A 57,671-nucleotide genomic window follows, 5' to 3' on the forward strand; every position below is an offset into this window, starting at 1 on the left:
AATTATAGAGACTCAGAATCTGCCGTCAACACCTATTTGCAGTCTTATTCGGATTTCAGCGTGATACGCGCAAAGGCCTTCTTACCGGCCTGGCATACATGGGTAGAACCCAGCTCATATATATAGGTGCGATCCACAACCTCGCCATCTATACGAACCCCACCCGAACCCAGGAGATCTCGCGCCACTGCCGCATTCTTGACCAGCCCCGCCTTATTAAGGACTGCGGCAATCGGCATGGACTCGGTAGCGGACAGCTCGATCTCCGGCAGATCATCCGGAAGCTCGCCATCCTTCATCCGATTACCCGCCGCACGGTGGGCATTGGCCGCAGCCTCTTCGCCATGGAAGCGAGCAACGATCTCCTCAGCAAGTTTTATCTTGATATCCCGCGGGTTGGCCCCCGCCTCGACATCTGCACGGAACGCATTGATCTCATCCATGGAGCGGAAGCTCAACAGCTCGAAATAACGCCACATCAACGCATCAGGGATGGAAACCAGCTTGCCGTACATGACTCCCGGTGCTTCCTGGATGCCAACGTAGTTGCCCAACGACTTGGACATCTTCTTCACACCATCCAGACCCTCCAGCAACGGCATGGTCAAGATGCACTGAGCTTCCTGGCCATAACCACGCTGCAGCTCACGCCCCATCAGCAGATTGAACTTCTGATCCGTGCCGCCGAGCTCAACGTCCGCGCGTAATGCGACCGAGTCATAACCCTGCACCAGCGGGTAGAGAAACTCATGGATGGCGATCGGCTGATTGGTTGTGTAGCGCTTATCGAAGTCATCGCGCTCGAGCATGCGAGCCACGGTGTACTGGGACGTCAGGCGGATGAAATCCGCCGGCCCCATCTGATCCATCCAGGTGGAGTTGAAAGCCACTTCGGTCTTGGCCGGATCGAGAATCTTGAATACCTGAGCCTTGTAGGTCTCGGCGTTATCGAGCACCTGCTCGCGAGTCAGCGGCGGACGCGTTGCGCTCTTCCCGCTCGGATCACCGATCATCCCGGTGAAGTCACCTATGAGGAAGATGACCTGATGCCCCAGATCCTGGAACTGACGCAGCTTGTTAATAAGCACGGTATGGCCCAGGTGCAGATCGGGCGCCGTCGGATCGAAACCAGCCTTGATACGCAGCGGCTGCCCGCGCTTGAGCTTCTCGATCAGCTCGGACTCGACCAACAGTTCTTCCGCACCACGTTTGATCAGCGCTAGCTGCTCTTCAACCGACTTCATAACAGACCCGCAAGGCTCAGATTCAAAGGGCCCCAACCATACAAGATCGCGCACCAAATACAAGGCTTGCCCGGCGCGCGGACGCCAATCCGCAAGCAGAGCGCGTCCGGGCTTGCTTCGCAGGGGATTTGGTTATATTTTATACAGTTATTTCATCTTCATCATGTCATTCATCTTTTCCAATTCATATTTCAAAAGCCAAATTACTTATGACCACAGAACCGTCTAAAGCGCCGCCGCTTTACCCAAAGACCCACCTGCTTGCCGCAAGCGGCATCGCAGCCCTCCTTAGCCTGGCGCTCCTGGTGTTTCCTTCCAGCGATGTTGAAGCCAAAAAGACGACTCTGAGTCTTGAACTGGAAAGCCCTGCTGAACAGCTGACACAAGAACAAGACGCTGCCGAAGCCGTTCAAGCCACAAACGAACCGGCTGCCTCTCCTTTCGCGCAGATAGACGATGGCGCCGAAGACACCACCGAGGCCGCCCAGGCACAGCCTCCGGCCGTGGAAGAGAAGAAAGAGCCGGGACACCGCGAGGTGATCGTGGCCAAGGGCGACACCCTGTCTACCCTCTTCGAGAAGGTTGGCCTGCCCGCCGCATCCGTCCATGAAGTGCTGGACAGCGACAAGCAAGCCAAGCAGTTCACCCAGTTGAAACACGGCCAGAAGCTCGAATTCGAACTCAACCCGGAAGGGCAACTGACCAGCCTGCACACCAAGCTGAGCGACCTGGAAAGCATCACCCTGACCAAGAATGACAAGGGTTATGTATTCAACCGCGTGACTGCCAAGCCAACCATACGCTCAGCGTACGTCCATGGCGTGATCAACAGTTCGCTGTCGCAATCGGCCGCACGTGCCGGCCTTTCCCATAGCCTGACAATGGACATGGCCAGTGTTTTTGGCTACGACATCGACTTCGCCCAGGATATTCGCCAGGGCGACGAGTTCGATGTCATCTACGAACAGAAAGTGGTCAATGGAAAGAGCGTTGGCAACGGTCCGATCCTTTCCGCGCGCTTCACCAACCGGGGCAAGACCTACACGGCAGTGCGCTATACCAACAAACAAGGCAACAGCAGTTACTACACCGCCGACGGCAACAGCATGCGCAAGGCCTTCATCCGCACACCGGTTGACTTCGCCCGCATCAGCTCGAAGTTCTCCGCAGGCCGTAAACACCCGATCCTGAACAAGATCCGCGCCCATAAAGGCGTCGACTATGCCGCCCCACGAGGCACGCCCATCAAGGCCGCCGGCGACGGCAAGGTACTGCTGGCCGGACGTCGTGGCGGTTATGGCAACACGGTGATCATCCAGCACGGCAATACCTATCGCACCTTGTACGGCCATATGCAGGGCTTCGCCAAAGGCGTGAAGACGGGCGGCACCGTCAAGCAAGGCCAGGTGATCGGCTATATCGGTACTACCGGCCTGTCCACCGGTCCGCACCTTCACTACGAATTCCAGGTCAACGGCGTTCACGTCGATCCACTCGGCCAGAAACTGCCGATGGCGGACCCGATCGCCAAGTCCGAGCGCGCGCGTTTCCTGGCGCAAAGCCAGCCCCTGATGGCTCGCATGGATCAAGAGAAAGCCACGCTGCTCGCCTCGAGCAAACGCTAAGCCATGGCGCTCTATATGGGTGTGATGTCCGGAACCAGCCTGGATGGCCTGGACATCGCGCTGGTAGAACTGACCCCGGCGATCAGACTGGTCGCCACGCATTACATTCCCATGCCCGACGCGCTGCGCACCGAGCTATTTGGCTTGTGCAGCAGCGGACCCGACGAAATCGCCCGCTCCGCCATTGCCCAGCAGAACTGGGTACGATTGGCGGCACAAGGCATTAATGCCCTGCTCGATAGCCAGAAGCTCAAGCCGGAGGATGTCAGGGCGGTTGGCAGCCATGGCCAGACCATCCGTCATGAACCAGCACGCGGCTTCACCGTGCAGATCGGCAATCCCGCACTGCTGAGCGAGCTGACCGGCATTACCGTCGTCAGCGATTTCCGCAGCCGCGACGTCGCCGCCGGCGGACAAGGCGCACCGCTGGTCCCCGCCTTTCACGAAGCCCTGTTTGAAGGGCGGACCGGCCACCGTGCCGTGTTGAATGTCGGCGGCTTCAGCAATCTCAGCCTGATAGAACCTGAAAAACCCGTGGCCGGTTTCGATTGCGGCCCGGGCAACGTACTGCTGGACGCCTGGATTCATCAACAGCGCCAGGAGCATTTTGATCGCGACGGCCAGTGGGCAGCGAGCGGCAAGGTGGAACCAACGCTGCTCAAGGCCCTGCTCAGCGACCCTTTCTTCCTGACCAAGGGCCCCAAAAGCACCGGACGGGAAGTGTTCAACCTGCCCTGGCTGACCCGGCATCTGTCGAATTTGCCCGTTTTTGCTGCCGAAGACGTACAGGCTACGTTGCTTGAACTGACGGCATTGACCATCGTCGAATCATTGCAAAGTGCCCAACCGGATACGGATGAGTTGCTGGTCTGCGGTGGCGGCGTGCATAACCGCACACTGATGAAGCGCCTGGCCGATCTCCTGCCGGACACCAAGGTCAGCAGCACGGCTGTTTATGGTGTAGACCCGGATTGGGTCGAAGCCATGGCCTTCGCGTGGCTTGCGCATTGCTGTCTGGAAAATATTCCCGCAAATCGCCCAAGCGTTACGGGCGCGCGCGGCTTACGTGTACTCGGCGCCATCTACCCCGCTTGATCCCGCAGGTTGATCTCTGGACAGCAAAACGCCGCAGAGCCCTAAGGCACTGCGGCGTTTTTGCTGAAGCTGTCGGCGGATCAGATCGAGAACGAAGAACCGCAACCACAAGTGGTAGTAGCGTTCGGATTCTTGATCACGAAACGTGAACCTTCCAGACCTTCCTGGTAGTCCACTTCGGCACCGGCCAAATACTGAAAGCTCATTGGATCGACCACCAGACTGACGCCTTCGCGCTCGACGATGGTGTCATCTTCGGCCACTTCTTCATCGAACGTGAAGCCGTACTGAAAACCCGAACAACCGCCGCCCGTCACGAAGACGCGCAGCTTCAAACGATCATTTCCCTCTTCATCGACGAGGCTCTTCACCTTGTGCGCGGCACCGTGGGTGAATTGCAAAGCTGTGGGAGTGAAGGTTTCGACGCTCATGCTGAATATCTCCCGGCGCTGACGCCGCCATAATGCCTAATGGCGGGCATTATCCGCTTCTCCTAGAAAATTGGTCAACTATTACAAGAGCAGCGGCAAGCTTCGCGCTTGCCGCCCACGGCTGTTGTCAAGGCAACATCCCCGCATGGGACAAGCCCAGCCGCTCATCCAGGCCGAACAGAATGTTCAGATTCTGCACCGCCTGACCGGACGCGCCCTTGACCAGGTTATCGATGACCGACAGCACCACGACCAGATCGCCGTCCTGCGGACGGTGCACCGCAATCCGGCAGACATTTGCCCCCCGTACACTGCGCGTTTCCGGGTGGCTGCCAGCGGGCATGACGTCGACGAACGGTTCGTCGGCATAACGCTTCTCGAACAGCGCCTGCAGGTCCACGGAGCGATCTGCAACGGTTGCGTACAGCGTGGAGTGGATGCCGCGGATCATGGGCGTCAGATGCGGCACGAACGTCAGGCCGACGTCCTTGCCCGCCGCCCGGCGCAGGCCCTGGCGAATTTCCGGCAGATGACGGTGACCTTTGACGGCGTAGGCTTTCATGCTTTCCGATGTCTCGGAGTACAAGGAACCGACGCTGGCACCGCGACCGGCACCACTGACACCGGATTTGCAATCGGCGATCAGCCGCGAGGCATCGGCAAGGCCGGCCTCGAGCAACGGCAGGAAGCCCAACTGCGTAGCGGTTGGATAACAACCCGGTACCGCAATCAGCCGTGCCTGCCGGATTTTCTCGCGGTTGACTTCCGGCAGCCCATAGACCGCCTCGTCCAGCAGCTCTGGGGCACCGTGAGGTTGCCCATACCATTTGGCCCATTCATCCGCGTCCTGCAGGCGGAAGTCCGCCGACAGGTCGATGACCTTGGTCCCGGCGGCCAGCAGTTCACCCGCCAGGGCGTGGGCGACACCATGCGGCGTAGCGAAGAACACCACGTCGCAGGCCCCCAGGGTCTTGATGTCTGGAACGCTGAACGCCAGGCCATCGTAATGGCCTCGCAGGTTCGGATACATGTCGGCAACGGCCAGACCGGCCTCGGATCGGGAGGTAATGACCACCACCTCAGCTTGCGGATGCTGTGCCAACAGACGCAGCAGTTCGACACCGGTGTAACCCGTGCCGCCGACGATACCGACCTTGACCATAAACCTGCCCTCAACGAACCCACTGGAAAGCCGTCGATGATAGGGGCCGCGCGGCTTGCCGACAACCGCCAAGGTGACGTGTGGCCGCATGAATGACTACTATCGAACTACCGTAAATTGGGAATCACCAAAAATGCTCTATCTGTGGCTCAAAGCACTTCACATTGTCAGCATGGTCTGCTGGTTCGCTGGCCTGTTCTATCTGCCTCGCCTGTTCGTCTATCACGCTCAAAGCGAGGACAGCGTCAGCAAGGAACGCTTCAGCATCATGGAACGCAAGTTGTATCGCGGCATCATGGGGCCGGCGATGATTGCCACCCTGGTGTTTGGCATCTGGCTGCTCAGTCTCAACGCCGGGGCCTATTTCGGCCAAAGCGCCTGGATGCATGCAAAGCTGACCCTGGTGGTGCTGCTGATCGGTTATCACCACATGTGCGGAGCCCAGGTGAAACGCTTCGCTCGCGGTGAAAACACCCGCAGCCATGTCTTTTATCGCTGGTTCAACGAAGTACCAGTATTGATACTGCTGGCTATCGTCATCCTGGTGGTCGTCCGACCGTTCTAACCTCCAATCGGCACTCTTCATCCGGGGCAATTCCAATGTCGCTACCCGCATTGCTTGAACAACGCTTGCGCCTGCCCGTCGTGGCGGCACCGATGTTCCTGATCTCCAATCCACAGTTGGTGCTGGCTTGCTGTCGTAACGGCATCGTCGGCAGTTTCCCCGCACTGAACCAGCGCGAAAGCAGCGGTTTCAAGACTTGGCTGGAAGAAATCGAAGCGGGCCTGGCGAACATGGAGAACCCGGCGCCCTATGCCGTCAACCTGATCGTTCATCAAAGCAATCCAAGGCTCCAGGCCGACCTGGCCATCTGCATCGAGCACAAGGTGCCGATCGTCATCACCAGCCTCGGCGCCGTCAAGGAGCTGGTCGATGCCGTCCACGGCTATGGGGGTCTGGTCTTCCACGACGTGACCACACGTCGTCATGCCGAGAAAGCCGCCGAAGCCGGTGTCGACGGCCTGATCGCCGTGGCCGCCGGTGCAGGCGGACATGCCGGGACCTGGAGCCCTTTTTCGCTGGTCGCCGAAATCCGCCAGTTCTTCGACAAGACCGTGCTGCTTGCGGGATGCCTGAACCACGGCCATCAGATTCTGGCTGCGCAGATGCTCGGCGCCGATTTGGCCTACCTGGGAACACGCTTTATCGGTACGACTGAAAGTCACGCGCCTGACGCCTATAAAGAGATGTTGCTCACATCCCGAGCCGCAGACATCGTGCATACTCCTGCCGTGTCCGGTGTGCCGGCGAGTTTCATGCGCCAAAGCCTGGAAAACGCAGGTTTTGACCTGGCCGCCCTGCAAGGCAAAAGTGACGCGGCTTCCGCTTCGAAACTCAAACCATTGAACGATGAAGCCAAAGCCTGGAAAACCGTCTGGTCCGCAGGTCAGGGCGTTGGGGAAATCAGTGATTTGCCAAGCGTCGACCAGTTGGTGGCGCGCCTGGATGAAGAATACAGTGAGGCCCAGGCCCGAGCGGTACAGCTTGGCGGCCGATGGCCCCGCTGACACTTGCCTGATCAACAACAAATATCAAACTTTCAATGACAAGGATGCCCGTCATGAGCGAAACCCGTTTCAACATCGTATTCGACGGAACCCTACTACCGGGCGTCGATGCAGCCACAGCCAAACTCAACCTCGCCAATCTGTTCAGGAGCGACATCAGCGCCATCGAGCGACTGTTCGGCGGACACAAGGTAGCCCTGAAAAGCAACTTGTCCCAGACCGAGGCGCAGAAGTACCTGGAAGCCCTCAACCAGAGTGGGATCGACGCACGCATCGAAGCCGAGCCAGCCCTCCAGCTGAATCTCGACGAAGTGCAGCAGTCGTCACCGCCAATGACCGCGCGTCATCCTGAATCGCTCATTGAACCGGCCTCCCCGTATGCGCCACCTCGGGCACATGTCGGCGACGCCGTTGCCGAGTACGCCACGCTCAAGCCGTTCAGCTTCGATGGGCGCATCGGACGCCTGCGATACCTTGCGTGGACCATGGCCCTGACCCTGGTCATGATGCTGGTGGTCGGCGCGGCATTCGCACTCGGGGCCGCATGGATCTTTACCTCCGGCTCGATAGCGGCAATGATCGTCGGCGGTTTGCTGGCAACGGTGGTATTCCTCGGCTTTGCCTACGTCAGCATTCAATTCAACGTTCAACGTCTGCATGACCTTGGCTGGTCCGGCTGGCTGTGGCTGCTGAACCTCATCCCATTCGTGGGCAGCGTCTTTCCGTTCGTGCTCATTTTTGCTCCCGGCAATGAAGGCGCCAACCGCTATGGTCCGCCACCGCCACGTAACAACACCGGGGTCAAGGTACTCGCGTCGCTCTGGCTCGTCATGATCGTACTGATCATCTTCGCCACAGTGGCTGGCGTCTTCAGCGCCATCGAGCAGGATTACGACACCAGCTCGCTGAGCAGCTACGAAAGCAGCGAATCCACGGATGAAGATGTCGCTGAACCAGCCGAAGAACCTGCCGAGGCAGAGGCACCTTCTGTAGACTCCGAGGAACAGTAAGCGCCCTTCGTTCCGGTGACAGTAAAGTCCACAGGCGACGGGCCGTTGTGATGGAGAACTGCATGACCCGTTACGCCCTGATCACCGGTGCCTCCAGCGGCATCGGCCTGGCCATGGCCGAAGCCTTGGCCAGGCGCGGCCGCAATCTGCTGCTGGTGGCTCGACAGCGCGATCGGTTGGAAAGTATTGCAATAGAACTGACCCAGCGGTTTGGCGTTGAAGTGCTTTTCCGGGCCTGCGACCTGGGGGAGCCGCTACGGCTTTCAGGTTTCCTGCTGGAACTGGAGGAAAGCGAGCGCCAGATCGATCTGCTGGTCAACTGCGCCGGGATGGGTACCTGCGGCCCGTTCCTCGGCCAGGACTGGATGACCGAGCAGGACCTGATCGAAGTCAACATCCTCGCCCTGACACGTCTCTGTCACGCCGTTGGTAATAGCATGGCATTGCATGGCGGCGGGCAGATCCTGAACGTCGCCTCGATTGCCGCTTTCCAACCGGGCCCCTGGATGAGCACCTATTACGCCAGCAAGGCCTATGTGCTGCACTTCTCCGAAGCACTGCGAGTCGAGCTGAAGAAATGCGCGATCAAGGTGTCGGTCCTTTGCCCGGGTCCGACCCAGACCGATTTTTTCGCCAAGGCCCATCTCGACGAACAGAAACTCAAGGACGGTAACCTGTTGATGAGCCCGGAAGAGGTGGCGCTGTATGCCGTGCGTGCGCTCGACAGAAACCGAGCAATCATCATCCCCGGACGCCGCAATCGCTGGCTCGCCGCGCTGCCGCGGCTAGGCTCGCGCTGGATGGTGCGAAGCATCGCCGGCCTGATCAACAAGGCGTACTGCCCACGCTGAATGAAATTTGAATGGAAACCCGGGCTCACCCGTCGAACCTTCAGTACACTCGACTTCCACAACCAAAGGGAGAAACAGCTGTGGATACTTTGTTTACCAAGATCATCAACCGGGAAATCCCGGCAAAGATCATCTACGAGGATGACCAGGTCCTGGCATTCCACGACATCGCCCCACAGGCGCCAGTGCATTTCCTGGTCATTCCGAAAAAACCGATTCGCACCCTCAATGACCTGACCGAGGAAGACAAGGGACTGGCCGGACATATCCTGTTCACAGCCCAGCGCCTCGCCAGGGAACAAGGCTGCGAGGACGGCTTCCGGGTGGTGATGAATTGCAATGAACTCGGTGGACAGACCGTCTATCACATTCATATGCACGTACTCGGGCAGCGCCAGATGAACTGGCCGCCGGGTTGATACCCTGACCCAACGCAAATCCTGAGCGGCCGATTGGGTTAAACTGGCCGCCATGATTTTTCCGGAGGTAAGCATGACTACCCAACGTCACTACTCGCCGATTGACCGCCTGCTGTTGCAGGCCGATGCCGCGATGCGCACGCTGTTGCCCTTCAGTGGTCAACCGTATCGCCCATCACCGGCCATCGTGCAGCCGGACGCACAACTGAGTGACGAGCAGACCCGCCATGTTGCCGGGCTGATGCGTATCAACCATACCGGCGAAGTCTGCGCCCAGGCGCTCTATCAAGGCCAGGCGCTGACAGCAAAGCTGCCGAAGGTACGCGAGGCGATGGAGCATGCCGCCGAGGAAGAAGTCGACCATCTGGTCTGGTGCGAACAACGCATTCGCCAGTTGGGCAGCCATACCAGCGTGCTGAATCCGCTGTTCTACGGGATGTCATTCGGAATCGGCGCCGTGGCCGGGCTGATCAGCGATAAGGTCAGCCTCGGTTTCGTTGCCGCCACCGAGCATCAGGTGTGTAAACACCTGAATGAACACCTGGATCAATTGCCGGCGGAGGATGAAAAGTCGCGGGCGATCCTGGAACAGATGCGCGAAGATGAAGAGCATCATGCCGAAAGCGCCCTGGAGGCCGGTGGTTTCCGCTTTCCAGCCCCGGTGAAATTCGGCATGAGTCTCCTGGCGAAGGTCATGACCAAGAGTACTTATCGGATCTGACAGAAACGCCCCTGAGCTTCAGGGAATGAAAAAAGGCGACTTATGTCGCCTTTTTCGTACCTGAAATTTCAGCGCGGCATGTTGCGTGCGTAGAAAATTTCCAGCATCTCATGTTTCACACGCTCTTCCACCTGGTCACGCTGTTCAGCAGACAGGTTGCTGGTGGCATCGCCGAACAGATAGTTGTCCAGTTCGAAGTCCTTGAGCAGCATCTTGGTGTGGAACAGGTTTTCCTGATACACGTTCACGTCGGTCATCTGATACGCGTCACGGGTGTCTTCGGACAGGTAGTTCTGAATCGAATTGATCTCGTGGTCGATGAAGTGCTTGTGACCTTCCACGTCGCGGGTGAAGCCACGCACGCGGTAATCCACGGTCACGATGTCCGAGTCGAACTGGTGGATCAGGAAGTTGAGCGCCTTGAGCGGTGAAATGACGCCACAGGTCGAAACATCGATGTCCACACGGAACGTCGCGATACCGTCCACCGGGTGTATTTCCGGGTAGGTATGTACCGTGATGTGGCTCTTGTCGAGGTGGGCCAGGATGATTTCGGGCAATGGGCCCGGGGACTCTTCGATCTGGCTGTCGGTCGGTGTCACCGGCTCTTCCGAGATCAGAATGGTCACGCTGGCGCCTTGGGGTTCATAGTCCTGACTGGCGATGTTCAGGATGTTGGCACCAATGATATCGACAACTTCCGTGAGGATCTGCGTGAGGCGCTTGGCGTTGTACTCTTTATTGATGTACTCGACGTAGGCCTGCTGGTCTTGCGGGGTTTCCGCATAGCAGATGTCATAGATGTTGAAGCTCAAGGTCTTTGTCAGGTTGTTGAAACCATGGAGCTTGAGTTTGCTTTTCACCGTTTGAAAACTCTCTGTGTATTGCGGCCCGGCCGCGTGATCAAGCATGCCCGTCAGATGCGAACGACGCATCTGCGTAGGACGGTTAACACCTCTTCGCGATGGCGATTTTGGTTGTCTGTCCAGACAAGCGACCGGTCAGGAGACCGGCCACTGCCCTGAAAAAAGTGGCGCATTATGCAGACGTCAGCTTCTGACCGCCAGAGCTTGCACCGCTTTTATGATGGTTGAATGTCGATTCAACCCAATTCGATGATTTCATAATCGTGGGTGATTTCAACACCGGCTGCGCCGAGCATGATCGAAGCCGAGCAATATTTCTCGGCGGACAGCTCGATGGCACGCTTGACCTGGGCTTCCTTCAGGGCCCGGCCCTTTACCACGAAGTGCATATGGATCTTGGTGAACACTTTCGGATCTTCGGTGGCGCGCTCCGCTTCCAGGAAGGCCTCACAACTTTCGACCGCCTGGCGCGACTTCTTGAGAATGCTGACGACGTCGAAGTTACTGCAACCTCCTACGCCCAGCAGGAGCATTTCCATCGGCCGGACACCCAGGTTCCGACCACCGGCTTCCGGTGGGCCGTCCATGACGACCACATGACCACTGCCTGACTCACCGAGGAACATGGCTTCGCCAGCCCATTGGATGCGTGCCTTCATCGCCAAGACTCCACTGTCTAAAAAAAGGGTCGCCAGCTTAGCACAGGGCCCCGGCATGACAGCCCTTGCCGTAAGTCGCCTGGGCCACCTCCATCCGGGTAAATTCTCGAATCAATTGAGAGTGCCTCTGTTAAGCTGGCGCCCAACCGCTGGCGTATCGCCAGCTCGTAGCGATTTGCCACTCGCTCCCATAAAAAAAACCAGACCAACACACCGCGCAGTATTTCGGGACACAACCATGGTTGCCATTACTCCCACATTCAAGATCAAGAATCTCGACAAGCTCTTGATGCATTGCCAGCGTCGTCGTTACCCAGCCAAACACAACATCATTTGCGCAGGCGACCGTTCCGAAACGCTGTTTTTCATCATCAAGGGATCGGTCACCATCCTGATCGAGGATGACGACGGCCGGGAAATGATCATCGCGTATCTCAACTCCGGAGATTTCTTCGGTGAGTTGGGGTTGTTCGAACAGGCGGGCAAGGAACAGGAGCGCAGCGCCTGGGTACGGAGCAAGATCGAATGTGAAGTCGCGGAAATCAGCTACAGCAAGTTCAGAGAGCTCTCCCTGCAAGATCCCGACATTCTCTACGTACTTAGCGGGCAGATCGCACAGCGCCTGCGTAATACCACTCGTAAGGTGGGCGACCTCGCCTTCTTCGATGTGACCGGTCGCGTCGCCCGCTGCCTGCTGGAACTGTGCAAGCAGCCCGATGCCATGACGCACCCCGACGGCATGCAGATCAAGGTCACCCGGCAGGAAATCGGTCGGATTGTCGGTTGCTCAAGGGAAATGGTGGGTCGTGTACTCAAGGATCTGGAGGAGCGCAACCTGGTCAACGTCAAAGGCAAGACCATGGTGGTGTTCGGAACGCGCTAGACCAGCACGCTGAGTAGATCCCGATAAAGCCCCTCGAGCCGCTCCAGCGCGTGGGGGGCCGGAAATCTCTCATGCAGGGCGATGTGGCTCTCGGCACGTACGCGTTGTTCCAGGCCGCAGGCCTCATTGAAGCGGTTGACCGCGGCGACCATCGAGTCGCGTTCGTTTTCCAGCAACAACGCTCCATGCACCAGCCCCACCGGGCGTTGCCCGCCTTTGCTCTGGCGCCAGCGCTGAGCGGTGCCGACCATTTTCCGATCGTCCAGATTGACATTGAATCGCCCGTCGCAAAACGCTCCGTCCACCTCTCCCAGAGAAGCCGCACCGCCCAATTCCTCGAGCAACTGGCAGATCGGGTCGCACAACCGGCGATACGCCGTTTCGATCCGGCCGTGATCGCCTTCGCTGCGCGGTGGCGCATAGACCAGCGCGATATTGACGGTCGCCGCCGATTGCGGCACCGGTTCGCCACCGGTTTCGCGCAGCAGCACAGGCCAGCCGTTGGCAGCCGAAACCTCGCAGGCGCGTTCGAACCCCGGCAGGCGACTCAAGCGACGCGGCATCACCAGGGCACGGTCATTGGGCTGCCAGAACAGCAGGCCAAACTCGGCATCGCCAGCGCAGACGCTGGCCAACAAATCCTGTTCGGCTTGCAGGCCAGCTTCGACGCGAAGAGAAATCACCGATGACATCGGATCAATCCAGCGCCGAACCCGTCACCGGAGTACCACGCTCGGGGAAGAACAGGCGTTGCAATTCAGTCCCTGGACTTTCAGCCCGCATGAACGCCTCGCCCACCAGGAACGAGTACACGTCGCTGACTTCCATCAGCTCGACATCGGCCCGATTGAGAATGCCACTTTCGGTGATGACCAGGCGATCACGCGGAATACGCGGCAACAGGTCCAAGGTGGTTTCCAGGCTGACTTCAAAGGTGTGCAGGTTGCGGTTGTTCACGCCGACCAGCCTGGTATCGAGGGTTTTCAGGGCCCGCTCCAGCTCGTCGCCATCATGCACTTCCACCAGCACATCCAGCCCTACATCCTTGGCGACGGAGGCCAGTTCGGCCATTTTCACGTCGTCCAGCGCGGAAACGATCAACAGCACGCAGTCGGCACCCAGGGCGCGAGCTTCCACGATCTGATATGGATCGACCATGAAATCCTTGCGGATCACCGGCAGCCTGCACGCCGCACGCGCTTGCTTCAGGTAGTCGTCGTGGCCTTGGAAAAAGTCGATATCGGTGAGCACCGAGAGGCAAGTCGCACCGCCCTTCTCGTAGCTGCGGGCAATATCGGCCGGTACGAAATGCTCGCGGATCACACCCTTGCTGGGAGAAGCCTTCTTGATCTCGGCGATTACGGCCGGTTGCTTTTTCTTCGCCTGATCGATCAGTGCGTTGGCAAAGCCACGGGGAGCGTCCGCTGCACGCGCCAGGTTTTCCAGCTCGGCCAGACTGACCCGAGCCCTGCGCTCGGCCACTTCCTCAGCCTTGCGAGTCAGAATTTTCTCCAAAACCGTTGGCACGCTCATCCTTCGTTCTCCACTTTGAATACGGCAGTAAAGGCACCCAGCTCCTCAAGCTTCTCCCGAGCCAGGCCGGTATGCAATGCATCATGGGCCAGTTCCACGCCTTGCTTGAGGCTGCTGGCATGGTCGGCAGCGTACAAAGCAGCGCCGGCGTTGAGCACAATCATTTCCGCGGCCTTCTGGCCATTCTCGGTCTTGCGGCGCCCCAGGGCATCACGGATCAGCTCCAGCGACTGGGCCGGTCCATCCACAGCCAGGCCGTGCAGGCTCTGGCTCTTCATGCCCAGGTCTTCAGGTTCGACCCAGTATTCGCTGATCTGGTCATTTTTAAGTTCAGCCACGAAAGTCGGCGCCGCCAGGCTGAATTCGTCCAGGCCGTCTTTCGAATGGACCACCAGGACGTGCTTGCTGCCCAGGCGCTGCAAGACCTCCGCCAACGGCCGGCACAACGCCTGGCTGAACACGCCCACCACCTGATGTTTCACACCGGCCGGATTCGTAAGCGGGCCGAGCATGTTGAACAGGGTACGCAGGCCCAAGTCCCGACGCGGTGCAGCGGCATGCTTCATGGCACTGTGATGGGTCTGGGCAAACATGAAGCCGATACCCACGTTATCGATGCAGCGGGCTACCTGGACCGGCGTCAGGTTCAGGTAGATGCCGGCCGCTTCCAGCAAGTCGGCACTGCCGCTCTTGCCCGAAACCGCCCGATTGCCATGCTTGGCGACCGTGCAACCGGCAGCCGCGACGACAAAGGCCGAGGCAGTGGACACGTTGAAGATATTCGCACCGTCACCGCCAGTGCCCACCACATCCACCACGCCGTCCAGGGTCTTGAGTTCGACCTTGTCCGCCAGCTCGCGCATCACCGAGACCGCACCAACGATTTCGTCGATGCTTTCGCTCTTCATGCGCATGGCCATCATGAAGGCGCCAATCTGCGCATCCGTGCACTGTCCAGTCATGATTTCGCGCATCACGTCGCGCATCTCGTCGGTGCTCAGGTCGAGATGACCAACGATACGCCCCAGGGCTGTCTTGATATCCATGGAAAGTCCTTAGCGCGTGCCGCCGGTTTGTTTGAGGAAGTTGGCGAACAGCTCGTGGCCCTGTTCGGTAAGAATGGACTCGGGGTGGAACTGCACACCCTCGATGTTCAACGTCTTGTGGCGCAACCCCATGATTTCGTCCACCGAACCGTCTTCCAGTTGCGTCCAGGCGGTCAGCTCCAGGCAATCAGGCAGGGTTTCGCGTTTGACGATCAGGGAGTGATAGCGGGTGACGGTGAGGGGACGGTTCAGGCCTTCGAACACGCCCTTGTCTTCATGGAATACCGGACTGGTCTTGCCGTGCATGACCTGACGGGCCCGCACCACATCGCCCCCGAAGGCCTGGCCGATCGATTGATGGCCCAGGCAGACGCCGAGGATGGGCAGTTTGCCGGCGAAATACTTGATGGCTTCGATGGAGACGCCCGCTTCGGTCGGTGTACACGGGCCCGGCGAAACCACGATCCGTTCAGGCTTGAGGGCTTCGATTTCGGCAATGGTCAATTCGTCGTTACGCACCACCTTCACTTCCGAGCCCAGCTCGCCGAGGTATTGCACAACGTTGTAGGTAAAGGAGTCGTAATTATCGATCATCAGCAACATGGTGTGAGCAACCTATTGAATTCACTGACTTTAAATACAGCCTTCGAAGAGAACCCGCACGGTGCTGCGCTTGGCCGGGCAAATCGTGCGCCAGCGAAACGGCTTTCAAGCGGGTAAAGAAGGCAAATCGGTACAGGTCCGGCAAGGCCGGCAGAGAACGGTCAGGCGCGCCAACGCCAACGGGCGTGAGCCTTGATCAGTTGATCCAGAAGTTTGCTGACAATCGACACGGGGGAAGTCTCGTTCATACGTTCCGGCACAGTAGCTTAGCTGGGCGGAGCGCGCAATATGAGCGACCCGACGGGCCTGCAAACAATCGCAACGTTCCGGATGGATGGCCGAACGCAAACAGTCTGGCGCTGTCGTTATTCCAACAACGACAAGACAAAACGGACTTTGCCCATGATCAGACACACGTTGCTCATACCTGTCACCGCTTGCCTGCTGGCGATGGCCAGCGTCCACGCAAGCGCAGCCCCCTACTCCAGCTTCATCGTCTTCGGCGACAGTCTCAATGACGCCGGCCAGCTCACCGACCCCGACGGCCCACCCGGGGCGACTCGACGCTTTACCAACCGCACCGGCCCGGTCTACCTGGATGGCAGCGGCGAGGTCTATTCCGCCAACGCCACCCAACTGCTCGGCGGGCGGTTGGGCTACTCCGCCGACGAGACCGCCGCCTCCACCTCGGCAGCCCGTGCCAGCGCGGGCCTGGCGGATGGCAATAACTGGGCCGTGGGCGGCTATCGCACCGACCAGATTCTCGACTCGATCACCACCGTTTCCAATACCGGCGAACGCAGCCGTGCCGGTTACCTGGCCAACGGGCTGCGCGCCGATCCGAATGCGCTGTATTACATTTCCGGTGGCGGCAACGACTTTCTCCAGGGCCTGGTATTGACCCCGCTGCAGGCGCAGGATGCCGCGAACCGCCTGGCCGACAGTGTCCAGACTCTGCAAACTGCGGGCGCCCGATACCTGATGGTCTGGCTGCTGCCCGACCTGGGCCTGACGCCAGCTTTGAATGGCACGCCCCTGCAGAATGCCGTCTCGCAGCTCAGCAACCAGTTCAACCAGCAGTTGATTACCCGACTGCAAGGTATCGATGCCGAAGTCATCCCACTGAACGTTCCACTGTTGTTGCAGGAAAGCTTCGCCGACCCAGCACGATTCGGCTTTGCCAGCGGTACGAACCTCGTCGCTACCTGCTTCAGCGGTAATGGCTGCACGGAAAACTCGACTTATGGCATCCACAGCGCCACACCTGACCCGAGCAAACTGGTCTACAACGATTCGGTCCACCCTACCGAAGCCGGGCAGAAGCTGATCGCCGACTATGCCTACTCTCTCCTCTCAGCGCCGTGGGAGCTGACGTTGCTGCCCGAAATGGCCCATTCGACGCTCCGCGCCCACCAGGATGAGCTACGCAACCAATGGCAATCGGACTGGGACAGCTGGCAGGCGGTCGGCCAGTGGCGTGCGATCGTCGCGGCTGGCGGCCAGCATCTGGACCTGGACAGCCAGAACAACGGTGCCAGCGCCGATGGCAATGGTCAAAGCTTGAATGTCGGAGGCAGCTATCGTCTCAACGAAGCCTGGCGCATGGGGGTGGCCGCTGGCTTCTATCGCCAGGACATGGAAGCAGGCCATAACGATTCGGACTACAGGCTAAACAGCTACCTGGCGACCGCGTTCGCCCAGTTCCAGCAGAATCGCTGGTGGGCTGACGCAGCGCTGACCGGTGGCAAGCTCGACTACGACAACCTGGAACGCAAATTCGACCTGGGCGTCAGCGAGGCACAGGAAAAAGGCGATACCGACGGTCATCTCTGGGCGTTCAGCAGTCGCCTGGGCTATGACATTGCCCAGCCCGGCAGCGAATGGCACCTGTCACCGTTCATCAGCGCCGATTATGCGAAAGTGGAAGTCGACGGTTATTCCGAGAAGAGCAATCGCTCCACAGCCCTGACGTTCGATGATCAGACCCGCGACTCGAAACGCCTGGGCATTGGCTTGCAGGGCAAATACAACTTGACCCGCCAGACCCAGGTGTTTGGCGAATATGCCCACGAACGTGAGTATGAAGATGACACGCAGAAAGTGAACATGGCCCTCAACAGCCTGCCGGCCAACGACTTCACGCTTGAAGGCTATACGCCACAGAGCCACCTGAATCGCCTGAGCCTGGGGGTCAGCCACAAGTTGACCAACGACCTGGCGCTGCGGGGCGGTTATACATTGCGCAAGGATGATGATTTCACCCAGCAAGGGGTGAATGTCGGGGTCAGCCTGGATTTCTGATCGGAAGTCCCCGGTGGGAGCGAGCCTGCTCGCGATAGCGACACATCAAATACATTGTTCTTGAAAGTGCCGCCGTCAATCGCGAGCAGGCTCGCTCCCACAGTGGTTGTGGCTCACAGATGCAGGTGAACTCAGTCGCTCGAAGTCTGCTCGGCCAGTGCCACGGCCCGGAACATCGCCCGGCGCTTGTTCAGGGTTTCTTCCCATTCCAGCACCGGTACCGAATCGGCAACAATGCCGCCACCGGCCTGCACATGCAGTTCGCCGTTCTTGATCACCGCGGTGCGGATGGCAATGGCGGTATCCATGTTGCCGTTCCAGGCGAAGTAACCCACGGCACCACCGTATACACCACGCTTGACCGGTTCCAGTTCATCGATGATTTCCATCGCGCGGATTTTCGGCGCGCCGGACAAGGTTCCCGCCGGCAGGATCGCCCGCAAGGCGTCCATGGCCGTCAGCCCGGCCTTCAACTGACCGGTGACGTTCGACACGATGTGCATCACGTTGGAATAGCGCTCGATGACCATCTTCTCGGTGAGTTTCACCGAGCCGACTTCCGAAACCCGCCCGGTATCGTTGCGGCCCAGGTCGATCAGCATCAGGTGCTCGGCGATTTCCTTGGCATCCGACAACAGGTCATCTTCCAGCGCCCGATCCGCCTCTTCCGTAGCGCCACGAGGGCGAGTACCGGCAATCGGTCGCACAGTGATCAGGTTGTCCTCGACCCGCACCAGCACTTCCGGCGAACTGCCCACGACGTGGAAATCGCCAAAATTGAAGAAGTACATGTAAGGCGTCGGGTTGAAGCAGCGCAGCGCGCGGTACAAATCGATAGGTGCGGCCTTGAAGTCGATGGACATCCGTTGCGACGGCACCACCTGCATGCAGTCGCCCGCCAGGATGTACTCCTTGATGGTATCGACGGCCCTTTCGTAATCGGCCTGGGTAAAGCTGGAACGGAACACCGGGTCGACAGCCGCCTGCTTGCTGAAATCCAACCCCGGACGTGGGGTGATCGGCTGGCGAAGTTTTTCCAACAGCGCCTGCAGGCTTTTCTGACCTTGCTCGTAGGCATCTTCCTGGGAAGGATCCGCCAGGACAATTGCATGCATCTTGCCGGCGAGGTTGTCGAAAACCACCACCGCATCGGAAACCATCAGCAGGATGTCCGGCACGCCCAGCGGATCCGGGTTCGGGCAGGTGCCCAGGCGTTTTTCCACATAGCGCACGCAGTCGTAGCCGAAATACCCCACCAGGCCACCGTTGAAACGCGGCAGGCCGGGGATGGTCGGCACGTTATAGCGGGCCTTGAAGGTTTCGACGAAGGCCAGCGGGTCTTCGACTTCGTGGCTTTCGATCTCGACGCCGTCGTGGGTCACGCTGATGCGATGGTCATGGACCCGCAGCACCGTGCGGCACGGCAGGCCGATGATGGAATATCGGCCCCATTTCTCGCCGCCCTGCACCGACTCGAGCAGGTAGGAGTTGGGCCGGTCGGCCAGCTTGAGGTAGATCGACAGCGGGGTGTCGAAGTCGGCCAGGGTTTCACAGGCGAGCGGGATACGGTTGTAGCCGGCCGCGGCCAGGCGCAGGAATTCTTCGCGGATCATGAGGGTGCCTCGTGGCAAGAGGAGCTGACAGTCAGGTATGCAAACGCGCCGGATAACCGGCCAGGATCAAGTCAGGCGCGCCAACGCCAGCGGGCCAGGGCCTTCATGACTTTCATCCAGAGTTTGCGAGTGACCACCACGATGGCGTTTCCAGAAGAGGATTGAACAGCGTCGGGCAACGTTATCTCAGCGGCCGGGTCCAGGCAACCGGGAATTAACAGGCGCAGGTCGTCGATCACCAGCGAGGGAAACTCTTCTGCGATCGGCCGGCCGTGGTTGTAGCCATAACTCAGCGCCACGCACTTGACCCCCGCCGCTTTCGCCGCCAGCACATCGCTGCGCGAGTCGCCGACAAATAACGATTGGGAGGCCGGGATGTTGGCCATTTTCATGACGAAGAACAGCGCCGCCGGGTCGGGCTTCTTCTGCGGCAAGGTATCGCCGCCGATGATCCAGCGGAAGTAACGGCCGATTTTCATCTGGTCCAGCAACGGCGCGACAAAGCGTTCCGGCTTGTTGGTGATCAACGCCATCTCCACGCCTTGCTTGTGCAGCCACTTGAGGGTCGAGCGCACACCGGGGTAGACCACGGTCAGCGGGTGATTGCCCTCATAGGCTTCGTTGAACAACTCCAACGCTCGCTCGGCCTCGGCATCATCGACCCCTTGGGCATCGATATGATTGGCCAGGGCCCGGCGCACCAGCATGGGCGCACCGTTGCCGACCCAGTGGCGCACCGCCTCGAGGCCGGCGGGCGGGCGTCCGAGCTTGAGCAGCATATCGTCCACCGCTGCCGCGAGGTCCGGGACCGAATCGACCAGTGTGCCATCGAGGTCGAACATCACCAGACGCGGCAGGCAGCCGGGGAACAGCTGCTCGAAACCGCTCATGGACGGGCCAGGGCCAGTTCGGCGCGCATTTTTTCGATGACTTCCTTGTAGTCCGGCGCGTTGAAGATCGCCGAGCCAGCCACAAAGGTGTCGGCGCCGGCCGCGGCGATCTCGCGGATGTTGCCCACGTTGACGCCACCGTCGATTTCCAGGCGGATGTCACGCCCCGACGCGTCGATCAGCGCACGGGCTTCGCGCAGCTTGTCGAGGGTCGCCGGGATGAACTTCTGGCCGCCGAAACCGGGGTTGACGCTCATCAGCAGGATCATGTCGACCTTGTCCATCACGTACTTAAGGACGTCCAGCGGTGTCGCCGGGTTGAATACCAGGCCAGCCTTGCAGCCGCCTTCACGGATCAACTGCAGGGAGCGATCGACGTGCAGCGTGGCTTCGGGGTGGAAGGTGATGTAGGTGGCACCGGCTTCGATGAAGTCGCCGACGATACGGTCCACCGGGCTGACCATCAGGTGCGCATCGATCGGCGCGGTGATGCCGTACTTGCGCAGTGCCGCACAGACCATCGGGCCGATGGTCAGGTTGGGTACGTAGTGGTTGTCCATGACATCGAAGTGCACGATATCGGCGCCGGCGGCCAGGACGTTGTCCACTTCTTCGCCCAGGCGGGCGAAGTCGGCGGAGAGGATCGACGGAGCAATGGCGAAGGGCTGCATGACGCACCTGTTTTGAGCGAAAACGCGATGGCGCGCATTGTATACCTCAAGATTTGGCGCGCCCACCGTGGCCGACGATCAATACGCTGCGCGGTAGATCTTCTCGATATCAGCGACGCTCAACTTGCGTGGATTGTTACGCATCAACCGCTCGATTCCCGCCGCCTCCACGGCCATGGACGGGATCACGCCCTCGGTGACACCCAGGCCGCTCAAGCCCTTGGGGATCTCTACGGCGCGACACAACGCGGCCATGGCCTCCACCGCTTCGTCGGCGGCTTCAAGATCACTCAGATGGCCGGTCTTGACGCCCATCGCTTCGGCAATGTCCCGCATGCGCTCCACGCAAGCCATCTTGTTCCACTGCATGACATAGGGCAGCAGCATGGCGTTGGCAACGCCATGGGACACGTGGAAGCGCCCACCCAGCGGATAAGCCAATGCATGCACCGCCCCGACCCCGGCATTGCCGAACGCCATGCCGGCCATCAGGCTGGCGGTGGCCATATCCTCGCGGGCCTGCAGGTGAGCCGGGTTGGCAAAGGCCTTGGGCAATGCGCGGCTGATCAGCTTGATCGCACCGATGGCCAGGGCATCGGTGATCGGCGACGCATTGAGCGACAGGTAGGACTCGACGGCATGAGCCAGGGCATCGACACCACTGGCGGCGGTCACGCCGGGGGGACAGGTCAAGGTCATCTGCGGACTGACCAGCGCCACGTCCGGCAACAGATAATCGCTGACGATGCCCTTTTTCAGCTGCGCAGCCTTGTCGGACAGGATCGCCACGTTGGTGACCTCCGAGCCGGTCCCGGCCGTGGTGGGGATGGCAATCATCGGCGGGCCCTTGCGGGGAACCTGGTCGACACCGAACATGTCCTGCAGCTCGCCATGATAGCCGGCGTAGACGCCCACGCACTTGGCGATGTCGATGGCGCTGCCACCGCCGAGGCCGATCAGGCCGTCATGACCACCGTCGCGGTAGGCCTGCATGCAGTCTTCGACGATGGCGATTTCCGGGTCCGGCATGACCCGGTCGAAAATCTCGTAGTCGCGCCCGCCCAGGTGTTGCAGGGCCAGTTCCACGGTGCCGGACTTGACCAGCGCGGCATCGGTGACGATCAGCGGATTATCCACATCCAGCCGTGTCAGCTCGGCCGCCAGTTGCTCGATGGCAGCGGCACCGGTGATCAGTTTGTGGGCGATCTTGAATGAGGAAAGACTCATGTGCGCGGCCTCTTGTTCGAGTATGGGCTGGCACAAGGATAGCTCGGTATTGCGGATCGTGAATACGCCGCAAGTCCTTGTGGGAGCGAGCCTGCTCGCGATAGCGGTGGAGCATTCAACATAGAGGCTGAATGTCAGTCCGCTATCGCGAGCAGGCTCGCTCCCACAGAGTACTCAGGCTTGGGTGGTACGCAGCTTCTCGCTACGTCCACGCAACCACTCCAGGGTCAGCAGCAGGATCACCGAGAAGGCGATCAACAGTGTCGCCGCCGCCGCGATGGTAGGACTGAGGTTTTCGCGGATGCCACTGAACATCTGCCGTGGCAGGGTGGCTTGCTCGGGGCCGGCGAGGAACAGGGTCACCACTACTTCATCGAACGAAGTCGCGAAGGCGAACAGCGCCCCGGAGATCACCCCCGGGGCGATCAACGGCAGGGTCACCCGACGAAACGTCGTCAATGGCGAAGCCCCAAGACTGGCCGCCGCACGCACCAGGTTATGGTTGAACCCCTGCAAGGTCGCCGAGACGGTGATGATGACGAACGGTACACCCAGCACCGCGTGGACCACGATCAGCGAGATGAAACTGTTGCCCATGCCCAGCGGTGCGAAGAACAGGTAGCTGGCCACGCCGATGATCACCACCGGGACCACCATGGGTGAAATCACCAGGGCCATGACCAGCGCCTTGCCCGGGAAATTGCCACGGGTCAGGCCGATGGCCGCCAGCGTACCGAAGACCATCGCCAGCAACGTGGCGGCCGGGGCCACGATGACGCTGTTCTTCAGTGCCCGCATCCACTCCGCCGAGGCGAAGAAGTCCTGGTACCAGTGCAGCGAAAAGCCTTGCAGCGGATACACCAGGAAGCTGCCGGAGTTGAACGACAGCGGGACGATCACCAGCACCGGAAGGATCAGGAACAACAGGATCAATCCGCAGAGCGTGCGCAAGCAGTAGAACCATACCCGTTCGACGGGAGACATGTAAGGACTCAGCATTTCGATCTCCCCTTAGCTCAGGCGCAGGCGACTGGCGCCCACCAGCCAGCTGTAAATCAGATAAAGCACGATGGTCGCCAGCAACAGCAGCCCGCCGAGCGCCGTGGCCATGCCCCAGTTGATGCTGGTGTTGGTGTAGAACGCGACGAAGTAGCTGACCATCTGGTCGTTCGGGCTGCCCAGCAATGCCGGGGTGATGTAGTAGCCGATGGCGAGGATGAACACCAACAGGCAACCGGCGCCGACACCGGCATAGGTCTGCGGGAAGTACACCCGCCAGAAACTGGCAAATGGATGACAGCCCAGGGAAATCGCCGCCCGCATGTAGGTGGGCGAGATGCCCTTCATCACGCTGTAGATCGGCAGGATCATGAACGGCAGCAGGATGTGGACCATCGAGATGTAGACGCCGGTACGGTTGAACACCAACTCCAGGGGCTTGTCGATGACGCCCATGGCCAGCAGGGCACTGTTGATCAGGCCACCGGACTGCAGCAGTACGATCCACGCCGCCACCCGCACCAGGATCGAAGTCCAGAACGGCAGCAGCACCAGGATCATCAGCAGGTTGCTCTGGCGCGACGGCAGGTTCGCCAACAGGTAGGCCAGTGGGTAAGCCAGTACCAGGCAGATCGCGGTGATGATCAGGCCCATCCAGAACGTGCGGGCGAAGATGTCGAGGTAGATCGCCTGGTCAGGCGTGGCCGGAGCCAGTTCGCCGAGGTCGTCGATGCGATGATCGACGGACGCCAGCAGGTAATAGGGGGTGACGTTGCTGGTATTACGGCGGATGACCTGCCAATACGCAGGATCGCCCCAGCGCTCATCGAGGCCTTCCAGTGCTTCTTTATAAGAAGCCGGCTCGCTGGCAAACGGCAGCGCGCGAGCGGTCTTGGTCAGCAGGCTGCGATAGCCGGCCGATTCCATGTTCAGGCGCTTGGACAAGTCGCCCAGGGTCTGATTCTTGCGCGCTTCGGCCAGGTCTTCACTGGCGGCCTTGTACACCGGTTCCCCCGGTAATCCGCGCCCATCCCAAGCGGCGATCGCAGCCACGGTGCGCGGCATGGTGCCGACCACTTCCGGGTTGCTGACGCTTTTGAACAGCAGCGCCACGATCGGCACCAGGAACACCAGCAACAGAAACAACACCAGCGGCGCGATCAAGGCCTGGGCCTTCCAGCGGTTGACCCGCTCGGCGCGCTTGAGCCGCTGCTTCAAGGTGGGGCTGGTGCCCGCGTTCAGTGGAACGGCGATGGCCATGGCGAACTCCGCAAATCTTTTTTTATCGTTACAGGGGCGGCTTACCGCCCCTGTTCTTTTGAAACACCCAACCTGTCGAGACTGATTTCCTGCGGGAGCGAGCCCGCTCGCGATGACTGCGGCACATTCAATATTGCTGTGTCTGACAGACCGCTATCGCGAGCAGGCTCGCTCCCACAAGGACCTCATCCAGCCTTCAGAGGGTTACTTCGCAGCCCAGGAGTTGAAGCGCTGCTCCAGTTGCTCACCGTTGTCAGCCCAGAAGCTGACATCGATCTGCACCTGGTTGGCGATGTTTTCCGGGGTGGTCGGCATGTCTTTCAAGACATCCTTGGACAGCAACGGTACTGCCTGGGTGTTGGCCGGGCCGTAGGCGATGTTTTCCGAGTAGGTCTTCTGCTGCTGTGGTGCCACCGAGTAGGCGATGAATTTCTTCGCCGCTTCAGCGCGGGTCTTGTCCAGGCCACGCGGGATGGCCCAGGCGTCGAAGTCGTAGATGCCGCCGTTCCACACCACTTTCAGGTTGCTTTCTTTCTGTACGGCGGCGATCCGGCCGTTGTAGGCCGAGCTCATGACCACGTCACCAGACGCCAGGTACTGCGGCGGCTGTGCGCCGGCTTCCCACCACTGGATGTTCGGCTTGAGTTCGTCGAGTTTCTTGAACGCGCGGTCCTGACCATCCTTGCCGGCCAACACCTTGTAGACGTCTTTTGGCGCGACACCGTCGGCCATCAGAGCGAATTCCAGGGTGTATTTGGCGCCCTTGCGCAGGCCGCGTTTACCCGGGAACTGCTTGGTGTCCCAGAAATCCGCCCAGCTGGTGGGCGCGGTTTTCAGTTTGTCGGCGTTGTAGGCCAGGACGGTCGACCACACGAAGAAACCTACACCGCAAGGCTGGATGGCGCCCTTGACGTAGTCCTCGGTCTTGCCGAACAGCGCCGGGTCGAGCTGTTCGAACATGTCTTCGTCACAGCCACGGGACAACTCAGGGGATTCGACTTCAACCAGATCCCACGAGACGCTCTTGGTGTCGACCATGGCCTTGACCTTGGCCATTTCGCCGTTGTACTCGCCAGCCACGATCTTGCCGTTGCCGGCCGCTTCCCACGGTGCGTAAAAGGCTTTGACCTGAGCCGCCTTGTTCGCCCCGCCAAAAGACACCACGGTCAGGTCCGGGCCCGCCGCCATCGCGCTTGCCGCACCCATCATGCCCAGGGTCAGGGCGGTGAACTTCAGGGATCTCAACATTTATTGTTCTCTCCACGTGCAGGGTTGGTGTGTTGATTACAGCAGGGGGGCGATCAATTCGCCTCTAGAAGTGGGTCGAGCGCACGCACGTGCTCAACCTGCCAGCCAAGCGGAACCACGTCGCCGACGGCGAGCTCGGGGTCGAGCTCGGCAATCGGTTGTTTCACGAAGAAGTCGTTCTTGCCGCAGACTTCCAGGCGAACCCGGACGTGGTCGCCCAGATAGATGAATTCCGCCACCCTCCCTGAGAAGCGGTTGACACATTGTTCGCTTGCGCCGTTGAGGCTCACCCGCTCCGGACGGATCGACAGGGTCACCGGCTCGCCGGGCTTGCCGACGTTTACCGCCAGTGCCTCGACCTTCTCGCCACGGCCCAGCTCCACCAGGCAGCGATCGCCGGTCTGACTGTGCAGGCGACCGCTGAGGCGGTTGTTTTCGCCAATGAAGTTGGCGACGAAAGTGTTTTTGGGTTCTTCGTAGAGCGTGCGCGGCGGGGCGATCTGCTGGATCTCGCCCTGGTGGAACACCGCCACGCGGTCGGACATGGTCAAGGCTTCGCCCTGGTCGTGGGTCACATAGACCACGGTCACGCCAAGACGCTGGTGCAGGTGTTTGATTTCCATCTGCATGTGTTCACGCAGTTGCTTGTCCAGCGCGCCGAGGGGTTCATCCATGAGCACCAGTTGTGGCTCGAATACCAGCGCCCGCGCCAGGGCCACACGTTGTTGCTGGCCGCCGGACAATTGCGCCGGATAACGCTGGGCGAAGGTGTCCAGCTGGACCATGCTCAGTACCCGTTTGACACGGTCGCTGACATCGCTCTTGTTCAGGCCACGCACGGTCAATGGGAACGCCAGGTTCTCGGCGACGGTCATGTGGGGGAACAGGGCATAGTTCTGGAACACCATGCCGATGTCGCGCTTGTGGGGCGGCACATGGTTGATGGCACGGCCGGCCAACTGGATCTCACCGGCGGTCGGGGTTTCAAAACCCGCGAGCATCATCAGGCTGGTGGTCTTGCCGGAACCGGACGGCCCGAGCAAGGTCAGGAATTCGCCTTTGCGAATGTCCAGGTTGAGGTCCTTGACGATCAGGTTCTCGCCATCGTAGCTCTTTTGCACACCACGAAAGCTGACCAGCACATCGCTGGCCCCCGCGCTTGAATCAACCTGGCTCATACCCGCACCTTTTGTATTGATGACTACTTGTGAATCAAGCCTAGTGGAGCCTCGTGCCCGCGCAAATCGGGGCGCAGGAGAGAATCGCCTCAGCCGGATGGAAGAGTCGGGGTAGGGATTGCCCTACAAGGGCGGCGGGATTGGATAAAAGCGCTGGGGGATTTGGGGTTAAACGCTGAAATTGCGGGTGCTGAGGCATGTCGCAAATGGACATGACCAGCGTGTTCCCCCTGTGGGAGCGAGCCTAGAGCAACTTGTGCTCCATCGCGTACTTCACCAGTTCCGCCAGGGAAGTGATGTTGAGCTTCTGCATCAACCGCGCCTTGTGGGTACTGATGGTTTTACTGCTCAAGGCCAGTTGCTGGGCGATGTCGTTGACGTTGGCGCCTTGGGCAAGGCGCTCGAAGACCGAGAACTCGCGCTCGGACAGCAGCGAATGCAACGGGCGAGTGTCGGTCAGGCCGACTTCGAACACCATGCGATCGGCCAGGTCCGGGTCGATGTAACGCCCGCCCGCCGCGACCTTGCGAATCGCCATGAGCAGCAATGCCGGGTCGCTGTCCTTGGTCGCGTAGCCAGCCGCGCCGACCTTCAACGCCCGGGCCGCCATCTGCGCCTCGTCGTGCATCGACAACACCAGGATCGCCGGCGGATTGTTCAGCGCACGGATCCGCGGGATCGCCTCCAGGCCATTGACGCCCGGCATGGATATGTCCAGCAGCACCACTTCGCAGGGCACATGCCGCAGGGTCTCGAGCAACTGCTCGCCGTTGCTCGCCTCTCCCGCCACCACCAGATCCTTTGCCAGGCCGATCAATTGCTTGATGCCTTCACGGACGATGGTGTGGTCTTCGGCTACCAGTACACGGATCACGTTCTTCTCCAGATTCAGAATCCAATCGCGAGCAGGCTCGCTCCCACAGTGATTGACGCAAATCCATAACCCTGTGGAAGCGAGCCGGCTCGCGAAAGCGTCTACTCAGGCCTCCGCCAGAGGCACCCGCACCGCCAAGGTAGTCCCCTCCCCCGGCTCACTCTCCAGGGACAACCGCCCGCCCATGATCAGCACTCGCTCGCGCATCCCCACCAGCCCGAAGGATGTCGGCCGACTTGTATCGGCAATAAATCCTACACCGTCATCACTCACGATCAGACACAATTCATCGCCTTCGCGAACCAGCGTCAGTTCCACGGTGTGCGCCTGGGCGTGGCGCATCACGTTGGTCAGCGCTTCCTGGAGAATACGGAACAGGCCGATCGCCTTGGCATCGCTCAGCGCTGGCAGATTCTCAGGCACCTGCACCAGGCATGGGATCTGCGTACGCGCCTCGAAGCGTCGGGCCTGCCATTCGATGGCCGAGGCGATACCGGCATCGAGGATCGGCGGCCGCAACGCCGTCGCCACATCTCGTACCAGTTGGAACAATTGGGCGATCAGGCGCTTCATGCTGTTGAGTCGTTCCTGCAAGCCGGGGTCCAGTTGCGCATAGGCCAATTCGCACATGGACGTTTCCAGCTTCAGCACCGTCAACATCTGACCCAGTTCGTCGTGGACTTCCCGGGCGATACGGGCCTTTTCCTCTTCCCGCACACTTTCCAGGTGCGCCGACAATTCGCGCAATTGTTCCCGGGAGCTGGCCAGCTCCAGCTCGATACGCTTGCTTTCGGTGATGTCCCAGACAATACCGTCCCAGACGTAGGCGCCATCCTCGAGACGACGGGTGATCGCCTTGATCTCAGCCCAGCGCTCCCGGCCTTCGCGGGTCAGGATGCGCCCCTGCCACGACCAGTCACTGTCGCTGTCCAGCGCTTGGTCCTGGGTGCGGTGATAATCGGCCTTGTCCTCCGGATGCACCAGGCTGCGCAAGCCGGTGTCGCTGCGAGCCAGGGTCGCGGGGGAATAACCCACCAGGCTCTCGCTGCCTTCGCTGATGTAGGCAAAATCGATCTGACCGGTCACCGGTGCCCGCTCCAGGCGGAAGACCAGGCCCGGCACGTTGGCAGCGATGCCTTGCAGGCGCGCTTCGCTTTCGCGCAACGCCGCCAGCGCACGACGGCGCTCGGTCACGTCGTTGAGGTAGACCACCAGGTACTCGGCATCACGGAAACGCAGGAAGCTCAGGGAAACATCGGCCGGCAGAATGCTGCCATCAGCCCGCACGCACTCGGTCTCGAAGCTCTGTGGTCCGTCCTCGCTGGCCCGGGCGCGCTTCCACAGGTTCAACCAGCGATCCATGTGCAGGCCCGGCTCGAAGTCGATCAAGGGGCGCTCGATGATCGCACCGGGTTCATAGCCCAGCATGGTTTCGGCGGCGCGGTTGGCGTAGCGCACATGGCTGTCCCAGTTGACCCAGAGAATGCCGACCGTGCTTTGATCGATGGAAAACTGGGTGAGCCGAAGCGCTTCCTCGCTGGCGGCACGCTGGGCGATATCTTCGCGCGCGGAGCGCAGGCGTCGCTCCAACCCACGTTGCTGACGACGCTGCCAGAATACGATGGCGACACAGCTCAAGAGCAGGGCCAGCATCAACAACGTCAGGTTCTGCCAGAACCCCGGGGTCTCGGTCAGGCGCGGATACTTGGGTTTGAGCCAGCGACTGTGCAGTTGCTCCAGCTCCTTGGCGGGGATCGCCTGCAGCCCCTTGTCGACTATTTCGGCCAGCTCCGGCCAGTCCCGACGCGTAGCGACCCGCAGCAGTTGCGGCAGGCCGATGTCGCCGACCACCACCAGCTCGGCGAACTCCGGCTCGATCATGAGCCGGCCCAACTGCGCCTCGTCGACCACCGCGTAGCGAGCCTGCTGGCTGAGCAGCAGCTGCAGGGCCTCGCGCTCCATCGGCACACCCTGCAGATTCAACGTCGGATAGGTGCTGTGCAGGTAATCCGCCGTGGCGCTGGGCATGCGTACCGCGACCCGGACCTGGGCATCGAGCTTTTCCAGTTCCACACCCTCGGCGCCCTTCTGCTCACCGACAATCAACTGCGGCACGCGCATGTACGGATCGGAGAACAGCCAGAGCCTGAGCCCACCCGGCGTCTGGGTCAGGCCCGGGGCGATATCCACTTCACCATCGCGCAGCGCGGCCTCCAGTTGCGCCAGATCCTGGAAATTGCGCCAGGTCAGCTCGACATTCAATACCTTGCCCAACCACTGCATCAACTCGACGTTGGTGCCGGACAGGCGCTGCAAGCGTCGATCATATTGCGCATACGGCGCCTGCAGGACCAGGCCAACCCGCAACTGAGGATGTTGTGCCAACCACTGGCGTTGTCCGGCACTCCATTGCACGCCATGGGCAGAAGGCGCGGGCGCAGCCCACGTCATCAAGGGAAGCCATAAACAGCCGATAACCCACAGGCAGCAAAAACGCATCATTGAAGTCTCACGCACTGACAAATACTGACCAACCCATTAGGCTGCCGGAAATACTTCTGGCCCTGGAATATCCGATGCCCTTTGTCCACCGCCTGGCATTGCCAGCATTGTGCCTGTCGCTGATCCTGCCGAGTGCGTTTTCTGTACAGGCTGACGAACCGGCGCCCGCCGTGACGGATCAACCTGCCGAGACAAAACCGCTCGAGCGCCAACCCTTGCTCGAGCGTAGCCAGGAAGAAGCGGCCGCGCTGGAGCGAAAAGTCCCGTCCCAGGAACAACAACAGCTCCAGACCGGCAGCGACACCTTCCTGGCCCTCTGGAAACCGGCCAACACCAGCGATCCCAAGGGCGCGGTCATCATAATCCCGGGTGCCGGTGAAACTGCTGACTGGCCTCAAGTCATCGGACCGTTGCGTAAAAAATTGCCCGATGTCGAATGGAATACCCTGAGTATCACGCTGCCGGACCCGCAAAGCGATGTCATCGCACCGCGCGTCGTGGAACCCCCGCCGGAAACCAAACCGGCCGACACGGCTGCCGCGGCCCCGGACGCCACCACTGCGCCGCCGATCGAACAAGTGGCGGGCGGTGAAGCCGACGCCGTCGACCCGGTCGTTGCCGAAGCCGATGAAGAGCACGCCAAGGCCGACGCCGAACGTATTTTCGCTCGCATCGATGCAGCCCTCGCCTACGCCGAGCAGCAGAGCTCGCGCCGCATTGTGCTGCTGGGCCACGGCACTGGCGCCTACTGGGCGGCGCGTTATCTCAGCGAAAAACAGCCGGCGCAGATCGAACGCTTCGTGATGGTTGCCGCGCAGACCCCGGTCACCGCCAAACCAGGTCTGGCCGAACTGACGCCAACCTTGAAGCTGGCAACCGCCGATGTCTTCTACATGGATAGGACACTGGATCGCAACGCAGCGCTGGAACGCTTGCAGGCGAGCAAACGCTTGAAGGGTTCGAACTTCAGCCAGGTTTCTCTCAAGGCCTTGCCCAACGCGGCGGCGCAGCAGGAGCAGTTGTTCCGGCGAGTCCGAGGGTGGTTGAACCCGCAGAATCCCGGTGAGTGACGCCTGCGCCGTGTCTTTCGCCAGGCACCGGTTGCGGACCCTCTTGGGCGGCGAGGCCGCCCAAGACCACTGACTACTCAAGGAAACTAGCGAAAATCCCGCCGCTCCCGAATCAACCGATAAGCGTTGTGCAATTCCCGGGTCTTGTCGGTGGCCTCGCGCACCTGCAAAGGCGTTGCGCCACTGCCGGCAATTTTGTCTGGATGGTGACGGCTGAGCAGTCGACGATAGGCCCGCTTGATCTGCGAAGGCTCAGTGGTGGCTGAAACCCCCAGCAAGCGCAACGCTTCCTGATAGGTCACGCCGCTGTTGGGCAGCGACGGCTTCTGTGGTTCGTAATCAATCGCCAGCGCCTGGACCTGCTGGGGTGTCCAGCCCAGCCATTTACCCCACTGGATGAGCAACTCGCGCTCGCTGGCGCCGGCACGGCCGTCAGCCCAGACCATCCGCCAACAGGCCCGCAATACACCCTCGGCGGCATGGGGTTGAGTGGCAAGACGACGCAGATAACCGCGCACGCGGTCGTTTCCGGACTTGCCTCGGTTGAATGCCGCTATGGCCCGGCGTTGTGCCGGCTCACTCAGGTCCAGTGCACGCATTTCCTGGCGGGCTTGTTGAATGTGACCGTCGACCACCCGACCATCGATTTTTGCCAGCCGCCCCAACAAGACAAACAGCAGTTCGTCGTTGCGCAACGCCGGACGACCGCCCAGGCGCTCACGTATCTGTGCCCAGCCCTGCAAGTTCAGGCGCCGGTCCAGCGCCTGGCCCAACAACGCGCCAAGCATGGCCCCCGGAATGCTGGCTATGGCAAAGCCCGCTCCGGCTCCGATCAGAGTCCCTGGCCACCACATATCAACGGCTCGCTTCTATCAAGGTTTCGACCTGCATCAAACGTTCATGGGTCCCCACATCGACCCAATGCCCCTTCAGGCGCTCGCCACTGACCTGCCCCTCTGCCATGGCTCGACGCAGCAGCGGTGCGAGCTTGAACGCGCCATCCGAACACCCCTCGAACAACCTTGGGTGCAGGACGGCAATGCCGCTATAGGTCAGTTTGTCGGCAGCCGGCTCTCCTTCGTGAACCTTTCCGTCGGCCAGGATGAAATCACCGCCCGGGTGATGGTCGGGATTATCCACCAACACCAGGTGCGCCAGCCCTTCAAGCGGCCCGCGCAAGCCACTGAAATCGTAGTCGGTCCAGATATCGCCGTTGACTACCACGAAGGCATCATCGCCCAGCAGCGGCAGGGCCCGGAAAATCCCGCCGCCGGTTTCCAGCGGCTCGCCTTCGGGCGAATAACGAATCCGCACGCCAAATCTCGAACCATCTCCCAGGTGATCCTCGATCTGCTGACCGAGCCAGGCGTGATTGATCACGATATCGCTGAAGCCGGCCGTGACCAGCGCCCGCAGATGGTATTCGATCAATGGGATGCCGCCGACGCGGATCAACGGCTTCGGGGTGGTCAGGGTCAAGGGACGCATGCGCTCGCCCTTGCCTGCCGCCAGGATCATCGCCTTCATGCCGTCGCTCCGGCCGGGCGAGGCAGGCTGGACAACAATGCCTGAAGTTGCGCCAGTTCAGGACGACGAGCGAGGACAGCTTCTATATAGGCAAAGAAGCGCGGCACATCGCCCAGGTAACGCGGCTTGCCATCGCGGTGGCAGATGCGCGCGAAGATCCCGATGACCTTGAGGTGGCGCTGGACGCCCATCAGGTCGCTGGCCCGCAGGAAATCTTCGATATCCGGCTGGACCGGGATGCCGAGCGCGCCGGCCTGCCGCCAGTAATCCTCCAGCCAGCCACGCACACGCGCCTCGGGCCAACTGAGGAAGGCGTCCTTGAACAGGCAGGTCACGTCGTAGGTCACCGGGCCGTAGACCGCGTCCTGGAAATCCAGTACGCCCGGGTTCGGTTCGCTGAGCATCAGGTTGCGTGGCATGTAGTCGCGATGCACCAGCACTTTGGGCTGGGCCAGGGCGCTGTCGATCAACAGGTCACTGGCCTCTTGCCAAAGTTGTTGCTGTGTCGAATCGAACTCGATGCCCAGTTCGCGCTTGACGTACCACTCGGGGAACAGTTCCAGCTCCCGGCGCAGCAAGGCAACGTCATAGCTGGGCAACGGCGCGACCATCGGCAACTGCTGGAAAGCCAGCAGCGCCTGCAAGGCGTCACGGAATAAATCGTCGGCATTTTCCTCGTCGATCACGTCCAGATAGGTCTGGTTGCCCAGGTCATTGAGCAAAAGAAAGCCGCGTTCGAGATCTTCCGCATAAATTTTTGGCACATTAATTCCGGATTTCGCCAGCAAAAATGCGATGTCCACGAAGGGTTTGCAGTTTTCCTGGGGCGGTGGCGCATCCATCACGATCAGGTTGCGCCCCTCGCCTTCCCAGCGGAAATACCGCCGGAAACTCGCGTCGCTGCTGGCCGCGGTCAATGTGGCCGGGGGTACGACACCCCAGCCTTGAGCGGCAAAAAGGATCGGTAGTTGCTCATCGAGCCAAACTTTCAGGTGTTGCAAGCGTACATCTTGGTCGGGCATTGCAAGGGTCTCCGACGGCCCTAGCCGTCAAGCGGGTCATGCTTTATTATCCAGCATCTTTTTCAGACCATCGAGAGGCGTGCGGCCCACACCGCGGGCAGATGGCACGCAGGAAGCCCGGACTAATAAGATGGCATTGAAATCCCCCGCGTTTCGTAGAAAATTTCCGTTGCTGGTCACCGGCAGTCTGCTGGCCCTGCAACCCCTGGCCTCTTCATTCGTCGTCGCGGCGCAGCAGTATGACTGCTCCGTCTCCGCTTCGGGTGCCTGGGACTGTTCCCCCAAGACCCCGGCTGCCGCATTGCCGCCACGTCCGGTGCATGAAGGCAGTGCCGTTGCCGACAGCGGCGACGCTGCGGCCGGCAGCAGCTCGGTTGAAGCAGCCGGCGACAAGCCGGTGCTGGTCACCGAAGCCAAGGGCCGCGGCCTGAAGTCGCGCAGTGCAGACTACAGCCACCTGGATTGGGTTCCACGGGAGAACCTCACGCCTGCGCAATTGGCCGAAACCGGCCCTTATTGCTCCGGTGCCTATATCGAGCCGCCCCGTCCCGGCATGAATGACAAGACGGCCAAGAGCGACGCCCCGACCTTCCTCGGCGCGAAGGCTTCACGCTACGAGCAGGAACAACAGGTGGCGACCCTGGCCGGTGACGTGGTCATGCGCCAGGGCAGCATGCAGGTCGAGGCGGACGAAGCCAACCTGTACCAGGCCGAGAACCGTGGCGAGCTGAGCGGCAATGTGCGAGTCCGCGACAACGGCGCGCTGATTGTCGGCGACCACGCCGATGTCCAGCTGGACACCGGCGAAGCCAAGGTCGACAACGCCGAATACGTGATGCACAAGTCGCGCATCCGCGGTAACGCCCTGTACGCCAAGCGTGCCGAGAACGCGATCATCCGTCTCAAGGACGGTACGTACACCACGTGCGAACCGAACAGCAACGCCTGGACGCTCAAGGGCAACAACATCACCCTGAACCCGGCCACCGGCTTCGGTACCGCGACCAACGTGACGCTGCGGGTCAAGGATATCCCGATCCTCTACACGCCATATATCTACTTCCCGATCGACGACCGTCGCCAGTCCGGCTTCCTGCCACCGACTATCGGCAGCGGCAGCGACACCGGTTTCCTGTTGGTCACCCCGTACTACTTCAACCTGGCGCCGAACTACGACGCCACGTTGTATCCGCGCTACATGAGCAAGCGCGGCCTGTTGATGGAAGGCGAATTCCGTTACCTGACCAAGTCCAGCGAAGGTCAGTTCGGCGCTGCGTACCTCAACGACGAAGAAGACGAGCGCGCCAAGCAGTCCGACTACAGCAAGACCCGCTACATGTACAACTGGCAGCACAAAGGCGGGCTGGACTCGCGTGTGCTGACGGAAGTCGACTACACCAAGATCAGCGACCCGTATTACTTCCAGGATTTGCAGACCGACCAGATCGGGGTCGAGTCCAGGGATTACGTGAACCAACAGGGTGCGGTCAGCTATCGGGGCGACAACTACGTTGCACGAGTGAATGCCCAGGCGTATCAAATGGCGACGATCTCGAAGATCACGCCGTATAACCGCCTGCCGCAAATCACCTTCAACGGCACCCTGCCGCAGCATCCGTATGGGCTGGATTTCGCCTACAAGACCGAGTTGGTGCGGTTTGAACGTGATCTGAGGGATGGCCTCTACAGCGATGAGGACGGTATCACTACCCCATGGCTGGATGAGCGGGTGTGGGGCCTGGCTCGTGCAAACGGCAATCGTCTGAACCTGGCACCTGTTGTAAGCCTGCCGATGAATGCCAGTTATGGCTATATCAAGCCGTCCCTCAAGTACCAATACACCCAGTACGATCTGGACCTGGATGCTCAAGGCAAGGACAATATTGCCAATCAAAGCGCGGAACTGGACCGCCTGCGGGGCACCTACAGCAGCAGCCAGAACCGCGGCGTGCCAATCGCCAGCATCGACAGCGGGCTGTATTTCGACCGCGACACCCAATGGTTCGGCACCAACTACCGTCAGACATTGGAGCCTCGCCTGTTCTATCTCTATGTACCAGAGAAGGACCAGAGCGACATTCCCGTGTTCGATACCGGCGAATCGACATTCAGCTATTCCTCGCTGTTCCGGGATAACCGCTTCACCGGTTCCGACCGTGTCGGCGACGAGAACAAGCTGTCCCTGGGCGTGACCAGCCGCTGGATCGAAGAAAACGGCTTCGAGCGTCAGCGCGTCAGTGTCGGCCAGGCCTTGTACTTCAAGGATCGCGAAGTCCAACTGCCGGGCATCGATTTCAAGACCCGCGAAGACGCCAAGTCGAACGTATCTCCGTATGCGCTGGAATACGAATTCCGCTGGAATCGCGACTGGCGCACCACTGCCACCTACAACTGGGACCCGGATACCCACAGCCCACGCTCGGGCAGTGCGATGTTCCATTACCAGCCGGAAGACAACCCGAACAAAGTCATCAACGCCGGTTATCGCTATCGTAACGACCAGATCCGTTATGACGAGGCCACCGGTCAATGGCAAGTGGGCGGCGGCGACTACGGCACACCGGGCACCCCCGGCTACGTGAAGGACTACTACAAGATCAAGCAGCACGATTTCTCGGTCATCTGGCCGATCGTTCCGCAGTGGAACGCTATCAGCCGCTGGCAGTATGACTACAACCGCAATCGTACCCTGGAAGCCTTTGGTGGTTTCGAATACGACAACTGCTGCTGGAAACTGCGCCTGATCAACCGTTACTGGGTCGACTACGAAGAGTTCAGTCAAGCCGCCCCGGAAAACGAAAAAGGCGACCACGGCGTCTTCCTCCAAATTGTCCTGAAGGGACTCGGCGGCCTCACCGGCGCCAAGGTAGAGAGCTTCCTCGACAAAGGCATCCAAGGTTATCGTGAACGTGAAGACCAAGCTTTCTGATTGTCTGCGCCCGCTGATGCTGGGCGCGCTGTTCCTGGGTACCGCGGCCAACGCCGCAGTACAGTCCATCGATAAAGTGGTGGCCATTGTCGACAACGACGTGGTCATGCAGAGCCAGCTGGACCAGCGCGTCCATGAAGTGCAGCAAACCATCGCCAAGCGCGGCGGCGGCCTGCCACCGCCGGGCGTGCTGGATCAGCAAGTGCTTGAGCGTCTGATCGTCGAAAACCTGCAATTGCAGATCGGTGAGCGCTCCGGTATCCGTATCACCGACGAAGAGCTGAACCAGGCCGTCGGTACCATCGCCCAGCGCAACAACATGACCATCGACCAGTTCCGCGCCGCGTTGGCTCATGATGGCCTGTCCTACGATGACGCCCGCGACCAGATCCGTCGCGAGATGATCATCAGTCGCGTGCGACAGCGTCGAGTGGCTGAACGCATCCAGGTTTCCGAGCAGGAAGTGAAGAACTTCCTCGCGTCCGACCTGGGCAAGATGCAGCTTTCCGAAGAACTGCACCTGGCGAACATCCTGATTCCTACTCCGGAAAGCGCGAATTCCGAAGCGATTCAGAGTGCTTATCGCCAGGCAATGGATGTCTACCAGCAGCTCAAGCAAGGTGCCGACTTCGGTCAGATGGCGGTCGCCCGCTCCGGCAGCGAAAACGCCCTGGAAGGCGGCGATATGGGCTGGCGCAAGCCTGCTCAATTGCCGCCTCCATTCGACCGCGAACTGAGCGCCATGGCGGTGGGTGACATCACCCAGCCTGCCCGCACTCCTGGCGGTTTCATTATCCTGAAAGTGCTGGAGAAACGTGGCGGCGGCGCACAGGTGCGTGATGAAGTCCATGTTCGCCACATCCTGATCAAACCCAGCGAGATTCGCAGCGAAGCCGAAACCAAGCGCCTGGCAGAGAAACTCTACGACCGCATCGAGGCGGGCGAAGACTTTGCCGAACTGGCGAAGAGCTTCTCGGAAGACCCGGGATCGGCCCTCAACGGTGGCGACCTGAACTGGGTTGATCCAAACGCGCTGGTGCCCGAGTTCCGCAAGGTCATGGCCGAAACGCCGCAAGGCCAACTGTCCAAGCCGTTCAAGAGCCCTTATGGCTGGCATGTCCTGGAAGTCCTTGGCCGTCGCGCCACCGACAGCACCACCCAGGCCCGCGAACAACAGGCAATGACGGTACTTCGTAATCGCAAGTACGACGAAGAGCTGCAAACCTGGCTGCGCCAGATCCGCGACGAAGCCTACGTTGAAATCAAACTCCCTGGTGCAGACCAGGCAGCGCAGTGAAACCCAAGCGTTTCGCGCTGACGCCCGGCGAGCCTGCCGGCATAGGTCCCGACCTGTGCCTGCTGCTCGCCGCGCAGCCCCAGCCATATCCCCTGATTGCCATCACCAGCCACAACCTGCTCCTTGAGCGGGCTGCGCAGTTGGGCGTGGCCGTCAACCTGCTTGCAGTGACACCGGACGCCTGGCCGGATGTCCCAGCACCGCCCGACAGCTTGTATGTCTGGGATACCTCCCTTGGCGCCCCGGTCATCACCGGGCAGTTGGACAAGGCCAACGCCGGCTTCGTCCTCGAAACCCTGACCCGTGCCGGCCAGGGCTGCCTGGATGGCACTTTCGCCGGCATGATCACCGCACCGGTACACAAGGGCGTGATCAACGAATCCGGTATCGCCTTTTCCGGGCACACCGAATTCCTCGCGGACCTGACCCACACCGCACAGGTCGTGATGATGCTCGCTACCCGCGGCCTGCGCGTGGCCTTGGTGACCACTCACCTGCCCTTGCGGGACATTGCCGACGCCATCACTCCGGAGCGCCTGGAGCGGGTCACGCGGATACTGCACGCCGACCTGCAGGAAAAGTTCGGCATCGCCCACCCACGCATCCTGGTCTGCGGGCTCAACCCTCATGCCGGTGAAGGCGGACACCTGGGGCGTGAAGAAATCGACATCATTGAACCCACATTGGAGCGCTTGCGCAGCGAAGGCATGAACCTGCATGGCCCGCTGCCTGCCGACACTCTGTTTACCCCCAAATATCTGGAGCACTGCGACGCGGTGCTGGCGATGTACCATGACCAGGGCCTGCCCGTGTTGAAGTTCAAAGGCTTCGGCGCGGCAGTCAACGTGACCCTCGGCCTGCCGATCATCCGCACGTCGGTGGACCATGGCACTGCCCTGGACTTGGCCGGCAGCGGCAAGATCGATACCGGCAGCCTGCAGGTCGCGCTGGAAACCGCCTACCAGATGGCCGAGACTCATTTATGACCGAGCAATACCAACACCGCGCGCGCAAGCGTTTCGGCCAGAATTTCCTGCATGACGCCGGCGTGATCGATCGTATCCTGCGCTCCATCAACGCCAAGCCCGACGACCGCATGCTGGAAATCGGCCCGGGCCAGGGCGCCTTGACCGAAGGCCTGCTCGGCAGCGGTGCGCAACTGGACGTGGTGGAGTTGGACAAGGACCTGGTTCCGATCCTCAACCAGCAATTCGCCGGCAAGAGCAACTTCAACCTGCACCAGGGCGACGCGTTGAAGTTCGACTTCAACACCCTGAATGCCGCGCCGAACAGCCTGCGGGTCGTGGGCAACCTGCCGTACAACATCTCCACGCCACTGATCTTCCACCTGCTGAGCAACGCCGGCCTGATCCGCGACATGCACTTCATGCTGCAGAAGGAAGTGGTCGAACGCCTCGCCGCAGGTCCTGGCGGTGGTGACTGGGGGCGCCTCTCGATCATGGTCCAGTACCATTGCCGGGTCGAACACCTGTTCAACGTCGGCCCGGGGGCATTCAATCCCCCTCCCAAAGTCGACTCGGCCATCGTCCGCCTCGTCCCCCATGCGGTGCTACCGCATCCGGCCAAAGACCATCGCCTGCTGGAGCGCGTGGTACGCGAAGCCTTCAACCAGCGTCGCAAAACCCTGCGCAATACACTGAAGTTGCTGCTCAGCAGCGCCGAAATCGAGGCCGCAGGCGTCGATGGCAGCCTGCGCCCCGAGCAGCTGGATCTGGCCGCCTTCGTGCGCCTGGCCGACAAGCTCAGCGAACAGGCCGCACCGAAAGCCGAAGCCATCTGACGGACAATGACCGTCTCGGGTGGGACGCCCCTCTGGTTTACTACCCGATACTTGGCCTAGACTGATCCCTTCAGCCACGCCCGCGTCCCGCTTCTAAGGCCCTTTTGCATGTCCGATCCTCGTTATCAGGTCGACGTCAGCGTCACCACCCGCTTCCTGGCGGAACAGTCGCAACCCGAACATAACCGTTTCGCCTTCGCCTACACCATCACCGTGCGCAACAACGGCTCGCTACCGGCCAGACTGCTGTCGAGGCACTGGATCATCACCGATGGCGACGGTCATGTCGAAGAGGTACGTGGCGAAGGCGTGGTCGGCCAGCAACCACTGATTGACGCCGGCAACAGCCACAGCTACAGCAGCGGCACCGTGATGACGACCCGGGTCGGCACCATGCAGGGTACCTATCAAATGCTGGCCGAGGACGGCAAGCGCTTCGATGCCGTCATCAAGCCCTTTCGCCTGGCGGTGCCCGGAGCCTTGCACTGATGGCCACCTATGCGGTCGGCGACCTGCAGGGTTGCCTCAGCCCACTCAAGTGCCTGTTGGAGCGAGTCGCCTTCGATCCGCAGAAAGATACCTTGTGGCTGGTGGGTGACCTGGTCAACCGTGGCCCGCAGTCGCTGGAGACGTTGCGTTTTCTCTTCAGCATCCGCCAGTCCCTGGTGTGCGTGCTCGGCAATCACGATCTGCACCTGTTGGCCGTCTGGCAAAACATCGAGCGTCTGAAGAAATCCGACACCCTGAAGGAAATCCTCGACGCCCCCGATTGCATCGAACTGTTGGAATGGCTGCGCCAGCAAAAGCTCATGCATTACGACGAGCAGCGCAACCTGGCACTGGTGCATGCCGGCATCCCGCCCCAATGGTCCCTGCGCAGGGCGCTCAAGTGCGCCGGCGAAGTCGAACAGGCACTACGCGACGACAACCTGTTCGGTCCCTACCTGGATGGCATGTATGGCAACGATCCGGTCAAGTGGGACAACGACCTCACCGGGGTGACCCGTCTTCGGGTCATCACCAATTATTTCACCCGCATGCGCTTCTGCACCCGCGACGGCAAGCTCGACCTCAAGGGCAAGGAAGGCGTCGAGACCGCACCGCCCGGCTATGCCCCATGGTTCAAGCACAAAGAGCGCAAGACCCGTGACCTGAAGATCATTTTCGGTCACTGGGCAGCGCTGCTGGGCCAATGCGACGAGCCAGGACTCTTTGCCCTCGATACCGGTTGCGTGTGGGGCGAGGCACTGACACTGATGAACGTCGATACCGGCGAACGACTGCGTTGCGACTGCGACGAACAGGGGCACGCCAAGCCCCCTCACCACCACCCGACCCTTGCATCGTCGCCGACCGGCACCGCCGTCTGATCGGCGCCTGGCCTGCGACAGGAGCCTCCCCATGACTGAATTCAAACGCATTCCCCCGGAACAAGCCCAGACCCTGCGGGAACAGGGCGCGGTCTTCGTCGACATCCGCGACCCCGGCACTTTTTCCGCCCTTCATATCAGCGGATCCAAGCACCTGGATAACCACTCCCTGCACGATTTCATCACCAAGGCCGACCTTGACGCTCCGGTCGTGGTTGTTTGTTATCACGGCAATTCCAGTCAGAGCGCGGCCGCCTATCTGGTCGGCCAGGGCTTCACCGACGTCTACAGCCTGGATGGCGGCTTTGAACTCTGGCGCACGACTTATCCGTCAGACACAGCGCAAGGCTCCCACGAATAATTTTTTATCCCGGCCCAAACCCGCGAGAACCGCGGGCTTGGGCGATAGCAGACGAACGGTCTGCCATAACTTATTACGCATTCCACCTGTGCCTCTCCGATTCCGAACTATTCTTAGCCTCAGGCCATCCAAAACAGGGGAGAGCCGGTACACCGGCGCGCGGATCATCGGGAGTCAGCTTTCAGGAGCCTTCATCCTGGAAGCATTCTGGGGGGATAAACGGCAGCTGGATTCCCAGCGGCTGACCAGCAACGACTGATTGATCCGACACCGGCTCCACGTATCGAGCGAGGTGACGTCATGAGTATTTTTAGCCACTTCCAGCAACGTTTCGAGTCCACGCGGCAGGAGGAATACTCGCTGCAGGAATACCTCGAACTCTGCAAGCAGGACCGCAGTGCCTACGCATCGGCTGCAGAGCGTCTGTTGCTGGCGATCGGAGAACCCGAACTGCTGGATACCTCGACCAACTCGAGGCTCTCGCGGATTTTTTCCAACAAGGTGATTCGCCGCTATCCGGCCTTTGAGGACTTCCACGGGATGGAAGAATGCATCGACCAGATCGTGTCCTATTTCCGCCACGCAGCCCAAGGCCTGGAGGAGAAAAAACAAATCCTCTATCTGCTTGGCCCGGTGGGTGGAGGTAAATCGTCCCTGGCCGAAAAACTCAAGCAACTGATCGAAAAGGTGCCCTTCTACGCGATCAAGGGCTCGCCGGTGTTCGAATCGCCCCTGGGGCTGTTCAACGCCACCGAGGACGGCGCGATTCTCGAGGAAGATTTCGGCATTCCACGCCGCTACCTCAATACCATCATGTCGCCATGGGCCACCAAGCGCCTGGCCGAGTTCGGCGGCGACATCAGCCAGTTCAGGGTGGTCAAGCTCTACCCATCGATTCTCAACCAGATCGGGGTGGCCAAGACCGAACCAGGCGACGAGAACAACCAGGACATTTCGGCCCTGGTGGGCAAGGTCGATATCCGCAAGCTGGAAGAATTCCCACAGAACGATGCCGATGCCTACAGCTACTCGGGCGCGCTGTGCAGGGCCAACCAGGGCTTGATGGAATTCGTCGAGATGTTCAAGGCGCCCATCAAAGTGCTGCACCCCTTGCTTACCGCAACCCAGGAAGGCAACTACAACAGTACCGAGGGCCTGGGGGCGATTCCATTCAACGGCATCCTGTTGGCTCACTCCAACGAGTCGGAATGGCACACCTTCCGCAACAACAAGAACAACGAAGCGTTCATCGACCGGATCTACATCGTCAAGGTGCCGTACTGCCTGCGGGTCACCGACGAGGTGAAGATCTACGACAAGCTGCTGTTCAACAGCTCACTGGCCAAGGCCCATTGCGCTCCCGATACCCTGAAGATGCTGGCTCAGTTCACCGTGCTCTCGCGCCTCAAGGAGCCGGAGAACTCCAACATCTATTCGAAGATGCGGGTGTATGACGGTGAAAACCTCAAGGACACCGATCCGAAGGCCAAGTCGATCCAGGAATACCGTGACAACGCCGGGGTCGATGAAGGCATGAACGGCCTGTCGACGCGCTTCGCGTTCAAGATCCTGTCCAAGGTCTTCAACTTCGACCCCCACGAGATCGCCGCCAACCCGGTACACCTGCTGTATGTGCTGGAACAGCAGATCGAGCAGGAGCAGTTCCAGGCGGAAACCCGCGAGCGGTACCTGCGTTTCCTCAAGGAATACCTGGCCCCGCGGTATATCGAGTTCATCGGCAAGGAGATCCAGACCGCGTACCTGGAGTCCTACAGCGAATATGGCCAGAACATCTTCGACCGCTACGTGCTGTACGCGGACTTCTGGATTCAGGATCAGGAATACCGCGATCCGGAAACCGGGGAAATTCTCAACCGGGTAGCGCTCAACGAGGAGCTGGAAAAGATCGAGAAGCCGGCAGGCATCAGCAATCCGAAGGATTTCCGCAACGAGATCGTCAACTTCGTGTTGCGGGCGCGAGCCAACAACAACGGCAAGAACCCCACCTGGCTCAGCTACGAAAAGCTGCGGGTGGTCATCGAGAAGAAAATGTTCTCCAACACCGAGGACCTGTTGCCGGTCATCAGCTTCAACGCCAAGGCCAGCAAGGAGGACCAGCAAAAACACAACGACTTCGTCACACGCATGGTCGAACGTGGCTACACCGACAAACAGGTACGGCTGCTTTCCGAGTGGTATCTGCGGGTCCGGAAATCGCAATAAAACAGCTACAAGCTACAAGCTGCAAGCTCCAAGGAAAAAGCGCGTTAGCCCTGGCAATCGGGTAACCGTGCTTCTACTTGAAGCTTGTAGCTCATCACTTGAGGCTGCCCGGAGGGCCCTATGAGCTATGTGATCGACCGACGCCTCAATGGCAAGAACAAGAGCACGGTAAACCGCCAGCGCTTCCTGCGGCGGTATCGTGACCACATCAAGAAGGCCGTGGAAGAAGCGGTCAGCCGTCGTTCCATCACCGACATGGAACATGGCGAACAGATCAGCATTCCCGGTCGCGACATCGACGAGCCGGTACTTCACCATGGCCGGGGCGGCAAACAGACCGTCGTGCACCCTGGCAACAAGGAATTCACCAGCGGCGAGCATATTCCCCGTCCACCGGGTGGAGGCGGCGGCAAGGGCCCCGGCAAGGCCGGCAATTCCGGCGAAGGCATGGACGAGTTCGTGTTCCAGATTACCCAGGAGGAATTCCTGGAGTTCATGTTCGAGGACCTGGAACTGCCGAACCTGGTCAAACGCAACCTGACCGGCACCGACACCTTCAAGACCGTGCGCGCCGGCATCAGTAACGAAGGCAATCCATCGCGGATCAACATCATCCGCACGCTTCGCTCAGCCCATGCCCGGCGCATCGCCTTGTCGGGCAGCAGCCGGGCAAAACTGCGCGAAGTAAAGGAAGAGCTGGCTCGACTGAAGTCTGAGGAACCCGACAATTTCGGCGACATTCAGGACCTGGAAGCGGAAATAGAGAAACTCAGCGCTCGCATCCACCGGGTTCCGTTCCTCGACACCTTCGACCTCAAGTACAACCTGTTGGTCAAACAGCCGAACCCCAGCTCCAAGGCCGTGATGTTCTGCCTGATGGACGTGTCCGGCTCCATGACCCAGGCCACCAAGGACATCGCCAAGCGATTCTTCATCCTGCTGTATCTATTCCTCAAGCGAAACTACGACAAGATCGACGTGGTGTTCATCCGCCACCACACCAGTGCCAGGGAGGTGGATGAAGAAGAGTTCTTCTATTCCAGGGAAACCGGCGGCACCATCGTTTCCAGCGCCTTGAAGCTGATGCAGGAAATCATGGCCGAGCGTTATCCGGCCAACGAATGGAACATCTATGCGGCCCAGGCCTCCGACGGGGACAACTGGAACGACGACTCACCGATCTGCCGTGACATCCTGATCAACCAGATCATGCCGTTCGTCCAGTACTACACCTATGTGGAGATCACACCTCGGGAACATCAGGCCCTGTGGTATGAATACGAACGCATCGCCGAAGCCTTTTCCGATACGTTCGCGCAACAGCAACTGGTCTCGGCCGGGGATATCTATCCGGTCTTCCGTGAACTCTTCCAGCGCAGGTTAGTGACATGACCGCCAAAAAAGAGCAGAAGCGCCAACCCATCTCCACCGGCTCCGAATGGACGTTCGAGCTGATCCAGGCCTACGACCGCGAAATCAGCCGTATCGCGGACCGTTATGCCCTCGATACCTACCCCAACCAGATCGAGGTGATCACCGCTGAACAAATGATGGATGCCTACGCGTCGGTCGGCATGCCCCTGGGTTATCACCATTGGTCCTATGGCAAGCACTTCCTCAGTACTGAAAAATCCTACACTCGTGGCCAGATGGGGCTGGCTTATGAAATCGTGATCAATTCCGACCCCTGCATCGCCTACCTGATGGAAGAAAACACCATCTGCATGCAGGCACTGGTGGTAGCGCATGCGTGCTACGGCCACAACAGTTTCTTCAAGGGCAACTACCTGTTCCGCACCTGGACGGATGCCAGTTCGATCATCGATTACCTGGTGTTCGCCAAGCAGTACATCATGCAATGCGAGGAGCGCCACGGCATCGATGCCGTGGAAGACCTCCTGGACTCCTGCCATGCCCTGATGAACTACGGAGTGGATCGCTACAAAAGGCCCTATCCGATTTCCGCGGAAGAAGAGCGCCGGCGCCAGAAAGACCGGGAAGAACACCTGCAAAAGCAGATCAATGACCTGTGGCGCACCATCCCCAAGGGTGCCGACAAGTACAGTGAGAAGGACAACGCACGGTTCCCCGCCGAACCCCAGGAAAACATTCTCTATTTCATTGAAAAACACGCTCCGCTGCTGGAACCGTGGCAACGGGAAATCGTGCGCATCGTGCGCAAGATTGCCCAGTATTTCTACCCGCAACGCCAGACCCAGGTCATGAACGAGGGGTGGGCCACGTTCTGGCATTACACCTTGATGAACGACCTGTATGACGAAGGTCTGGTCACCGACGGTTTCATGATGGAGTTCCTGACGTCCCACACCAGCGTGGTGTTCCAACCCGGATTCGACAGCCCTTATTACAGCGGCATCAACCCTTATGCACTGGGTTTTGCCATGTACCGCGACATACGGCGCATGTGCGAAAACCCCACCGAAGAGGACCGCCGCTGGTTTCCGGAAATTGCCGGCTCGGATTGGTTGTCCACGATCAAGTTCGCCATGAGCAGCTTCAAGGACGAGAGTTTTATCCTGCAATACCTCTCGCCCAAAGTGATCCGCGACCTGAAATTGTTCAGCATCCTCGATGACGACCAGAAGGACGACTTGCTGGTGCCCGCCATCCACGATGAAAGCGGTTACCGCACCATCCGCGAAACCCTGGCCGCGCAATACAACCTGGGCAATCGCGAGCCTAACGTACAGATCTACAGCATCGACCGCCGGGGGGATCGCTCGCTGACCTTGCGTCACCAGGCGCACAACCGTAAACCGCTGGGCGACTCCACGGATGAAGTACTCAAGCACTTGCATCGCCTGTGGGGCTTCGACATCCACCTGGAAACCCTGCAGGGCGACCAGGTCATGAAAACCCACCATGTCCCGCCCAGAAACGAACAGACCGAAGGTGATTACGGCCGCCTAGACTTGGCCGTCATCCATCTCTGATCCCGTTTTAGCCTCCGCTGGCCCGACGCAAAGGTTATCCTGTCGGATCAACGGAGGTTTTTTATGCAGATCTATAAAGTCGGCGGCGCCGTTCGCGATCGCCTGCTAGGCATCCCCGTCGCCGATGTCGACCGGGTCGTGGTGGGCGCCACCGCCGAGGAAATGCTCGCCAAGGGGTTTCGCCCAGTGGGTGCTGACTTTCCTGTGTTCCTCGATCCTAATACCGGCGAGGAGTACGCCCTCGCCCGCACTGAGCGCAAGAGCGGCCGGGGCTATGGCGGCTTCGTGTTTCATGCCAGCCCTGAAGTAACCCTCGAAGAAGACCTGGTTCGCAGGGACCTGACGATCAATGCCATGGCAGAAGATGATCATGGCAACCTCACCGATCCCTACCACGGCCAACGGGACCTCGAAGCTCGCCTGCTGCGCCACGTTTCTCCGGCGTTTGCCGAAGATCCCCTCCGAGTCCTGCGGGTTGCCCGCTTTGCAGCCCGTTATGCCCCACTGGGCTTCAAGGTTGCAGACGAGACCCTGGAGCTGATGCGCCAGCTCAGCGATTCTGGCGAGCTGGAGGCGTTGACCGCCGAACGCAGTTGGAAGGAAATTTCCCGAGCCCTCATGGAAGACCAGCCACAGGTGTTTATCCAGGTCCTGCGCGACTGCGAGGCCCTGAAGGTCCTGATGCCCGAGGTCGATGCGCTATTCGGCGTACCGCAACCCGAAGCCCATCACCCGGAAATCGATACCGGCGTACACACCCTGAGCGTGCTGGAACAGGCTGCCCGGCATCAACAGCCACTGACGGTCCGCTGGGCCTGCCTGCTGCATGATCTGGGCAAAGCCCTGACACCCGAGCTCGATTGGCCGCGACACATCGCCCATGAGCACAAGGGATTGAAACCGATCAAGGCGGTTAACGAACGTTTCAAGGTGCCACGGGATTGCCAGGAATTGGCCCTATTGGTTGGCCAATTTCACACCCATGGCCATCGGGCGCTTGAATTGAAGGCGTCTACCTTGCTCGAATTGCTCCAGAGCTTTGATGTGTACCGCCGCCCACAACGTTTCGAAGAGTTTATTGCAGCCTGCGAAATGGATGCCCGAGGCCGTAAGGGCTTGGAGAATCGAAGTTATCCACAGGCGGATTATCTGCGCGGTGCGGCAGCGGCGGCGCGCTCGGTGGCGGTACAGCCCTTGCTGGAGAAAGGCTTCAAAGGGCCTGAGTTGGGGGAGGCAATCAAGCGCGAGCGGCTCAAGGCGTTGAAAGCATACAAGGAGGGGGCGAACTGACAGGGGTTCGTGTCCGCTTGCATTTTCAGTGGACGGATGACCGCCATCGCGAGCAGGCTCGCTCCCACAGGAGGATGGATCCGGGGTATTACGGACACTGTGGGAGTGAGCCTGTTCGGGATAGCGTCAGGAAGATTGCAGCAGGTCCGCAGACGTCAACTGCTCGCCCCGCCATTCGAAAGCCACCGGCGCCAGGACCTGGTCAATCTGCGATTCGTCCCACAACGTGGCGAAACTCTTGCCCACGCCTGGATGAACACGGTCCGGTGCAATCAGCGACAATGGCCACAAGACAAAGGCGTTTTTCAGGATTTCCGCCCGCGGCAGAATCAGACCATCGAAGTTGCCGACCTGCTCGCCATACAGCAACACATCGATGTCCAGCGGCAGGCCCTTGCGATCCGGTGCATAACGGCCATTATCCGCCTCGATGCACTTGAGACGACGGTCCAGCTCCATCAGCGGCAGGTCGGTGAAGGCCGATACGACGAAATTGAAGAAAGGCCCGCTCTTGATGCCCACCGGCTGGCTCTCGAACACCGCCGAACAGCGTATGTCCACCAGAAAGCCCGCAAGGGCCTCAAGCCCCGCGCGCAAATGGGTTTCGCGCTCGATATTGCTGCCGAGCCCGAGAAAAACCTGTGTCAGCGACATCCGCGCTCGATCTCCACACCCACTCCACTGGCCGCCGGAACCGCGCCAGGCTTGGTCACTTTCAGACGCAGCCAGGTAATCTTGAACTCGTCCATCAGTTCCTGGGCAAGCCGCTCGGCGAAGGTCTCGACCAACTCGAACCGGGCCTGTGCGGCGAATGCCTGGATGCGCGATGTGACACTGGCGTAGTCGAGCGCCAGATTCAGGTCATCGCCTGCGGCGGCCGGGCGGTTATCCCAAGCGAAACGCAGATCCAGTCGCAGGCACTGTCGGATGTCTCGTTCCCAGTCGTAGGCACCGATCACCGTGTCGACTTCCAGGCCCTCGATAAACACTCTGTCCAAGCACTCTTCTCCGCAGCACGACAAGGGCGCAATGCGCCGTTAGAATCAGGGCATCCTCGCCCGGAATAGTTAGCATGTTTTGGTTACTGGCGATCCTCGCCTACCTGCTCGGCTCGCTGTCCTTCGCCATTGTGCTCAGCCGCCTGACGGGTCACCCCGACCCGCGAATGAGTGGTTCAGGCAATGCCGGCGCCACCAATATGCTGCGCCTGGCTGGACGCAAACTCGCCGTCCTGACCCTGCTCGGCGACCTCTGCAAAGGCCTGGTGCCGGTACTGATCGCCAGCCTTGCAGGGCTTTCGCTGCAGCAACAGGCCTGGATCGGCGTCTGCGCGGTCATCGGCCATCTGTTCCCGTTGTACTTCCGCTTTCGGGGCGGCAAAGGTGTCGCCACCGCCGCCGGGATGCTGCTGGGCCTGTATCCGCCCGCCGCACTGCTGGCCGTCTCGGCCTGGCTGCTGATGTTCTACCTGACCCGTACCAGCTCACTGGCCGCACTGATCGCCACCCCGCTGACCCTGCCGTTGCTGGCCTGGCAGGAACCCGAAGCCCTGCTGCCGATGACCGCGCTCGTCGCGCTTATCGTCTGGCGTCACCGGGGCAATCTACGCGACCTGTTCGCCGGGCGCGAACGACATTTCTAAATACTTTACAACGGCGACAACTGCTCCATCGGCCAGCGCGCCTGCACGCTGATCGCCAGGCTTTCCTGCTGACCGGCCCGCAGGCGCTGACAGCCCGCATAGGCGATCATCGCGCCGTTATCGGTGCAGAATTGCGGCCGAGCGTAGTAAACGTCGCCCTTCATGTCGCCAAGCATTTTTTCCAGCGACACCCGCAGCGCCTTGTTCGCACTCACGCCACCGGCGATGACCAGGCGCTTGAGCCCAGCCTGCTTCAGGGCGCGCTTGCATTTGATGGTCAAAGTCTCCACCACGGCCTGCTGGAACGCCAGCGAGATGTCGCAACGGGCTTGCTCATGGTCGCCCCCGGCGCCAACGCACTGCTGCCAGGTGTTCAGGGCGAAGGTCTTCAAGCCGCTGAAACTGAAATCCAGGCCCGGCCGGTCGCACATCGGACGAGGAAACACGAAACGTCCCTCAACCCCTTGGGTCGCAAGCCGGGCGATTTCCGGTCCCCCCGGATAATTGAGCCCCATCATCTTGGCCGTTTTGTCGAAAGCTTCGCCGGCCGCATCGTCAAGGCTTTCACCCATCAACTCATATCGACCGATACCGTCGACCCGGACCAGCTGCGTATGGCCGCCGGAAACCAACAAGGCGACGAACGGAAACTCCGGTGGCTGCGGCTCCAGCATGGGCGCCAGCAGATGCCCCTCCATGTGATGCACGCCCAGGGCCGGTATGCCCCAGGCAAAGGCCAGCGCCTGGGCACAGGAAGCGCCGACCAGCAATGCGCCCACCAGGCCCGGCCCGGCGGTATAGGCGACGGCATCGATCTCGGTCGGCACACAGCCGGCCTCGGCCAGGACCTGACGAATCAGGGGCAGCATGCGCTTGACGTGATCGCGGGACGCAAGCTCGGGCACCACGCCACCGTAGGCACGGTGCAGGTCGATCTGACTGAACAGCGCATCGGCCAGCAAGCCGCGTTCACTGTCGTAGAGCGCGACGCCGGTTTCGTCGCAGGACGTTTCTAATCCCAGTACTAGCATGGGTTTGCGCCTTGTGGAGGCTGAATTCGAAGGCGCGCATAATAGTCGCCACGTTGTGCCCCGACCAGCGGTTTTCGATCAGAGGCTTTGCATTCCTGGCGTTGAGGGGTTAACATCCGCAACCCTTAAAAACCGACGTCTTCAAGTGCTCTTTTGCCGCGAGGATGTTGACCCCGGTAATGAATGAAGGTAGCTCTGGATGCCAGCCGTCAAAGTAAAAGAGAACGAACCCTTCGACGTAGCTCTGCGTCGTTTCAAGCGCTCCTGCGAAAAAGCCGGTGTTCTGGCTGAAGTTCGTAGCCGCGAATTCTACGAGAAGCCGACTTCCGAGCGTAAGCGCAAAGCAGCAGCCGCTGTTAAGCGTCACGCCAAGAAAGTTCAGCGCGAACAGCGCCGCGCCGTACGTCTGTACTAATACACAGACGTTCGTAGCAAGCTTCTGCCAAGCCCGGCCTTCAAGCCGGGCTTATGGCATTTGCGGAACAACGCTTGATGCTTCACTGTCAAAGCCGCCGATGCGACCGAGACAACCGCCTCATCACGTCAGACCTGGCTTTTTTGCCAGCGGTGCACGTCTCTTCTGACGAGCCTTCCAAGGCTACTGACGAGCACACCCTGATTCCTCTAACGACGATCAGCCCATGGCACCTGCTTGCGTGCCCGCTCGATGAGCTATCCGAGGCCTGACCGGCCGTTACCGGATTCAGCGCAACATATTCAAACAGTCGAATACCGATGGTAATTAACGTCAGCGGATTATCGGCAGATACACTTCCCAACAGCAATGATGCAGACAACCCGGTCGAGCCACCGCTTACAGTGTCTCAAGACCAGGCCCCGGTTACGCCTGCCGATTCCGGGCCCCTATTTCGCGCAGTGATGATGAGAACGCCATGGCCGGGCTGATTCCCCAGAGCTTTATTGACGACCTCTTGAACCGCACCGACATCGTCGATGTGGTCAGCTCTCGCCTGCAAATGAAAAAGGCCGGCAAGAACTACACCGCCTGCTGTCCGTTCCACAAGGAAAAAACCCCGTCCTTCAGCGTCAGCCCCGACAAGCAGTTCTATTACTGCTTTGGCTGTGGCGCGGGCGGCAATGCCCTCGGCTTCATCATGGACCACGACAACCTGGATTTCCCCCAGGCCGTCGAAGAACTGGCCAAAGCCGCCGGCATGGAAATTCCTCGCGAGGAAAGCGGTCGGGCACACAAGCCGCGCCAGCCCACCGACTCGCCGCTCTACCCGCTGCTGACCGCGGCGGCAGATTTCTACCGTCAGGCCCTGAAAAGCCATCCGGCCCGCAAAGCCGCGGTGGATTACCTCAAGGGTCGCGGCCTGACCGGCGAAATTGCCCGGGACTTCGGCCTCGGCTTCGCCCCGCCCGGCTGGGACAATCTGTACAAGCACTTGAGCAGCGACACGCTGCAGCAACGCGCCATGATCGACGCCGGCCTGCTGATCGAGAACGCCGAGACCGGCAAGCGCTACGACCGTTTTCGCGACCGGGTGATGTTCCCGATCCGCGATACGCGCGGGCGAATCATTGCCTTCGGTGGCCGCGTTCTGGGCGATGACAAGCCCAAGTATCTGAACTCCCCGGAAACCCCGGTATTTCATAAGGGCCAAGAGCTGTACGGCCTGTATGAGGCCCGCAAGAACAACCGCAACCTCGACGAGATCATCGTCGTCGAAGGCTATATGGACGTCATCGCCCTCGCCCAGCAAGGCCTGCGCAATGCCGTTGCGACGTTGGGCACGGCCACCAGCGAAGAGCACATGAAGCGACTTTTTCGCGTCGTGCCCAGCGTGCTGTTCTGCTTCGACGGCGACCAGGCCGGTCGCAATGCCGCCTGGCGCGCACTGGAAGCCACGCTGCCGTGCCTGCAGGATGGCCGGCGGGCACGCTTTCTGTTCCTGCCGGAAGGTGAAGACCCCGATACCCTGGTGCGCTCCGAAGGCACCGATGCGTTCCGCGCGCGGATCAATCAACACGCGCAACCATTGGCCGATTATTTTTTCCAGCAGTTGACCGAAGAGGCCGACCCGCGCTCCCTCGAAGGCAAGGCCCATATGGTGACCCTCGCGGCACCGCTGATCGACAAGGTACCCGGCGCCAACCTGCGCACATTGATGCGCCAGCGCCTGACCGAAATCACCGGCCTCAACAGCGAAGCGGTCAACCAACTGGCCCATAGCGCCCCGGCGGAGGCGCCGCCGGCGTATGACCCGGGCATCGACTACGACGCGATGCCGGATTTCGCCGACTATCATCATCCTCAGCAGGACTATGCGCCGCAGCAGGAATGGACACCGAAAAAGGCCGGTAGCGGCGGCAAGAAATGGGACAAGAAACCCTGGGACAAGAACGGTAAGCGCGGCGATCGCGACCAACCACGTGCCCCGCGCGTGCCGGCCGCCGTCGAACCACCAACACTGGCCGCCCTGCGTACCTTGCTGCATCACCCGCAACTGGCTGAAAAGGTCGAGGACGCCGGGCACTTCGCTGCCGAAGACCACAGCAATACGCAATTGCTGATTGCCCTTCTCGAAGCCGTGCAGAAGAACCCCCGGCTAAACTCTTTCCAGCTGATCGCACGCTGGCATGGCACCGAGCAGGGTCGCCTGTTGAAGGCCCTGGCCGAGAAGGAATGGCTGATTGATGGAGACAACCTTGAACAACAGTTTTTCGACACCATTACTAGCTTGTCCGCCCGCCAACGCGAGCGAAACCTGGAACAACTTCTGCGAAAAGCCCGCCAGAGCGAGCTGACCAGCGAAGAGAAGAACCAATTGCGCGACTTACTCAACCGCAATGTTTGCGCATCAAACCCGACCTCAACTGGCGCGTGAGGTCACAGCTCAGGTATAATCCTCGGCTTGTTTTTTGCCCGCCAAGACCTTCAGTGGATAGGGTGTTATGTCCGGAAAAGCGCAACAGCAGTCTCGTATCAAAGAGTTGATCCTATTGGGTCGTGAGCAGGGCTACCTGACTTACGCGGAGGTCAACGACCACCTGCCGGAGGATATTTCAGATCCGGAACAGGTGGAAGACATCATCCGCATGATCAACGACATGGGGATCAACGTATTCGAGGTTGCGCCAGATAAGGATGCCCTTATGCTGGCCGACGCCGATACCGACGAGGCGGCCGCTGAAGAAGCGGCCGCAGCGCTGGCGGCTGTCGAGACCGACATTGGTCGCACCACCGACCCCGTGCGCATGTATATGCGTGAAATGGGTACGGTAGAGCTCCTCACGCGTGAAGGCGAAATCGAAATCGCCAAGCGTATTGAAGAAGGCATCCGTGAAGTGATGGGCGCAATTGCGCACTTCCCCGGCACGGTCGACCATATTCTCTCCGAGTACACCCGCGTCACCACCGAAGGTGGCCGCCTGTCCGACGTGCTGAGTGGCTACATCGACCCGGACGACGGCACCACGCCGCCTGCCGCCGAAGTACCGCCGCCGATCGACGCCAAGGCCGAGAAGGCCGACGACGACAGCGATGACGACGACGCCGAAGCCAGCGAGGACGAGGAAGAAGCCGAAAGCGGTCCTGATCCTATCGTCGCCGCACAGCGTTTCGGCGCCGTGGCCGAGCAGATGGAAATCACCCGCAAGGCGCTGAAAAAGCATGGTCGCGACAACAAGCAGGCGATTGCCGAGCTGTTGGCCCTGGCCGAGCTGTTCATGCCGATCAAGCTGGTGCCCAAGCAGTTCGAAGGCCTGGTCGAGCGTGTTCGCAGCGCCCTGGATCGCCTGCGTCAGCAAGAGCGCGCGATCATGCAACTGTGCGTTCGCGATGCCCGCATGCCACGTGCCGACTTCCTGCGCCAGTTCCCGGGTAACGAAGTCGACGAAAGCTGGACCGATGCACTGGCCAAAGGCAAGACCAAATACGCCGAGGCCATTGCCCGCCTGCAACCGGACATCGTTCGTTGCCAGCAGAAGCTGAGCGCACTGGAGACCGAAACCGGCCTGAGCATCGCCGAGATCAAGGACATCAACCGTCGCATGTCGATCGGTGAGGCCAAGGCCCGCCGCGCGAAGAAAGAGATGGTCGAAGCGAACTTGCGTCTGGTGATCTCCATCGCCAAGAAGTACACCAACCGCGGCCTGCAATTCCTCGATCTGATCCAGGAAGGCAACATCGGCCTGATGAAAGCGGTGGACAAGTTCGAATACCGTCGCGGCTACAAGTTCTCGACCTATGCCACCTGGTGGATCCGCCAGGCGATCACCCGTTCGATCGCCGACCAGGCCCGCACCATCCGTATTCCGGTGCACATGATCGAGACCATCAACAAGCTCAACCGTATTTCCCGGCAGATGTTGCAGGAAATGGGTCGCGAACCGACTCCGGAAGAGCTGGGCGAACGCATGGAAATGCCTGAGGACAAGATCCGCAAGGTACTGAAGATCGCCAAAGAGCCGATCTCCATGGAAACGCCGATCGGTGATGATGAAGACTCCCATCTGGGTGACTTCATCGAAGACTCCACCATGCAGTCGCCGATCGATGTCGCCACCGTCGAGAGCCTCAAGGAAGCGACTCGTGAAGTACTCTCCGGCCTCACTGCCCGTGAAGCCAAGGTACTGCGCATGCGTTTCGGCATCGATATGAATACCGACCACACCCTCGAGGAAGTCGGTAAGCAGTTTGACGTGACGCGCGAGCGGATTCGTCAGATCGAAGCCAAGGCGTTGCGCAAACTGCGCCACCCGACACGAAGCGAGCATCTACGCTCCTTCCTCGACGAGTGATCTTCAAAACCCCCGGCCCTGCCGGGGGTTTTGTTTTATGCAGATAAAATCCCCTTCGCTATGCCCCCCGCCCCATTGCCCGTCTACACTCGAAACATCCTCCCTATGCCATGACGAGACCGTGATGCCCAGACTGACGGCCCTGCTCCTGCTGTCATTGATGACCTGGACCGCAACGGCTGGCGCGTTGATGCTCACTGACGAAGAGCGCCGCTGGCTCAAGGACCACCCCGACCTGCGCCTGGGCGTCGATGCCTCATGGCCACCGTTCGAATTTCGCGACGATCAAGGCCGCTATCAAGGCCTGGCCGCCGATTACGTCGAAATCATCCGGGAGCGGTTGGCCGTCACGCTCACACCCATCGAGCCTGCCAGCTGGACCGCTGTGCTGGAGTCCGTCGCACAAGGCAAAATCGATTTGCTGCCTGGCATCATGTCCACCCCCGAACGGCAGAATTTCCTGGCATTTACCCGCCCTTACCTGGACTTTCCCATCGTCATCCTGGCCCACCGAGGCGGAGCCCAACCTCACAATCTCAAGGACCTGTACGGGTTGAAGATTGCCGTGGTGGAAAACTATGCCCCCCATGAGCTACTGCGCAATCATCATCCCGACCTGAACCTGGTGGCGCTGCCCAACGTCAGTTCAACCCTGCAAGCCCTGGCCACCGATAAAGTGGATGCCGTGGTAGGCGACCTTGCCTCCAGTGTCTGGAGCCTGCGCCAGCTCAAGCTCGAAGGCCTTTATGTCAGCGGCGAGACGCCCTATCGCTATCAATTGGCTATGGCCGTTCCCCGCGACAACAAGATCCTGGTCGGCATCCTGGACAAGGTCATCGCCGACATGAACCCGGCCGAGATCGCTGAAATCCAGGAGAAATGGGTCGGCAATGTGCGCGACTACCGAGAGTTCTGGTCGGACTTGCTGCTTTATGGCCTGCCAGGACTGCTGCTCTTGATGGGTATCCTGGCGGTCGTGATTCGTATCAACCGTCGCCTCAGCTCGGAAATCGCCCGTCGAGTCGACCTGGAGCAGGAACTGCGCAGCAGCGAATACCACTATCGCGGGCTGGTGGAAAGCCTCTCGGCGATTGCCTGGGAAGCCAAGGTCAGCGACTTCACCTACACCTACGTGTCGCCCCATGCCGAAGACTTGCTCGGCTATCCCCTTGCCCATTGGCTGATACCGGGCTTCTGGCGCAACATCATTCATCCGGCCGACCTGATCCGCGCCCAGACCTATTGCGATCATGAACTGCTTGCCGGGCGCGACCATTCTATCGATTACCGGGTCATCACCGCCGATGGCCGTTGCTTGTGGGTCCGCGACATTGTCAGCCTGATCGAACACGGTCACGAACCGGTGATGCGCGGGCTGATGATCGACATCAGTGAAGCCAAGCGCACCGAGGAAGCGCTGCGTCTCTCGGAACAGAAGTTCGCCTCGGTATTCCGCCAGTGCCCGGACATCCTCGTGATCGCGCGCCTGCTGGATGGATGCCTGCTGGAAGTGAACAAGGCCTTCGAAGAACAGATCGGCCTGAGCGCCGACGAGGTGGTGGGCCAGACCGCGACCGAGCTGAACATCTGGGGTATCCAGGGCGTTGGCCCGAGCCTACTGCAGCGCTTGCAGGCCGGAAGTATCCGCAACCTGGAGATGCCCTTTCGGCGCAGCAACGGCCAGGTGTTCACCGGGCTGATCTCCGCCGAACCCTTCGACCTCGACACGACCCCCGCGCTGGTCGTGGTGGTGCGGGACATCAGTCAACTCAAGGAAACCCAACAACAGCTGCAAACCTCCGAAGAGAAGTTCGCCAAGGCGTTCCACGCTTCGCCCGACGGTTTGCTGCTGTCCCGACAAAGCGACGGCCTGCTGATCGAAGTCAACGAAGGCTTCAGCCGTATCA

The 57,671-nt window shown here is 60.3% G+C and carries 52 protein-coding genes (1 of these 52 running past the window's edge); 27 read left to right on the plus strand and 25 right to left on the minus strand.

What is annotated here, in order from left to right:
* Nucleotides 1–44 precede the first annotated feature (44 nt).
* On the minus strand, nt 45–1,244 hold the full coding sequence (gene tyrS / locus N005_RS16880; protein WP_047702258.1) for a tyrosine--tRNA ligase: 1,200 nt from the start codon (nt 1,242–1,244) through the stop codon (nt 45–47).
* A 209-nt stretch (nt 1,245–1,453) separates the two neighbouring features.
* Here tyrS and N005_RS16885 point away from each other — a divergent pair, with 209 nt between their 5' ends.
* Together N005_RS16885 and N005_RS16890 are read left to right on the plus strand one after the other, a co-directional pair.
* Nucleotides 1,454–2,869 carry a peptidoglycan DD-metalloendopeptidase family protein gene (locus N005_RS16885; RefSeq protein WP_047702259.1) on the plus strand — a complete coding sequence of 472 codons (1,416 nt, stop codon included), beginning with the start codon at nt 1,454–1,456 and terminating at the stop codon, nt 2,867–2,869.
* A gap of 3 nt (nt 2,870–2,872) precedes the next feature.
* Nucleotides 2,873–3,964, plus strand: a complete 1,092-nt coding sequence (locus N005_RS16890; RefSeq protein WP_047702260.1) for an anhydro-N-acetylmuramic acid kinase — start codon at nt 2,873–2,875, stop codon at nt 3,962–3,964.
* An 80-nt stretch (nt 3,965–4,044) separates the two neighbouring features.
* Here the strand turns inward: N005_RS16890 and erpA are convergent, their stop codons facing one another.
* Entirely contained in the window at nt 4,045–4,395 is a 351-nt protein-coding gene (gene erpA, locus N005_RS16895; protein ID WP_003177727.1) for an iron-sulfur cluster insertion protein ErpA, read from the minus strand.
* 127 nt (nt 4,396–4,522) lie between these two features.
* Nucleotides 4,523–5,557: an N-acetyl-gamma-glutamyl-phosphate reductase gene (gene argC, locus N005_RS16900; RefSeq protein ID WP_047702261.1), complete on the minus strand. Its 1,035-nt coding sequence runs from the start codon at nt 5,555–5,557 to the stop codon at nt 4,523–4,525.
* A gap of 133 nt (nt 5,558–5,690) precedes the next feature.
* Between argC and hemJ the strand changes: the two genes are divergently transcribed.
* The 6 genes from hemJ to coq7 all read left to right on the plus strand — a co-directional run bounded on the left by hemJ (nt 5,691) and on the right by coq7 (nt 10,127).
* Nucleotides 5,691–6,122 (plus strand): protoporphyrinogen oxidase HemJ, encoded by a 432-nt coding sequence (hemJ, locus tag N005_RS16905; RefSeq protein WP_047702262.1) that lies wholly within the window; start codon nt 5,691–5,693, stop codon nt 6,120–6,122.
* 35 nt (nt 6,123–6,157) lie between these two features.
* Nucleotides 6,158–7,126 carry an NAD(P)H-dependent flavin oxidoreductase gene (locus tag N005_RS16910; RefSeq protein ID WP_047702263.1) on the plus strand — a complete coding sequence of 323 codons (969 nt, stop codon included), beginning with the start codon at nt 6,158–6,160 and terminating at the stop codon, nt 7,124–7,126.
* Between the two features lie 53 nt (nt 7,127–7,179).
* Nucleotides 7,180–8,136 carry a DUF805 domain-containing protein gene (locus N005_RS16915; RefSeq protein ID WP_047702264.1) on the plus strand — a complete coding sequence of 319 codons (957 nt, stop codon included), beginning with the start codon at nt 7,180–7,182 and terminating at the stop codon, nt 8,134–8,136.
* A 62-nt stretch (nt 8,137–8,198) separates the two neighbouring features.
* Complete coding sequence (locus N005_RS16920; RefSeq protein WP_047702265.1) at nt 8,199–8,987, plus strand: SDR family NAD(P)-dependent oxidoreductase; 789 nt, start codon at nt 8,199–8,201, stop codon at nt 8,985–8,987.
* An 80-nt stretch (nt 8,988–9,067) separates the two neighbouring features.
* The gene (locus N005_RS16925) at nt 9,068–9,406 is read left to right on the plus strand and encodes a histidine triad nucleotide-binding protein (protein ID WP_047702266.1); all 339 of its coding nucleotides are present in this window, start codon (nt 9,068–9,070) and stop codon (nt 9,404–9,406) included.
* Nucleotides 9,407–9,479: 73 nt separating this feature from the next.
* Complete coding sequence (coq7, locus tag N005_RS16930) at nt 9,480–10,127, plus strand: 2-polyprenyl-3-methyl-6-methoxy-1,4-benzoquinone monooxygenase (protein WP_047702267.1); 648 nt, start codon at nt 9,480–9,482, stop codon at nt 10,125–10,127.
* 68 nt (nt 10,128–10,195) lie between these two features.
* On the opposite strand, the gene speD is transcribed toward coq7, so the two are convergent.
* Nucleotides 10,196–10,990, minus strand: a complete 795-nt coding sequence (speD, locus tag N005_RS16935) for an adenosylmethionine decarboxylase (protein WP_024777437.1) — start codon at nt 10,988–10,990, stop codon at nt 10,196–10,198.
* A gap of 239 nt (nt 10,991–11,229) precedes the next feature.
* Nucleotides 11,230–11,652 (minus strand): OsmC family protein, encoded by a 423-nt coding sequence (locus tag N005_RS16940; protein WP_003206127.1) that lies wholly within the window; start codon nt 11,650–11,652, stop codon nt 11,230–11,232.
* 238 nt (nt 11,653–11,890) lie between these two features.
* On the opposite strand from N005_RS16940, the gene crp reads away from it, so the two are divergent.
* Nucleotides 11,891–12,535, plus strand: a complete 645-nt coding sequence (gene crp / locus N005_RS16945; protein WP_024777435.1) for a cAMP-activated global transcriptional regulator CRP — start codon at nt 11,891–11,893, stop codon at nt 12,533–12,535.
* On the opposite strand, the gene N005_RS16950 is transcribed toward crp, so the two are convergent.
* Genes N005_RS16950 through N005_RS16965 form a run of 4 tightly spaced genes read right to left on the minus strand, consistent with a single transcriptional unit; the run spans nt 12,532 to nt 15,717 of the window.
* A complete protein-coding gene (locus N005_RS16950; protein ID WP_047702268.1) occupies nt 12,532–13,227 on the minus strand; it encodes a lipoate--protein ligase family protein in 696 nt (231 codons plus the stop codon). The genes crp and N005_RS16950 overlap by 4 nt on opposite strands.
* Nucleotides 13,228–13,231: 4 nt before the next feature.
* Nucleotides 13,232–14,068 (minus strand): indole-3-glycerol phosphate synthase TrpC, encoded by an 837-nt coding sequence (gene trpC, locus N005_RS16955; protein WP_047702269.1) that lies wholly within the window; start codon nt 14,066–14,068, stop codon nt 13,232–13,234.
* Nucleotides 14,065–15,114 (minus strand): anthranilate phosphoribosyltransferase, encoded by a 1,050-nt coding sequence (trpD, locus tag N005_RS16960; RefSeq protein WP_047702270.1) that lies wholly within the window; start codon nt 15,112–15,114, stop codon nt 14,065–14,067. The genes trpC and trpD overlap by 4 nt, the downstream gene beginning before the upstream one ends.
* Nucleotides 15,115–15,123: 9 nt before the next feature.
* A complete protein-coding gene (locus N005_RS16965) occupies nt 15,124–15,717 on the minus strand; it encodes an aminodeoxychorismate/anthranilate synthase component II (protein ID WP_019693903.1) in 594 nt (197 codons plus the stop codon).
* A 402-nt stretch (nt 15,718–16,119) separates the two neighbouring features.
* On the opposite strand from N005_RS16965, the gene estP reads away from it, so the two are divergent.
* Nucleotides 16,120–18,018 carry an esterase EstP gene (gene estP / locus N005_RS16970; RefSeq protein WP_047702271.1) on the plus strand — a complete coding sequence of 633 codons (1,899 nt, stop codon included), beginning with the start codon at nt 16,120–16,122 and terminating at the stop codon, nt 18,016–18,018.
* 131 nt (nt 18,019–18,149) lie between these two features.
* Here the strand turns inward: estP and trpE are convergent, their stop codons facing one another.
* The 10 genes from trpE to N005_RS17020 form a co-directional block, all read right to left on the minus strand.
* Entirely contained in the window at nt 18,150–19,631 is a 1,482-nt protein-coding gene (gene trpE / locus N005_RS16975; protein WP_047702272.1) for an anthranilate synthase component I, read from the minus strand.
* 71 nt (nt 19,632–19,702) lie between these two features.
* On the minus strand, nt 19,703–20,521 hold the full coding sequence (locus N005_RS16980; protein ID WP_041023608.1) for a phosphoglycolate phosphatase: 819 nt from the start codon (nt 20,519–20,521) through the stop codon (nt 19,703–19,705).
* Nucleotides 20,518–21,192 (minus strand): ribulose-phosphate 3-epimerase, encoded by a 675-nt coding sequence (gene rpe, locus N005_RS16985; protein WP_047702273.1) that lies wholly within the window; start codon nt 21,190–21,192, stop codon nt 20,518–20,520. Before rpe ends, N005_RS16980 begins: the two co-directional genes overlap by 4 nt.
* 78 nt (nt 21,193–21,270) lie before the next feature.
* Nucleotides 21,271–22,419, minus strand: a complete 1,149-nt coding sequence (locus N005_RS16990; RefSeq protein WP_047702274.1) for an iron-containing alcohol dehydrogenase — start codon at nt 22,417–22,419, stop codon at nt 21,271–21,273.
* Nucleotides 22,420–22,593: 174 nt separating this feature from the next.
* Entirely contained in the window at nt 22,594–23,418 is an 825-nt protein-coding gene (locus N005_RS16995) for an ABC transporter permease (RefSeq protein ID WP_047702275.1), read from the minus strand.
* 12 nt (nt 23,419–23,430) lie between these two features.
* Entirely contained in the window at nt 23,431–24,678 is a 1,248-nt protein-coding gene (locus tag N005_RS17000) for an ABC transporter permease (protein ID WP_047702276.1), read from the minus strand.
* 204 nt (nt 24,679–24,882) lie between these two features.
* Entirely contained in the window at nt 24,883–25,926 is a 1,044-nt protein-coding gene (locus tag N005_RS17005) for an ABC transporter substrate-binding protein (protein WP_047702277.1), read from the minus strand.
* 53 nt (nt 25,927–25,979) lie between these two features.
* Nucleotides 25,980–27,104 carry an ABC transporter ATP-binding protein gene (locus N005_RS17010; RefSeq protein ID WP_047702278.1) on the minus strand — a complete coding sequence of 375 codons (1,125 nt, stop codon included), beginning with the start codon at nt 27,102–27,104 and terminating at the stop codon, nt 25,980–25,982.
* Between the two features lie 244 nt (nt 27,105–27,348).
* On the minus strand, nt 27,349–27,978 hold the full coding sequence (locus N005_RS17015) for a response regulator (RefSeq protein WP_047702279.1): 630 nt from the start codon (nt 27,976–27,978) through the stop codon (nt 27,349–27,351).
* Nucleotides 27,979–28,083: 105 nt separating this feature from the next.
* Nucleotides 28,084–30,480, minus strand: coding sequence for a PAS domain-containing sensor histidine kinase (locus tag N005_RS17020; RefSeq protein ID WP_047702280.1), 2,397 nt, complete (start codon nt 30,478–30,480; stop codon nt 28,084–28,086).
* Nucleotides 30,481–30,554: 74 nt separating this feature from the next.
* On the opposite strand from N005_RS17020, the gene N005_RS17025 reads away from it, so the two are divergent.
* On the plus strand, nt 30,555–31,550 hold the full coding sequence (locus tag N005_RS17025) for an alpha/beta hydrolase family protein (protein WP_047702281.1): 996 nt from the start codon (nt 30,555–30,557) through the stop codon (nt 31,548–31,550).
* 86 nt (nt 31,551–31,636) lie between these two features.
* Here N005_RS17025 and N005_RS17030 read toward each other — a convergent pair whose 3' ends face one another.
* Genes N005_RS17030 through N005_RS17040 form a run of 3 tightly spaced genes read right to left on the minus strand, consistent with a single transcriptional unit; the run spans nt 31,637 to nt 34,099 of the window.
* Nucleotides 31,637–32,404, minus strand: a complete 768-nt coding sequence (locus tag N005_RS17030; RefSeq protein WP_047702282.1) for a TerB family tellurite resistance protein — start codon at nt 32,402–32,404, stop codon at nt 31,637–31,639.
* A gap of 1 nt (nt 32,405) precedes the next feature.
* On the minus strand, nt 32,406–33,077 hold the full coding sequence (gene murU / locus N005_RS17035; protein WP_047702283.1) for an N-acetylmuramate alpha-1-phosphate uridylyltransferase MurU: 672 nt from the start codon (nt 33,075–33,077) through the stop codon (nt 32,406–32,408).
* Complete coding sequence (locus tag N005_RS17040) at nt 33,074–34,099, minus strand: aminoglycoside phosphotransferase family protein (protein WP_047702284.1); 1,026 nt, start codon at nt 34,097–34,099, stop codon at nt 33,074–33,076. The genes murU and N005_RS17040 overlap by 4 nt, the downstream gene beginning before the upstream one ends.
* A 130-nt stretch (nt 34,100–34,229) precedes the next feature.
* Here N005_RS17040 and N005_RS17045 point away from each other — a divergent pair, with 130 nt between their 5' ends.
* From N005_RS17045 to N005_RS17095, 11 genes are all read left to right on the plus strand, one after another.
* Nucleotides 34,230–37,028 (plus strand): LPS-assembly protein LptD, encoded by a 2,799-nt coding sequence (locus N005_RS17045; RefSeq protein WP_047702285.1) that lies wholly within the window; start codon nt 34,230–34,232, stop codon nt 37,026–37,028.
* A complete protein-coding gene (surA, locus tag N005_RS17050) occupies nt 37,003–38,325 on the plus strand; it encodes a peptidylprolyl isomerase SurA (protein WP_193753959.1) in 1,323 nt (440 codons plus the stop codon). Before N005_RS17045 ends, surA begins: the two co-directional genes overlap by 26 nt.
* Entirely contained in the window at nt 38,322–39,311 is a 990-nt protein-coding gene (gene pdxA / locus N005_RS17055; protein ID WP_047702286.1) for a 4-hydroxythreonine-4-phosphate dehydrogenase PdxA, read from the plus strand. Before surA ends, pdxA begins: the two co-directional genes overlap by 4 nt.
* Entirely contained in the window at nt 39,308–40,126 is an 819-nt protein-coding gene (rsmA, locus tag N005_RS17060) for a 16S rRNA (adenine(1518)-N(6)/adenine(1519)-N(6))-dimethyltransferase RsmA (protein WP_047702287.1), read from the plus strand. Before pdxA ends, rsmA begins: the two co-directional genes overlap by 4 nt.
* A gap of 108 nt (nt 40,127–40,234) precedes the next feature.
* The gene (gene apaG / locus N005_RS17065; protein WP_047702288.1) at nt 40,235–40,615 is read left to right on the plus strand and encodes a Co2+/Mg2+ efflux protein ApaG; all 381 of its coding nucleotides are present in this window, start codon (nt 40,235–40,237) and stop codon (nt 40,613–40,615) included.
* Nucleotides 40,615–41,496, plus strand: coding sequence for a symmetrical bis(5'-nucleosyl)-tetraphosphatase (locus N005_RS17070; protein ID WP_047702289.1), 882 nt, complete (start codon nt 40,615–40,617; stop codon nt 41,494–41,496). The genes apaG and N005_RS17070 overlap by 1 nt, the downstream gene beginning before the upstream one ends.
* Before the next feature lie 31 nt (nt 41,497–41,527).
* Complete coding sequence (glpE, locus tag N005_RS17075) at nt 41,528–41,857, plus strand: thiosulfate sulfurtransferase GlpE (RefSeq protein ID WP_047702290.1); 330 nt, start codon at nt 41,528–41,530, stop codon at nt 41,855–41,857.
* Between the two features lie 300 nt (nt 41,858–42,157).
* Complete coding sequence (locus tag N005_RS17080) at nt 42,158–44,080, plus strand: PrkA family serine protein kinase (protein WP_047702291.1); 1,923 nt, start codon at nt 42,158–42,160, stop codon at nt 44,078–44,080.
* A 120-nt stretch (nt 44,081–44,200) separates the two neighbouring features.
* Nucleotides 44,201–45,472: a YeaH/YhbH family protein gene (locus tag N005_RS17085; RefSeq protein WP_047702292.1), complete on the plus strand. Its 1,272-nt coding sequence runs from the start codon at nt 44,201–44,203 to the stop codon at nt 45,470–45,472.
* Nucleotides 45,469–47,034, plus strand: a complete 1,566-nt coding sequence (locus N005_RS17090; protein ID WP_047702293.1) for a SpoVR family protein — start codon at nt 45,469–45,471, stop codon at nt 47,032–47,034. The genes N005_RS17085 and N005_RS17090 overlap by 4 nt, the downstream gene beginning before the upstream one ends.
* 63 nt (nt 47,035–47,097) lie before the next feature.
* A complete protein-coding gene (locus N005_RS17095) occupies nt 47,098–48,324 on the plus strand; it encodes a multifunctional CCA addition/repair protein (protein ID WP_047702294.1) in 1,227 nt (408 codons plus the stop codon).
* Nucleotides 48,325–48,450: 126 nt separating this feature from the next.
* On the opposite strand, the gene folK is transcribed toward N005_RS17095, so the two are convergent.
* A complete protein-coding gene (gene folK, locus N005_RS17100; protein ID WP_047702295.1) occupies nt 48,451–48,978 on the minus strand; it encodes a 2-amino-4-hydroxy-6-hydroxymethyldihydropteridine diphosphokinase in 528 nt (175 codons plus the stop codon).
* A complete protein-coding gene (folB, locus tag N005_RS17105; RefSeq protein WP_047702296.1) occupies nt 48,969–49,322 on the minus strand; it encodes a dihydroneopterin aldolase in 354 nt (117 codons plus the stop codon). Before folB ends, folK begins: the two co-directional genes overlap by 10 nt.
* Nucleotides 49,323–49,396: 74 nt before the next feature.
* Between folB and plsY the strand changes: the two genes are divergently transcribed.
* Nucleotides 49,397–49,966: a glycerol-3-phosphate 1-O-acyltransferase PlsY gene (plsY, locus tag N005_RS17110; RefSeq protein WP_024777402.1), complete on the plus strand. Its 570-nt coding sequence runs from the start codon at nt 49,397–49,399 to the stop codon at nt 49,964–49,966.
* 5 nt (nt 49,967–49,971) lie between these two features.
* Here plsY and tsaD read toward each other — a convergent pair whose 3' ends face one another.
* Nucleotides 49,972–50,997, minus strand: coding sequence for a tRNA (adenosine(37)-N6)-threonylcarbamoyltransferase complex transferase subunit TsaD (tsaD, locus tag N005_RS17115; protein WP_047702297.1), 1,026 nt, complete (start codon nt 50,995–50,997; stop codon nt 49,972–49,974).
* A 199-nt stretch (nt 50,998–51,196) separates the two neighbouring features.
* Here tsaD and rpsU point away from each other — a divergent pair, with 199 nt between their 5' ends.
* The 4 genes from rpsU to N005_RS17135 all read left to right on the plus strand — a co-directional run.
* A complete protein-coding gene (gene rpsU / locus N005_RS17120; protein ID WP_002551877.1) occupies nt 51,197–51,412 on the plus strand; it encodes a 30S ribosomal protein S21 in 216 nt (71 codons plus the stop codon).
* 478 nt (nt 51,413–51,890) lie between these two features.
* Nucleotides 51,891–53,849, plus strand: a complete 1,959-nt coding sequence (dnaG, locus tag N005_RS17125) for a DNA primase (RefSeq protein ID WP_047702298.1) — start codon at nt 51,891–51,893, stop codon at nt 53,847–53,849.
* Nucleotides 53,850–53,916: 67 nt separating this feature from the next.
* Entirely contained in the window at nt 53,917–55,764 is a 1,848-nt protein-coding gene (gene rpoD / locus N005_RS17130; RefSeq protein WP_047702299.1) for an RNA polymerase sigma factor RpoD, read from the plus strand.
* 124 nt (nt 55,765–55,888) lie between these two features.
* On the plus strand, nt 55,889–57,671 hold the beginning of the coding sequence (locus N005_RS17135; RefSeq protein ID WP_047702300.1) for a bifunctional diguanylate cyclase/phosphodiesterase. Its footprint extends 1,961 nt past the window's final position; 1,783 of the gene's 3,744 nt are visible here — the first part of the coding sequence; the start codon lies at nt 55,889–55,891; the stop codon falls past the right edge of the window.

Origin of the sequence: Pseudomonas mediterranea CFBP 5447 (assembly GCF_000774145.1) — a bacterium.
Lineage (GTDB): Bacteria > Pseudomonadota > Gammaproteobacteria > Pseudomonadales > Pseudomonadaceae > Aquipseudomonas > Aquipseudomonas mediterranea.

Coding starts and splice junctions, on each gene's coding strand:
- erpA (WP_003177727.1), bottom strand. CDS start 4,395: ATGAGCGTCGAAACCTTCACTCCCACAGCTTTGCAATTCACCCACGGT.
- N005_RS16965 (WP_019693903.1), bottom strand. CDS start 15,717: ATGTTGCTGATGATCGATAATTACGACTCCTTTACCTACAACGTTGTG.
- hemJ (WP_047702262.1), top strand. CDS start 5,691: ATGCTCTATCTGTGGCTCAAAGCACTTCACATTGTCAGCATGGTCTGC.
- N005_RS17010 (WP_047702278.1), bottom strand. CDS start 27,104: ATGAGCCAGGTTGATTCAAGCGCGGGGGCCAGCGATGTGCTGGTCAGC.
- N005_RS17005 (WP_047702277.1), bottom strand. CDS start 25,926: ATGTTGAGATCCCTGAAGTTCACCGCCCTGACCCTGGGCATGATGGGT.
- N005_RS16890 (WP_047702260.1), top strand. CDS start 2,873: ATGGCGCTCTATATGGGTGTGATGTCCGGAACCAGCCTGGATGGCCTG.
- folK (WP_047702295.1), bottom strand. CDS start 48,978: ATGTCGCTGACACAGGTTTTTCTCGGGCTCGGCAGCAATATCGAGCGC.
- N005_RS17090 (WP_047702293.1), top strand. CDS start 45,469: ATGACCGCCAAAAAAGAGCAGAAGCGCCAACCCATCTCCACCGGCTCC.
- N005_RS17085 (WP_047702292.1), top strand. CDS start 44,201: ATGAGCTATGTGATCGACCGACGCCTCAATGGCAAGAACAAGAGCACG.
- N005_RS16940 (WP_003206127.1), bottom strand. CDS start 11,652: ATGAAGGCACGCATCCAATGGGCTGGCGAAGCCATGTTCCTCGGTGAG.
- N005_RS17095 (WP_047702294.1), top strand. CDS start 47,098: ATGCAGATCTATAAAGTCGGCGGCGCCGTTCGCGATCGCCTGCTAGGC.
- glpE (WP_047702290.1), top strand. CDS start 41,528: ATGACTGAATTCAAACGCATTCCCCCGGAACAAGCCCAGACCCTGCGG.
- apaG (WP_047702288.1), top strand. CDS start 40,235: ATGTCCGATCCTCGTTATCAGGTCGACGTCAGCGTCACCACCCGCTTC.
- N005_RS16920 (WP_047702265.1), top strand. CDS start 8,199: ATGACCCGTTACGCCCTGATCACCGGTGCCTCCAGCGGCATCGGCCTG.
- N005_RS16980 (WP_041023608.1), bottom strand. CDS start 20,521: ATGAGCGGTTTCGAGCAGCTGTTCCCCGGCTGCCTGCCGCGTCTGGTG.
- N005_RS16915 (WP_047702264.1), top strand. CDS start 7,180: ATGAGCGAAACCCGTTTCAACATCGTATTCGACGGAACCCTACTACCG.
- murU (WP_047702283.1), bottom strand. CDS start 33,077: ATGAAGGCGATGATCCTGGCGGCAGGCAAGGGCGAGCGCATGCGTCCC.
- N005_RS16995 (WP_047702275.1), bottom strand. CDS start 23,418: ATGCTGAGTCCTTACATGTCTCCCGTCGAACGGGTATGGTTCTACTGC.
- N005_RS16950 (WP_047702268.1), bottom strand. CDS start 13,227: ATGTCATCGGTGATTTCTCTTCGCGTCGAAGCTGGCCTGCAAGCCGAA.
- rpsU (WP_002551877.1), top strand. CDS start 51,197: ATGCCAGCCGTCAAAGTAAAAGAGAACGAACCCTTCGACGTAGCTCTG.
- N005_RS17080 (WP_047702291.1), top strand. CDS start 42,158: ATGAGTATTTTTAGCCACTTCCAGCAACGTTTCGAGTCCACGCGGCAG.
- N005_RS17070 (WP_047702289.1), top strand. CDS start 40,615: ATGGCCACCTATGCGGTCGGCGACCTGCAGGGTTGCCTCAGCCCACTC.
- N005_RS17030 (WP_047702282.1), bottom strand. CDS start 32,404: ATGTGGTGGCCAGGGACTCTGATCGGAGCCGGAGCGGGCTTTGCCATA.
- N005_RS17045 (WP_047702285.1), top strand. CDS start 34,230: ATGGCATTGAAATCCCCCGCGTTTCGTAGAAAATTTCCGTTGCTGGTC.
- trpE (WP_047702272.1), bottom strand. CDS start 19,631: ATGATCCGCGAAGAATTCCTGCGCCTGGCCGCGGCCGGCTACAACCGT.
- argC (WP_047702261.1), bottom strand. CDS start 5,557: ATGGTCAAGGTCGGTATCGTCGGCGGCACGGGTTACACCGGTGTCGAA.
- N005_RS17000 (WP_047702276.1), bottom strand. CDS start 24,678: ATGGCCATCGCCGTTCCACTGAACGCGGGCACCAGCCCCACCTTGAAG.
- tyrS (WP_047702258.1), bottom strand. CDS start 1,244: ATGAAGTCGGTTGAAGAGCAGCTAGCGCTGATCAAACGTGGTGCGGAA.
- trpC (WP_047702269.1), bottom strand. CDS start 14,068: ATGAGCGTGCCAACGGTTTTGGAGAAAATTCTGACTCGCAAGGCTGAG.
- N005_RS16990 (WP_047702274.1), bottom strand. CDS start 22,419: ATGAGTCTTTCCTCATTCAAGATCGCCCACAAACTGATCACCGGTGCC.
- rpe (WP_047702273.1), bottom strand. CDS start 21,192: ATGCAGCCCTTCGCCATTGCTCCGTCGATCCTCTCCGCCGACTTCGCC.
- estP (WP_047702271.1), top strand. CDS start 16,120: ATGATCAGACACACGTTGCTCATACCTGTCACCGCTTGCCTGCTGGCG.
- rsmA (WP_047702287.1), top strand. CDS start 39,308: ATGACCGAGCAATACCAACACCGCGCGCGCAAGCGTTTCGGCCAGAAT.
- N005_RS17040 (WP_047702284.1), bottom strand. CDS start 34,099: ATGCCCGACCAAGATGTACGCTTGCAACACCTGAAAGTTTGGCTCGAT.
- rpoD (WP_047702299.1), top strand. CDS start 53,917: ATGTCCGGAAAAGCGCAACAGCAGTCTCGTATCAAAGAGTTGATCCTA.
- coq7 (WP_047702267.1), top strand. CDS start 9,480: ATGACTACCCAACGTCACTACTCGCCGATTGACCGCCTGCTGTTGCAG.
- tsaD (WP_047702297.1), bottom strand. CDS start 50,997: ATGCTAGTACTGGGATTAGAAACGTCCTGCGACGAAACCGGCGTCGCG.
- trpD (WP_047702270.1), bottom strand. CDS start 15,114: ATGGATATCAAGACAGCCCTGGGGCGTATCGTTGGTCATCTCGACCTG.
- N005_RS17020 (WP_047702280.1), bottom strand. CDS start 30,480: ATGATGCGTTTTTGCTGCCTGTGGGTTATCGGCTGTTTATGGCTTCCC.
- dnaG (WP_047702298.1), top strand. CDS start 51,891: ATGGCCGGGCTGATTCCCCAGAGCTTTATTGACGACCTCTTGAACCGC.
- plsY (WP_024777402.1), top strand. CDS start 49,397: ATGTTTTGGTTACTGGCGATCCTCGCCTACCTGCTCGGCTCGCTGTCC.
- crp (WP_024777435.1), top strand. CDS start 11,891: ATGGTTGCCATTACTCCCACATTCAAGATCAAGAATCTCGACAAGCTC.
- N005_RS16885 (WP_047702259.1), top strand. CDS start 1,454: ATGACCACAGAACCGTCTAAAGCGCCGCCGCTTTACCCAAAGACCCAC.
- N005_RS16910 (WP_047702263.1), top strand. CDS start 6,158: ATGTCGCTACCCGCATTGCTTGAACAACGCTTGCGCCTGCCCGTCGTG.
- N005_RS17025 (WP_047702281.1), top strand. CDS start 30,555: ATGCCCTTTGTCCACCGCCTGGCATTGCCAGCATTGTGCCTGTCGCTG.